Source organism: Rhodococcus sp. NPDC006774 (assembly GCF_040636045.1).
GTDB lineage: Bacteria > Actinomycetota > Actinomycetes > Mycobacteriales > Mycobacteriaceae > Rhodococcoides.
Genome location: NZ_JBEYIW010000022.1, coordinates 1 through 56,532, shown reverse-complemented (window position 1 = coordinate 56,532; position 56,532 = coordinate 1). Strand labels below are relative to the sequence as shown.

The 56,532-nt window shown below is 65.2% G+C and carries 57 protein-coding genes (1 of these 57 only partly in view); 20 read left to right on the top strand and 37 right to left on the bottom strand.

Annotated elements, in window-relative coordinates:
* The 3 genes in view from ABZ677_RS23645 to pdhA are tightly spaced (at most 48 nt apart) and all read right to left on the bottom strand, a layout consistent with a single transcriptional unit that may run on beyond the window.
* On the bottom strand, positions 1-961 hold the 5' portion of the coding sequence (locus ABZ677_RS23645) for a dihydrolipoamide acetyltransferase family protein (RefSeq protein WP_358373834.1). The gene continues 332 nt to the left of window position 1, outside the view; 961 of the gene's 1,293 nt are visible here — the first part of the coding sequence; its start codon is at positions 959-961; its stop codon lies beyond the left edge, outside the window.
* Positions 962-1,009: 48 nt separating this feature from the next.
* Positions 1,010-2,014 carry an alpha-ketoacid dehydrogenase subunit beta gene (locus ABZ677_RS23640; RefSeq protein ID WP_037188505.1) on the bottom strand — a complete coding sequence of 335 codons (1,005 nt, stop codon included), beginning with the start codon at positions 2,012-2,014 and terminating at the stop codon, positions 1,010-1,012.
* Entirely contained in the window at positions 2,011-3,093 is a 1,083-nt protein-coding gene (gene pdhA / locus ABZ677_RS23635; RefSeq protein WP_037188508.1) for a pyruvate dehydrogenase (acetyl-transferring) E1 component subunit alpha, read from the bottom strand. The genes ABZ677_RS23640 and pdhA overlap by 4 nt, the downstream gene beginning before the upstream one ends.
* Positions 3,094-3,227: 134 nt before the next feature.
* On the opposite strand from pdhA, the gene ABZ677_RS23630 reads away from it, so the two are divergent.
* Together ABZ677_RS23630 and ABZ677_RS23625 are read left to right on the top strand one after the other, a co-directional pair.
* Positions 3,228-3,707, top strand: coding sequence for an Lrp/AsnC family transcriptional regulator (locus ABZ677_RS23630; protein WP_037188511.1), 480 nt, complete (start codon positions 3,228-3,230; stop codon positions 3,705-3,707).
* A 249-nt stretch (positions 3,708-3,956) separates the two neighbouring features.
* Positions 3,957-4,985, top strand: coding sequence for a Glu/Leu/Phe/Val dehydrogenase dimerization domain-containing protein (locus tag ABZ677_RS23625; protein WP_358373877.1), 1,029 nt, complete (start codon positions 3,957-3,959; stop codon positions 4,983-4,985).
* Between the two features lie 89 nt (positions 4,986-5,074).
* On the opposite strand, the gene ABZ677_RS23620 is transcribed toward ABZ677_RS23625, so the two are convergent.
* Both ABZ677_RS23620 and gabT read right to left on the bottom strand, forming a co-directional pair.
* The gene (locus ABZ677_RS23620) at positions 5,075-6,526 is read right to left on the bottom strand and encodes an NAD-dependent succinate-semialdehyde dehydrogenase (protein WP_358373829.1); all 1,452 of its coding nucleotides are present in this window, start codon (positions 6,524-6,526) and stop codon (positions 5,075-5,077) included.
* Between the two features lies 1 nt (position 6,527).
* Positions 6,528-7,892, bottom strand: coding sequence for a 4-aminobutyrate--2-oxoglutarate transaminase (gene gabT / locus ABZ677_RS23615; RefSeq protein WP_358373826.1), 1,365 nt, complete (start codon positions 7,890-7,892; stop codon positions 6,528-6,530).
* Between the two features lie 130 nt (positions 7,893-8,022).
* Here gabT and ABZ677_RS23610 point away from each other — a divergent pair, with 130 nt between their 5' ends.
* The gene (locus ABZ677_RS23610) at positions 8,023-9,519 is read left to right on the top strand and encodes a PucR family transcriptional regulator (protein WP_358373823.1); all 1,497 of its coding nucleotides are present in this window, start codon (positions 8,023-8,025) and stop codon (positions 9,517-9,519) included.
* 28 nt (positions 9,520-9,547) lie between these two features.
* Positions 9,548-10,339 carry a YoaK family protein gene (locus ABZ677_RS23605; RefSeq protein WP_358373820.1) on the top strand — a complete coding sequence of 264 codons (792 nt, stop codon included), beginning with the start codon at positions 9,548-9,550 and terminating at the stop codon, positions 10,337-10,339.
* Here ABZ677_RS23605 and ABZ677_RS23600 read toward each other — a convergent pair.
* Genes ABZ677_RS23600 through ABZ677_RS23590 form a run of 3 tightly spaced genes read right to left on the bottom strand, consistent with a single transcriptional unit; the run spans position 10,255 to position 13,402 of the window.
* Positions 10,255-11,940, bottom strand: coding sequence for an NAD(P)/FAD-dependent oxidoreductase (locus ABZ677_RS23600; protein WP_037190680.1), 1,686 nt, complete (start codon positions 11,938-11,940; stop codon positions 10,255-10,257). The two genes, ABZ677_RS23605 and ABZ677_RS23600, sit on opposite strands and share 85 nt — an antisense overlap.
* The gene (locus tag ABZ677_RS23595; protein ID WP_037190679.1) at positions 11,937-12,773 is read right to left on the bottom strand and encodes a carbon-nitrogen hydrolase family protein; all 837 of its coding nucleotides are present in this window, start codon (positions 12,771-12,773) and stop codon (positions 11,937-11,939) included. Before ABZ677_RS23595 ends, ABZ677_RS23600 begins: the two co-directional genes overlap by 4 nt.
* Positions 12,770-13,402 (bottom strand): XRE family transcriptional regulator, encoded by a 633-nt coding sequence (locus ABZ677_RS23590; protein ID WP_358373816.1) that lies wholly within the window; start codon positions 13,400-13,402, stop codon positions 12,770-12,772. The genes ABZ677_RS23595 and ABZ677_RS23590 overlap by 4 nt, the downstream gene beginning before the upstream one ends.
* 115 nt (positions 13,403-13,517) lie before the next feature.
* On the opposite strand from ABZ677_RS23590, the gene speB reads away from it, so the two are divergent.
* A complete protein-coding gene (speB, locus tag ABZ677_RS23585; protein ID WP_037190678.1) occupies positions 13,518-14,477 on the top strand; it encodes an agmatinase in 960 nt (319 codons plus the stop codon).
* A 10-nt stretch (positions 14,478-14,487) separates the two neighbouring features.
* Here the strand turns inward: speB and ABZ677_RS23580 are convergent, their stop codons facing one another.
* The 7 genes from ABZ677_RS23580 to ABZ677_RS23550 form a co-directional block, all read right to left on the bottom strand.
* Positions 14,488-15,387 (bottom strand): universal stress protein, encoded by a 900-nt coding sequence (locus ABZ677_RS23580; RefSeq protein WP_358373813.1) that lies wholly within the window; start codon positions 15,385-15,387, stop codon positions 14,488-14,490.
* Positions 15,384-16,826: an amino acid permease gene (locus ABZ677_RS23575; RefSeq protein ID WP_094633789.1), complete on the bottom strand. Its 1,443-nt coding sequence runs from the start codon at positions 16,824-16,826 to the stop codon at positions 15,384-15,386. Before ABZ677_RS23575 ends, ABZ677_RS23580 begins: the two co-directional genes overlap by 4 nt.
* A 123-nt stretch (positions 16,827-16,949) precedes the next feature.
* The gene (locus ABZ677_RS23570) at positions 16,950-17,585 is read right to left on the bottom strand and encodes an ATP-binding cassette domain-containing protein (RefSeq protein WP_094739565.1); all 636 of its coding nucleotides are present in this window, start codon (positions 17,583-17,585) and stop codon (positions 16,950-16,952) included.
* Positions 17,582-18,493 (bottom strand): ABC transporter ATP-binding protein, encoded by a 912-nt coding sequence (locus ABZ677_RS23565; RefSeq protein WP_358373809.1) that lies wholly within the window; start codon positions 18,491-18,493, stop codon positions 17,582-17,584. The genes ABZ677_RS23570 and ABZ677_RS23565 overlap by 4 nt, the downstream gene beginning before the upstream one ends.
* Complete coding sequence (locus ABZ677_RS23560) at positions 18,490-19,308, bottom strand: ABC transporter permease (protein WP_358373806.1); 819 nt, start codon at positions 19,306-19,308, stop codon at positions 18,490-18,492. Before ABZ677_RS23560 ends, ABZ677_RS23565 begins: the two co-directional genes overlap by 4 nt.
* On the bottom strand, positions 19,301-20,254 hold the full coding sequence (locus ABZ677_RS23555) for an ABC transporter permease (RefSeq protein ID WP_358373874.1): 954 nt from the start codon (positions 20,252-20,254) through the stop codon (positions 19,301-19,303). The genes ABZ677_RS23560 and ABZ677_RS23555 overlap by 8 nt, the downstream gene beginning before the upstream one ends.
* Positions 20,255-20,298: 44 nt before the next feature.
* A complete protein-coding gene (locus ABZ677_RS23550; protein WP_358373803.1) occupies positions 20,299-21,912 on the bottom strand; it encodes an ABC transporter substrate-binding protein in 1,614 nt (537 codons plus the stop codon).
* Between the two features lie 112 nt (positions 21,913-22,024).
* Between ABZ677_RS23550 and ABZ677_RS23545 the strand changes: the two genes are divergently transcribed.
* The 4 genes from ABZ677_RS23545 to ABZ677_RS23530 all read left to right on the top strand — a co-directional run bounded on the left by ABZ677_RS23545 (position 22,025) and on the right by ABZ677_RS23530 (position 25,312).
* Positions 22,025-23,239, top strand: coding sequence for a helix-turn-helix domain-containing protein (locus ABZ677_RS23545; RefSeq protein ID WP_358373801.1), 1,215 nt, complete (start codon positions 22,025-22,027; stop codon positions 23,237-23,239).
* Positions 23,240-23,466: 227 nt separating this feature from the next.
* Positions 23,467-23,619, top strand: a complete 153-nt coding sequence (locus ABZ677_RS23540; protein ID WP_170945704.1) for a hypothetical protein — start codon at positions 23,467-23,469, stop codon at positions 23,617-23,619.
* Positions 23,616-24,683, top strand: a complete 1,068-nt coding sequence (locus ABZ677_RS23535; protein WP_037190659.1) for a TerC family protein — start codon at positions 23,616-23,618, stop codon at positions 24,681-24,683. The genes ABZ677_RS23540 and ABZ677_RS23535 overlap by 4 nt, the downstream gene beginning before the upstream one ends.
* A gap of 80 nt (positions 24,684-24,763) precedes the next feature.
* On the top strand, positions 24,764-25,312 hold the full coding sequence (locus tag ABZ677_RS23530) for a DNA starvation/stationary phase protection protein (RefSeq protein ID WP_037190670.1): 549 nt from the start codon (positions 24,764-24,766) through the stop codon (positions 25,310-25,312).
* A 67-nt stretch (positions 25,313-25,379) separates the two neighbouring features.
* Here ABZ677_RS23530 and ABZ677_RS23525 read toward each other — a convergent pair whose 3' ends face one another.
* Positions 25,380-25,841 (bottom strand): hypothetical protein, encoded by a 462-nt coding sequence (locus ABZ677_RS23525; RefSeq protein ID WP_037190657.1) that lies wholly within the window; start codon positions 25,839-25,841, stop codon positions 25,380-25,382.
* A gap of 119 nt (positions 25,842-25,960) precedes the next feature.
* Between ABZ677_RS23525 and ABZ677_RS23520 the strand changes: the two genes are divergently transcribed.
* Positions 25,961-26,158, top strand: coding sequence for a CsbD family protein (locus tag ABZ677_RS23520; RefSeq protein WP_027496220.1), 198 nt, complete (start codon positions 25,961-25,963; stop codon positions 26,156-26,158).
* Between the two features lie 82 nt (positions 26,159-26,240).
* Here the strand turns inward: ABZ677_RS23520 and ABZ677_RS23515 are convergent, their stop codons facing one another.
* Positions 26,241-26,969, bottom strand: coding sequence for an EAL domain-containing protein (locus ABZ677_RS23515; protein ID WP_358373796.1), 729 nt, complete (start codon positions 26,967-26,969; stop codon positions 26,241-26,243).
* A complete protein-coding gene (locus tag ABZ677_RS23510; protein ID WP_358373795.1) occupies positions 26,966-28,219 on the bottom strand; it encodes a helix-turn-helix domain-containing protein in 1,254 nt (417 codons plus the stop codon). The genes ABZ677_RS23515 and ABZ677_RS23510 overlap by 4 nt, the downstream gene beginning before the upstream one ends.
* 352 nt (positions 28,220-28,571) lie before the next feature.
* Here ABZ677_RS23510 and ABZ677_RS23505 point away from each other — a divergent pair, with 352 nt between their 5' ends.
* Complete coding sequence (locus tag ABZ677_RS23505) at positions 28,572-29,759, top strand: alpha/beta fold hydrolase (protein WP_358373793.1); 1,188 nt, start codon at positions 28,572-28,574, stop codon at positions 29,757-29,759.
* 42 nt (positions 29,760-29,801) lie between these two features.
* Here the strand turns inward: ABZ677_RS23505 and ABZ677_RS23500 are convergent, their stop codons facing one another.
* Genes ABZ677_RS23500 through ABZ677_RS23480 form a run of 5 tightly spaced genes read right to left on the bottom strand, consistent with a single transcriptional unit; the run spans position 29,802 to position 34,872 of the window.
* Positions 29,802-30,824: an LLM class flavin-dependent oxidoreductase gene (locus ABZ677_RS23500; protein WP_358373791.1), complete on the bottom strand. Its 1,023-nt coding sequence runs from the start codon at positions 30,822-30,824 to the stop codon at positions 29,802-29,804.
* A 34-nt stretch (positions 30,825-30,858) separates the two neighbouring features.
* Positions 30,859-31,689, bottom strand: a complete 831-nt coding sequence (locus ABZ677_RS23495) for a galactosyltransferase-related protein (RefSeq protein ID WP_358373788.1) — start codon at positions 31,687-31,689, stop codon at positions 30,859-30,861.
* Positions 31,686-32,690 (bottom strand): glycosyltransferase, encoded by a 1,005-nt coding sequence (locus tag ABZ677_RS23490; protein ID WP_094633603.1) that lies wholly within the window; start codon positions 32,688-32,690, stop codon positions 31,686-31,688. The genes ABZ677_RS23495 and ABZ677_RS23490 overlap by 4 nt, the downstream gene beginning before the upstream one ends.
* Positions 32,687-33,796 carry a glycosyltransferase gene (locus ABZ677_RS23485; RefSeq protein WP_037190648.1) on the bottom strand — a complete coding sequence of 370 codons (1,110 nt, stop codon included), beginning with the start codon at positions 33,794-33,796 and terminating at the stop codon, positions 32,687-32,689. The genes ABZ677_RS23490 and ABZ677_RS23485 overlap by 4 nt, the downstream gene beginning before the upstream one ends.
* Complete coding sequence (locus ABZ677_RS23480) at positions 33,793-34,872, bottom strand: glycosyltransferase family 1 protein (RefSeq protein ID WP_358373784.1); 1,080 nt, start codon at positions 34,870-34,872, stop codon at positions 33,793-33,795. Before ABZ677_RS23480 ends, ABZ677_RS23485 begins: the two co-directional genes overlap by 4 nt.
* A 168-nt stretch (positions 34,873-35,040) precedes the next feature.
* Between ABZ677_RS23480 and ABZ677_RS23475 the strand changes: the two genes are divergently transcribed.
* From ABZ677_RS23475 to ABZ677_RS23460, 4 genes are all read left to right on the top strand, one after another.
* Positions 35,041-35,979, top strand: coding sequence for a WcbI family polysaccharide biosynthesis putative acetyltransferase (locus ABZ677_RS23475; RefSeq protein ID WP_358373781.1), 939 nt, complete (start codon positions 35,041-35,043; stop codon positions 35,977-35,979).
* On the top strand, positions 35,976-38,297 hold the full coding sequence (locus ABZ677_RS23470) for a glycosyltransferase (protein ID WP_358373778.1): 2,322 nt from the start codon (positions 35,976-35,978) through the stop codon (positions 38,295-38,297). Before ABZ677_RS23475 ends, ABZ677_RS23470 begins: the two co-directional genes overlap by 4 nt.
* Before the next feature lie 85 nt (positions 38,298-38,382).
* Positions 38,383-38,613 carry a hypothetical protein gene (locus ABZ677_RS23465; protein WP_230596266.1) on the top strand — a complete coding sequence of 77 codons (231 nt, stop codon included), beginning with the start codon at positions 38,383-38,385 and terminating at the stop codon, positions 38,611-38,613.
* 25 nt (positions 38,614-38,638) lie between these two features.
* The gene (locus ABZ677_RS23460) at positions 38,639-39,463 is read left to right on the top strand and encodes a CDP-alcohol phosphatidyltransferase family protein (protein WP_094739576.1); all 825 of its coding nucleotides are present in this window, start codon (positions 38,639-38,641) and stop codon (positions 39,461-39,463) included.
* Here the strand turns inward: ABZ677_RS23460 and ABZ677_RS23455 are convergent.
* Positions 39,411-40,247 (bottom strand): YihY/virulence factor BrkB family protein, encoded by an 837-nt coding sequence (locus tag ABZ677_RS23455; protein ID WP_037190646.1) that lies wholly within the window; start codon positions 40,245-40,247, stop codon positions 39,411-39,413. The genes ABZ677_RS23460 and ABZ677_RS23455 overlap by 53 nt on opposite strands.
* A 50-nt stretch (positions 40,248-40,297) precedes the next feature.
* The gene (locus ABZ677_RS23450) at positions 40,298-40,690 is read right to left on the bottom strand and encodes an OsmC family protein (RefSeq protein WP_037190645.1); all 393 of its coding nucleotides are present in this window, start codon (positions 40,688-40,690) and stop codon (positions 40,298-40,300) included.
* A 213-nt stretch (positions 40,691-40,903) separates the two neighbouring features.
* On the opposite strand from ABZ677_RS23450, the gene ABZ677_RS23445 reads away from it, so the two are divergent.
* Positions 40,904-41,857, top strand: a complete 954-nt coding sequence (locus ABZ677_RS23445; RefSeq protein ID WP_358373773.1) for a ferritin-like domain-containing protein — start codon at positions 40,904-40,906, stop codon at positions 41,855-41,857.
* Positions 41,858-41,937: 80 nt separating this feature from the next.
* Here ABZ677_RS23445 and ABZ677_RS23440 read toward each other — a convergent pair whose 3' ends face one another.
* Positions 41,938-43,119 carry a zinc-dependent alcohol dehydrogenase gene (locus ABZ677_RS23440; protein WP_358373770.1) on the bottom strand — a complete coding sequence of 394 codons (1,182 nt, stop codon included), beginning with the start codon at positions 43,117-43,119 and terminating at the stop codon, positions 41,938-41,940.
* A gap of 124 nt (positions 43,120-43,243) precedes the next feature.
* On the opposite strand from ABZ677_RS23440, the gene ABZ677_RS23435 reads away from it, so the two are divergent.
* Complete coding sequence (locus ABZ677_RS23435) at positions 43,244-44,251, top strand: iron-containing redox enzyme family protein (RefSeq protein WP_358373767.1); 1,008 nt, start codon at positions 43,244-43,246, stop codon at positions 44,249-44,251.
* Here the strand turns inward: ABZ677_RS23435 and ABZ677_RS23430 are convergent.
* Together ABZ677_RS23430 and ABZ677_RS23425 are read right to left on the bottom strand one after the other, a co-directional pair.
* On the bottom strand, positions 44,233-44,397 hold the full coding sequence (locus ABZ677_RS23430) for a CDGSH iron-sulfur domain-containing protein (protein WP_082323658.1): 165 nt from the start codon (positions 44,395-44,397) through the stop codon (positions 44,233-44,235). The two genes, ABZ677_RS23435 and ABZ677_RS23430, sit on opposite strands and share 19 nt — an antisense overlap.
* Positions 44,398-44,443: 46 nt before the next feature.
* A complete protein-coding gene (locus ABZ677_RS23425; RefSeq protein ID WP_037190639.1) occupies positions 44,444-45,130 on the bottom strand; it encodes a HemK2/MTQ2 family protein methyltransferase in 687 nt (228 codons plus the stop codon).
* Positions 45,131-45,332: 202 nt separating this feature from the next.
* Between ABZ677_RS23425 and ABZ677_RS23420 the strand changes: the two genes are divergently transcribed.
* Positions 45,333-45,755: a hypothetical protein gene (locus ABZ677_RS23420; protein ID WP_358373763.1), complete on the top strand. Its 423-nt coding sequence runs from the start codon at positions 45,333-45,335 to the stop codon at positions 45,753-45,755.
* Between the two features lie 49 nt (positions 45,756-45,804).
* Positions 45,805-47,004, top strand: coding sequence for an FAD/NAD(P)-binding oxidoreductase (locus tag ABZ677_RS23415; protein WP_358373760.1), 1,200 nt, complete (start codon positions 45,805-45,807; stop codon positions 47,002-47,004).
* On the opposite strand, the gene glsA is transcribed toward ABZ677_RS23415, so the two are convergent.
* Complete coding sequence (glsA, locus tag ABZ677_RS23410; RefSeq protein ID WP_094739582.1) at positions 46,960-48,207, bottom strand: glutaminase A; 1,248 nt, start codon at positions 48,205-48,207, stop codon at positions 46,960-46,962. The genes ABZ677_RS23415 and glsA overlap by 45 nt on opposite strands.
* Before the next feature lie 115 nt (positions 48,208-48,322).
* On the opposite strand from glsA, the gene ABZ677_RS23405 reads away from it, so the two are divergent.
* On the top strand, positions 48,323-49,321 hold the full coding sequence (locus ABZ677_RS23405; protein WP_358373756.1) for a fumarylacetoacetate hydrolase family protein: 999 nt from the start codon (positions 48,323-48,325) through the stop codon (positions 49,319-49,321).
* Between the two features lie 13 nt (positions 49,322-49,334).
* Here the strand turns inward: ABZ677_RS23405 and ABZ677_RS23400 are convergent, their stop codons facing one another.
* From ABZ677_RS23400 to ABZ677_RS23365, 8 genes are all read right to left on the bottom strand, one after another.
* Complete coding sequence (locus ABZ677_RS23400; protein WP_255138680.1) at positions 49,335-49,469, bottom strand: hypothetical protein; 135 nt, start codon at positions 49,467-49,469, stop codon at positions 49,335-49,337.
* Positions 49,470-49,620: 151 nt separating this feature from the next.
* Positions 49,621-51,801 (bottom strand): catalase/peroxidase HPI, encoded by a 2,181-nt coding sequence (gene katG / locus ABZ677_RS23395; RefSeq protein ID WP_358373752.1) that lies wholly within the window; start codon positions 51,799-51,801, stop codon positions 49,621-49,623.
* A gap of 79 nt (positions 51,802-51,880) precedes the next feature.
* Complete coding sequence (locus ABZ677_RS23390) at positions 51,881-52,360, bottom strand: Fur family transcriptional regulator (RefSeq protein WP_094633595.1); 480 nt, start codon at positions 52,358-52,360, stop codon at positions 51,881-51,883.
* Between the two features lie 144 nt (positions 52,361-52,504).
* Complete coding sequence (locus ABZ677_RS23385; protein ID WP_032397635.1) at positions 52,505-52,774, bottom strand: metal-sensitive transcriptional regulator; 270 nt, start codon at positions 52,772-52,774, stop codon at positions 52,505-52,507.
* Between the two features lie 52 nt (positions 52,775-52,826).
* Entirely contained in the window at positions 52,827-53,246 is a 420-nt protein-coding gene (locus ABZ677_RS23380; protein ID WP_094739585.1) for a DUF302 domain-containing protein, read from the bottom strand.
* Positions 53,247-53,270: 24 nt separating this feature from the next.
* Positions 53,271-55,337 (bottom strand): MMPL family transporter, encoded by a 2,067-nt coding sequence (locus tag ABZ677_RS23375; RefSeq protein WP_358373870.1) that lies wholly within the window; start codon positions 55,335-55,337, stop codon positions 53,271-53,273.
* Between the two features lie 255 nt (positions 55,338-55,592).
* A complete protein-coding gene (locus ABZ677_RS23370) occupies positions 55,593-56,057 on the bottom strand; it encodes a MarR family transcriptional regulator (protein WP_052047656.1) in 465 nt (154 codons plus the stop codon).
* An 11-nt stretch (positions 56,058-56,068) separates the two neighbouring features.
* Positions 56,069-56,532 (bottom strand): biotin/lipoyl-containing protein (locus tag ABZ677_RS23365; RefSeq protein ID WP_358373747.1); only part of this gene is annotated, 464 nt, incomplete at its 5' end.

Sequence of the window (56,532 nt, the reverse complement as noted above, 5' to 3'; positions counted from 1 at the left end):
CGATATCCACCAACGAGAGTTCGTGGGCGTCCTTGATGTTGGGAACCATCAATCCGCGCGGGGTCGCCGCGGCGATGCCGAGGTTCACGTAGTACTTGGTGACGATCTCCTGAGCTGCCTCGTCCCAGGACGAATTGAGCGAGGGATTCGATTTCAACGCAACGAGAACCGCCTTGGCGACCAGAGCCAGCGGAGTCAGCCGCACGTCGGCGAAGTGAGCCGAGGACTTCAGGGACTCAAGCAATGTCAGGGTCTCGGTGACGTCCACGGTCACGAATTCGGTGACGTGTGGAGCGGTGAATGCACTGCGCACCATCGCATCCGCCGTGTGCTTGCGCACTCCCTTGATCGGTGTGCGCACTTCGCGTCCGACCCGCAGTGGGGTCGGCTCCCCTGCAGTGTCTGCTCCGTGCAGATACGACTCGACATCGTCGCGGGTGACGTCGCCGCGAGCTCCGGTCGGGGGTACCTCGGCAAGATCGACAGCGTTGTCCTTGGCAATCTTTCGCACCGGCGGTGTAGCGAGCGGTTTACCGTTCTGGCCGCTCGAGGTCGGAGCGACCGGCGTGGTCCCTCGGCCGCCGCGTCGACTCGACCCTTCCTTCGCCACGCCGTAGCCGACGAGAACCGGGACGCGTTCCTCGCTGTCCTCCACCGGACTCGCGTCGTCCACATCGGCGGCTAGCTCGGGGGTAGCTGCGACGTCGTCGGTGCCTCCATCGACGCGGATATCGATGATCGGGACGCCGACCTCGACGGTGTCACCTTCCGACACATGAAGGGCAGCAACGACGCCCGCGAACGGTGAGGGAAGTTCGACGGCGGCCTTGGCCGTTTCGACCTCGGCGATGTTCTGATTCAGCTCGATGGTGTCACCGACGGCGACGAGCCAGGTCAGCAGATCGGCTTCGGTGAGTCCTTCCCCGAGGTCGGGCAACGGAAAGCTCTTGATGGTGGGCATCGTCGAATCCTGTTCGGTACGTATCGGCGGCGGTCGGTGAGCGCGAGGTCAGTGCGAGCGGCAGCGGTCGACTGCGTCGAGAATCCGGTCGACGTCGGGGAGATAGAACTTCTCCAGCTTCGATGCCGGGTACGGAGTACCGAAGCCACCGACGCGCAGCACCGGCGCTTCGAGGTTGTAGAAGCAGCGTTCGGAGATCCGAGCGGCGATCTCGGAGCCGAGGCCCATGAACACGGGGGCCTCGTGCGTGACGACCAGCCGTCCGGTCTTGCGCACCGAGGCCTCGATGGTCTCGAAGTCGATCGGCGAGAGAGAACGCAGGTCGATGACCTCGATCGAGATTCCCTCGTGGGCAGCGACTTCGGCGGCCTTGCGGGCGGTGGCAACGAGTGGGCCGTAGGCGATGAGGGTAATGTCGGTGCCCTCGGTGACCACCCGCGCGCGATGCAGAGGGTAGGACGCGTCGAGATCACGCGACTCCAGATCGATCGGGCTCTTCTCCCAGTACCGGCGCTTCGGCTCGAAGAACAGGACCGGGTCGTCGCTGGCGATGGCCTGCTGAATCATCGAGTAACCGTCGGCGGCATTGCTGCAGGTGACGACGCGAAGGCCTGCGGTCTGCGCGAAATATCCTTCGGGAGACTCCGAATGATGCTCGACGGCACCGATTCCGCCACCGTAGGGCACTCTGATCGTCATCGGGATCTTGACGTTTCCACTGGTGCGGTAGTGCAGTTTGGCGACCTGCGAGACGATCTGGTCGAACGCCGGATAGATGAAGCCGTCGAATTGGATCTCGCACACGGGGCGGAATCCCCGCATCGCGAGTCCGACTGCGGTGCCGATGATGCCCGATTCGGCCAGCGGCATGTCGAGTACACGACCGGGGCCGAAGTCTTTCTGCAGGCCGTCGGTGATGCGGAAGACGCCGCCGAGCTTGCCGATGTCCTCGCCCATCAGCAGGACTTTCGGATCGTTCTCCATCGCTCGTCGCAGACCTGCGTTGATGGCCTTGCCCAACGGAAGACTGGTGGGCCGTTCCAGGGTGGTCATGACATGGCTCCTTCGAATCCGGCTTGGTACGAGGCGAACTGGGCTCGCTCGTCGTCCAGGAGGGGGTGGGGGTCGGCGTAGACGTTGTCGAACACCGACATCGCCGCCGGTTCGACTGTCTCCAGGCATCCGCGACGAAGCTCGGCGGCGACGTCGTCGGCCGTCCGCTTCACCGAGGCGGCGAACGCGTCGTCGAACACGCCGATTCGCTTGAGCAGCTTCTCGATTCGGTCGATCGGATCCTTGGCGCGCCATTCGTCGTCGGTGGCACCCGAGCGGTATCGCGTCGGATCGTCGGAGGTGGTGTGCGGGCCCATGCGGTAGGTGACGGCCTCGATGAGCGTCGGGCCACTGCCTTCACGCGCCCGCGCCAGCGCTGCCCTGGTCACCGCCAGAACCGCGAGGACGTCGTTACCGTCGACGCGCACCGATGGTATTCCGTAGCCCTCACCACGAGCGGCGATCGTCGCCTTCGTCTGCACCGTCACCGGTTCGGAGATCGCCCACTGATTGTTCTGACAGAAGAACACCACCGGTGCATGGAAACTGGCGGCGAAACCCAGCGCCTCGGAGATGTCGCCCTGGCTGGTCGCGCCGTCACCGAAGTAGGTGATGGCTGCGCCCTCGGCGCCCTCGAGCTGCATACCGATCGCGTAACCGGTCGCGTGCAGACCCTGCGATCCGACGATGATCGCCGGTGTAGTCATGCGGTACTCGTACGGGTCCCAGCCGGACAGTGTCGATCCGCGCCAGAACCGCAGCATCTGGGTGGGGTCTACTCCGCGACAGTAAGCGACACCGTGCTCGCGGTAGCTGGCGAACACGAAGTCCTCGGTGTCGAGCGCACGAGCGGATCCGACCTGTGCTGCTTCCTGCCCGAGCAACGGAGCCCACAAGCCCAGTTCGCCCTGTCGCTGCAGTGCGGTGGCCTCGGAATCGATACGCCGGACGACAACGAGATCGCGGTACATCTCCATCATCGCGGCCGTGTCGATGTCGGCGACGAGGGGCGAGTAGGTCTCGTTGCGCACCACTGTTCCCGATTCTTTGATCAGCTGAACCAGCGAGTTGGTGTTCATGGTCGTGGCACTCTCCGTCCTGATGTGATGTCCTTCACAAGGACACCACCGACATCCACACTGCACAAGCGATGACTTCAGAACTGCGCAGCGTGCACAATATTGGGTAACGACCGAGCGACAGGAAGTGCGCAATGACCGATTTGGACAAGACCGACGCCCGGCTCCTGCTCGCCCTCTGCGCGAGGCCACGAGCCACCGGTGTCGAACTCGCCACCACACTGAACCTGTCTCGCAACACCGTCCAGGCACGCCTCGGTCGATGGGACGACAAAGGATCACTGACCCCGATCGATCACCGCATTCCGCCGAAGTCGCTGGGACGCCCGCTGCAGGCATTCGTCACCGCACAGGTCAACCAGCACACCCTGGCGGCGGTCACCGAACACCTGCGCACCATTCCGGAAGTGCTCGAGGTGTTCGGGCTGTCCGGGGCTGCGGACATGCACATCCGCATCGCCGCCGTCGACGCCGACGACCTGTATCGCATCGCAGGTCTCATCCTCGACATTCCCGGTGTCGAGCGCACCAACATGTCCATCGCGATGTCGGAGCTGATTCAGTACCGCACCAAGCCGTTGCTCGAACAGCTCGCCGAGGAGGGCCGACGCTGAGCAGCCAGACCAGCTCTGCCGAGTCGATTCACGCGCCACAGTGCAACATGCACGTTCTCGGTAACGGTGGTTGACCAGCGTGCACGTTCACGGCACTCTTCGACGGACATGTTCCCGGACACCATCCATTTCCGGGTACCGCCGCCTCATCACCGAAAGAGACTGCCTGTGTCCATCGTTGCCGACCACCCCGCCGTCGTACCCACCTCGAACGATCCCCTGCCGACGGGCGTGTTCGATCGTCCCGACATGCCGCGCGACTCCGCACACGAGCGCGTCGTGTTCTGCCAGGATCGCGACACCGGGTTGCGCGCGATCATTGCGGTCCACTCCACTGCGTTGGGACCCGCTCTCGGCGGAACGCGCTTCTACCCCTACGCATCCGAGCAGGATGCGTTGACCGATGTACTACGGCTCTCCCGGGGAATGACCTACAAGGCCGCCGTTGCGGGCGTCGATCTCGGCGGCGGAAAAGCGGTGATCATCGGCAACCCCAACGCCATCAAGACCCCGACGCTACTGGGCGCGTACGGCCGGTTCGTCGAGTCGCTCGGCGGAACATACGTGACCGCAGGCGATGTGGGCACCAACAGCGACGATCTCGACATCATCGCCGAGGAGACGGCGCACGTAGTCGGCAAGAACACCACCGCAGGCGGCACCGGCGACAGCGGCCCCCAAACCGCGCTCGGAGTCTTCCTCTCTCTTCTGGCCGCAGCCGAATCGACCTGGGGCTCCGACGATCTGACCGGCAAGCGCGTCGGCGTCGAAGGTGCGGGCAAAGTGGGTTACAACCTCGTCGCACTGCTTCGCGAGGCAGGTGCCGAGGTGATCGTCAGCGACTCCTACGCGCCCGCCCTCGATCGCATCGTCACCGACTTCCCCGGTGTCACCGTCGAATCCGACATCATCGGTGCCGACATCGACGTCTATGCGCCGTGCGCCATGGGTGCCACTCTCGACGCCTCGTCGGTGGCCCGGCTGTCGGCGTCCATCGTGTGCGGCGCAGCGAACAATCAACTCCTCACACCCGATGTCGAAGCCATGCTGGCTGCGCGCGGGATTGTCTGGGTACCCGACTACGTTGCCAACGCCGGCGGCCTGATCCAGGTGGAAGGCGAACTGCGCGGCAAGGATTCGACCGAGGTGATGGCCACGATCGGCAAGATCCGCAGCACGGTCGCGGGCATCTTCGCCATCGCTCGCGCCGAGGGCATCCTGCTGGGAGCCGCAGCCGATCGCCTGGCCGAGGATCGAATCGCCGCCGCGCAGAACTGACCGCCGGCTCGCACCCTCTCGCTCCACTCCCGGCCGAAAGTCGCGGATTCCCGCGCCCTCGGTCGCGGAGTGGAGCGATACGTGCACCGCTACCTGAGCGCGATGTACTTGGTCTCGAGGTACTCCTCGATACCCTCCGACCCGCCCTCGCGTCCGAAGCCCGATTCCTTGACACCACCGAACGGGGCTGCGGCGTCGGAGATCGCACCGCGATTGACGCCGACCATGCCGGTGTCCAGAGCCGCCGACACCCGAAGGGCGCGGTCGAGGCTCTCGGTGTAGAAGTACGCCACCAACCCGTACCTGGTGTCGTTGGCCGCGGCCACGGCCTCGCCCTCGGTGTCGAATCCGACGATCGCTGCGACCGGGCCGAAGATCTCGTCCTGCAACAGATTCGCGTCGGCCGGGATGCTGTCGAGAACCGTCGGCGCGTAGAAGAATCCGGGCCCCTCGGGTGCAGCTCCGCCGGTGCGCACCCGTGCTCCCTTCGCGACGGCGTCGTCGACGAGGGCGGTGACAGTCCGACGCTGTTTGTCGTTGATGAGCGGCCCGATGTCGGTGCCCTCGCGGTCACCCGGACCGACCGTCAGTGCCTCGATCCGCGCGGTCAACTTCGCGGTGAATTCCTCACGCACGGAGTTCGCGACGTACAGGCGGTTGGCCGCCGTGCAGGCCTCGCCGCCGTTGCGCATCTTGGCCAGCATCGCTCCGTCGACAGCGGCGTCGATGTCTGCGTCGTCGAACACGATGAACGGAGCGTTGCCACCGAGTTCCATCGACGTCCGCAGCAGTCGATCTGCTGCGTTGCGCACCAACAGCTTTCCGACTCCGGTCGATCCGGTGAACGTGATCTTCCGCAGCCTCGGATCGTCCATCAACGGGCCCGTGACGGAGGCGGCGTCGGAGGTGGGAAGTATCGACAACACACCACTCGGCAACCCTGCGTCGGCGAACACCTGTCCGAGCAGAAGCATCGTCAGTGGGGTGTCCTCGGCCGGTTTGACGATGACGGTGCAACCCGCCGCCAGTGCCGGGCCGATCTTGCGTGTGCCCATGGCCAGCGGAAAGTTCCACGGGGTGATCGCCAGGACCGGGCCGACCGGCGACTTGGTGACCAGGATCGAGCCGTTACCCGCAGGGGCGGGGGTGAACCGTCCACCGATTCGGACGGCTTCCTCACCGAACCAGCGTAGGAATTCGCTGCCGTACTTCACCTCACCGTGGCTCTCCGCCAACGACTTTCCCATTTCGAGCGTCATCAGCAGGGCGAAGTCGGCAGCACGCTCCTGCAGCAGGTCGAAGGCGCGCCGCAGAATCTCGGCTCGCTCACGAGCGGGCGTTGCCGCCCATCCCGGTTGCGCCTCGGCGGCACGGTCGAGCGCGGTGATGCCATCGGCCGCGGTCGCGTCGGCGACGGTGGTCAACTCCTCGCCGGTCGCCGGGTTCAGCACGGCGAATCGTGCACCCGACGCAGAGGTCGCCTGCACGCCGCCGAGCCACAGATCGGTGGGCAGCGAGGAGATCAAGGCGGAAGCCGACATGTCAGTTCCCCTGTGCGACAGCGCGAAGCGCATCTTCGAGGACGGTGAGCGCCTCGCTCAGCAAGTCGTCGGAGATCACCAGTGGCGGCAGCAACCGGATGACATTGCCGTAGGTGCCGCACGTCAGCACTATCACCCCGGCCTCGAGTGCCGCCGCCGCAACGGCTTTGGTGGCCTCCGGGTTGGGCTCACGCCCACCCGGCAGGACGAGTTCGATCGCAAGCATGGCTCCGCGACCACGCACCTCACCGATGATGCCGATCTCGGTACGCAGCGCATTCAGTCGCTCGAACACGATGCGTTCGATGTCGCGGGCGCGTGCATTGAGGTCGAGTGTCTCCATCTGCTCGATGGACGCCAGTGCCGCGGCGCAGGCGACGGGGTTGCCGCCGTAGGTGCCACCGAGTCCACCGGGGTGCACGGCGTCGATCAGATCGGCACGGCCGGTGACCGCGGCCAGCGGCATACCTCCTGCGATACCCTTCGCCATGGTGATCAGATCCGGCACGATGCCCTCGTGTTCGCTCGCGAACCACGCACCGGTGCGGGTGAATCCGGCCTGCACCTCGTCTGCGATGAACACGACGCCGTTCTCGCGTGCCCAGTCCGCCAGTGCCGGGAGGAATCCTTCTGCGGGCACGATGAAGCCGCCCTCGCCCTGGATCGGCTCGATCAGGATGGCCGCGAGATTGCCCGCGCCGACCTGCTTCTCGATGACGGAGATCGCCCGGGCCGCAGCCTGGGCACCGGTCACCGCGGAACCGTCGGCGTTCAGGCCCTCCCTGAACGGATACGACATCGGCGCTCGATAGACCTCGGGAGCGAACGGCCCGAACCCACTCTTGTACGGCATCGACTTGGACGTCAGCGCCATCGTCAGATTGGTACGACCGTGGTACGCGTGGTCGAACACGACGACAGCCGACCGCCCGGTGGCGTGACGTGCGATCTTGACCGCGTTCTCGACGGCCTCGGCACCACTGTTGAACAGAACGCTGCGCTTGTCGTGATCGCCCGGCGTCAACTCGGCCAGCTTCTCGGCGACCTCGATGTAACCCTCGTACGGCGCGATCATGAAACACGTGTGGGTGAAGTGTCCGACCTGATCCTGCACTGCAGCAACGACTGCCGGATTGGATGCACCGACTGTCGTCACGGCGATTCCGGCCCCGAGGTCGATCAGCGAATTCCCGTCGACATCGACCACGACGCCACCGTCCGCGTCGGCCACGTACACCGGCAACGTCGACGCCACGCCTGCACCGACGACGGCCTTGCGGCGCTGCGCCAACGCCGCCGACTTCGGCCCGGGGAAGGCGGTGACGATCTTGCGCTCCTGCGGAAGTCGGTACTCGATCGAGGCCATGGTCGCACCTTTCGTGTGGGCTGGTCCAGCAAGTATGCGACCGGTCGACCGCCCAGGCCTGCTGCCAATTCGTCCATTCGAAGGGCAGGTTGCACTCCATTTCGTCGACCCGGGGTTTACAGTTCGACAGGTGAGCGTGCAGATGTCCTGGCTGCTGAGGCAACGACACCTTCGACTGAGTCACCGCGGAGGACCCGAACGCAGCGCCGTACCCATCACCTTCGCGCAGGCGACCGAGCTCACCGACCCCAGCCCGTGGCTGTCCGGCGGTGAGCTGATTCTGACGACCGGGCTCGGGTTCGACTCCGACGGCCCCGCGCTGTCCACCTACGTCCGCACCCTCGCCGCCGCTGGTGTCGCCTGCCTCGGTTTCGGAGTCGGACTGTCCCACAGCACAATTCCGCGACACATACTCGAGACCGCCGAGGATGTGGGACTTCCCGTCGTGGAAGTCCCCTACGACATTCCCTTCGCCGCCGTCATTCGCGCGGTCATGAAGAGAATCTCCGAGCAGGAGTACGAGCAGGTCGTCCGCGCGGCGTCCGTGCAGAACCGCATCACTCGGGCAGCACTGCACGGCGGCGTGAACGCGATCGTCCGTGAGCTCGCCGTTGCCACGTCGACATCGGTGGCGCTGATCGGCCGGCGCACCGAGCCGTTTCATCCCGCAGACGCTTCCGACCTCGTCGAGCAGGCCCGCGAGATCGCCCGCAGCATCCGGCCGTCGTCCTCTCCCGCCACCGTGTCGGCGAGCGAACCGGGGCGCACAGTGACACTGCATGCGGTTGCAGTCACCGGTGGCGCTCCGACTTTCCTGGCCATTCGCACCACAGGGCCGATGACCGGGGTCGAGCAGATCCTGCTGGGACACGCGGTATCACTGGTGACGCTCGACCTCGAGAAGCCGGCACGACTGCGCGCGGAGCAGTCCAGGCTCAACACCCTCGCACTCGGGTTGTTGCTCGACGGGCACCTCCCGCCCACCGACGACACGGCCCTACCGAGCTATCTCGCCGATGCTGCCGACGACGACTCCCACATCAGGGTTGCGGTTATCCGCGGACCGTCCGAGCGCATCGCCGACGCAGTCGATGCCGAGTGCCGGCTCCGCGCGCGGCCGACCTACGCCCGTCGCACCGACACCGGCTGCGAACTGCTGCTGCGCGGCTCCGACGACACCCGATTCGTCGCTCACCTCGTCGAATCACTCCCTCGGTCGACGTGTGCAGGCATCAGTTCCCGGCTGCACATCGACGAGTCACCTGCGGCGCTGCGGCAAGCCACACTCGCCTGCGCGGCGGCGGGTCCCCACGACCGGATCGTCGAATTCACCGGATCGATGCTGCTGGCCTCCGCACCGGTACAGGAGTCGTTGCGCGCCATGGCTGCAGTGACCATCGCGGTACTGGCCGAGTACGACCGCACCCATTCCGCCGATCTGGTGGGATCACTTCGGGCTTTCCTCGAGGCGAACGGGCATTGGGAAACCGCTGCGGCACACCTGTCGGTTCATCGTCACACGCTGCGAAACCGGATCACGCGGTGCGAGGAATTGCTCGCGGTGGATCTGACGTCGGCGCGGGTGCGAGCCGAATTGTTGCTCTCGATGCTTGCCGCGACAACGTGAATATCGGCCTTCGTGTCAGGATTTCCCGATGACCACGCCTCGTCCCGAACCCCATACCGCCGTCGCCACTGCGAAGTCGGTTCGGCTCGGAGTACTGCTGGCGGCAGTCGGTGGATTCCTCGACGCGTACACCTACATCACCCGTGGCGGAGTGTTCGCCGGCGCGCAGACCGGCAACGTGGTGCTGCTCGGCGTCGATGTCGCCGGCGGCCGCTGGGTCGAGGCACTGGCGTTCCTACCCCCGTTGGCGGCCTTCGTCCTGGGCGTCGCGACCGCGGAGTTCATCGCGCTGCCCGCGGTTGCGAAGATCGTGCGACGACCGGTGCGTGCAGTGCTGGTGTTCGAGATCCTCGTGGTCCTCGTCGTCGGATTTCTGCCGGCGACCGTGCCCGATGCGGTGGTCTCGGTGATCCTCGCTCACGTTGCAGGCGTGCAGGTGACCACCTTTCGCGTGCTGGTGGATTCGCCGTTCAACACCACCATGACGACCGGCAATCTCCGCAGTATGGCGATGGCTGCATTCCATCGAGTGGTCGAACACGATCTGGAGGCCGGCACCCGCGCCCGACGGTTCGGCGCGGTGATCTCGGGATTCTTCGGCGGGGCGCTGCTCGGCGCAGTCGCGGTCGAGCTGTTCGGGCTACGGGCGATCTGGGTGGTTGCCGTGATGCTGACCATCGCTCTGGCACTGTTCGTGTTCGACGAGCGCACACCCAGGTCGTTGGCCCCGAAAGGTCAGTCGCCCAACCGAAGCGGAGCAATCGACTCGAACACATCGCCCGGTCCCGGGTTGCCTTCTGCCGACGAACCGCCCAAGTGATGCACGACGCCCCACACCGCATTCAGCGCGGTGTGGATGGCACCCTCGGCCCAGCCCGCGGTCCACGAGATGTCGTCACCGGCGAGAAAGATTCCTCGATGCCTGGGGTCGAGCTGGTGCTGGACGAAGTGGGTGAACAGTCTTTCCTGGTAGCGGTAGTGGCCCGGCAGATTGGCTTTGAAGGCACCCATGAAATCGCGTTCGGTTTCCCAGGACAGTGTCACCGGGGTCGAGATGATGTGGCTGCGGAAGTCGACGCCGGGATAGATCTCCTCCAGTGAGCGCAGCATGATGTTCATGCGCTCGGTCGGGTCGAGGGCCAGCAGTTTGAGCGAATCGTCGGACCACGTGTAGGACAGGCAGATCAGCCCGGGCTTGCCCTCGCCCTGGTCGAGTAGGTAGGTGCCGCGACTCATTCGATCGGTCAGCGTCATGCTGACCAGGTCTCGACCGGTGACCGGATCCTTGTCCTTCCAGAACGGCCGATCGACGAGTGCGAACACTTTGGTCGACCCCATGTAGTGGGTGCGTTCGATGGCGGTCCAGTGGTCGATGGGGAACAGATCGTCGTCACATCTGATGTTGCTGAGCAACATCCAACTCTGTGCGGTCACCACGGCGGCAGCGTAGGTGCGGATGTTGCCGCGGTCGTCGTGAATCGTGGTGCCGCCGTCTGTGCGCCTGATCTCGGTAACTCGCGACATCGTGGTGCCGCCGTTCAGCGAGGCCACCGAGGTACCCGCGGGCCAGTGCGCCATGGTCGCGGGCGGGTCGGTCCACAGCCGCAGCGGCAGTTGCTGTGATCCGCCGACGATTCCGCGATGGTGATCGTCCGCTGCGGTGATGACGACACGAAGGATCTCGAGAATGGAGTTGGGATAATCGGTGTCCCATCCGCCCGTTCCGAAGCCGACCTGGCCGAACAACTCTCGCATTCGGAACGACGAGAAGTGCTCGGACGCAGCAAGAAATCCGTAGAAGGTCTGATCGTCGAACTTCACGATCAGCTCGTTCCAGATTCGCTTGATCGTCTCCACGTCCCGCCTGCGGATGGCACGTTGCAGCGGAATCAGTTCGGCGTGATCCTCGAGCGTCCTGTTCCACGCCTCGGCCACCTCGGCGAAGATCGGCGGAAGGTCGTCGAGTTTCTGCGCGTAGTGACTCTCGCCCTTCAGATCGATCACCGTACTCGGGGTCACCTCGGCCAGCGGGTTCGGAAACGGCGTCGTTTCGAGCCCGACGGCGTCGAGGTAGTGGAACAGCGCGGTCGACGACGGCGGAAACCGCATCGCGCCCATCTCTGCCACCACACCCGGGTGCCCGTCGAACGGCACCGAACGCATGCGCCCGCCGATCCGATCGGACTCGTACACAACGGGTTTCAGCCCGAGTTCGAGCAGCTCGCGCGCAACGACCATACCCGCGAGACCACCCCCGATCACCGCGACCTCGGTACCGAGGGCAGCGTCGGGAACGCTGCCGAGGCCGGCCGGGTGCGCCAGGTAATCGTCGTAGGCGAACGGGAAGTCCGGACCGAACATCGTGAGCGGCTGATCGTCCTCGGATTCGATTGCGCTGTCCGGGGTGACGGGTGTGGTCATCGGTCGGTCTCCTGCTCGGCCCGCGAGGGTCCTGTCGGGTAGAGGTCGGTTCGGCGATCGGCCAGGTGGGTGTTGACGGCGCGTGATCGTTGGAGTTCGGCCGGATCCAGATCCACCGTCAGCAACTGTTCGTGCGCGCCTGCACGCGCGAGGTCGGTGCCTCCCGGCGCGACGGCGCAGGTCAGTCCGCAGTAGGTCAGACTCGTCTCCGTGCCACAGCGGTTGACGTAGGTGAGGAACAGCTGGCTCTCGTACGCCCGAGTCGGGACGACGTGGGTTGCGATGATCTCGAACGGGGTCATCAGGCCGGTCGGGACGATGAGCCACTGCGTTCCGGCGTCGGCGTGCGCGCGAACGGTTTCCGGAAATTCGACGTCGTAGCAGGTGAGCAGGCCGCACCGCAGTCCACCGAAGTCGAACTGCACCAACAGTTCCGGCCCGGGAGTGAAGTGAGCGCGATCGAGTTCACCGAACAGGTGGGTCTTGCGGTAGCGCGCCACCGACCGACCGGATGCATCGACCACCTGCACCGCATTGAACACCGCCTCGCCACCGAGCTTCGAATGACTGCGTTCGGGATATCCGTAGACGATTGCGACGCGGCGAGATCGAGCAATTGCGGACACCTTCTCGAAGATCGGACCGTCGAACGGTTCGGCTCGTTCGAGCACCAGATCGCCGATGTCGTACCCGCTGACCGACATCTCCGGAGTCACCAGGATGGACGCGCCGGCCGCGGCCGCGCTCCTCGCTGCGTCGTCGAGTGCGGCGAGGTTCGCGTCGACATCGCCGGCGTTCTCCGGCCCTTGGAACAGCGACACGGTGACGGTCATTGCGGCAACTCCTGTTTCCTCTTCGGCAACTCCTCGGGTAGTGCGGGTGCCAACACCCACAGGACCTGAGCACCGCCCCTGCCTTCGGCTCGAAAACTGTGCCTGCGACGCGGCGAGAAGGTGAACGCATCTCCAGGACCGAGCAGCACCTCGTCGCCCGCGAACGTACCGTCCGCTTCGGCCTCGAAGCTCACCCGCAACTCACCCGTGATCACGTGTACGAACGTGACGTCGAGCGGGAGGCTGTACGCCTCGGCTCCACTCCCGCCGCCGGCGTCGATGCGGCTCAGCAGCACCTGCACCCGACGCTCCCCCACCGGTGTCAGCAGGTACTCGGTCATCGACTCTCCGCCGAACATGATGCGCGGCAACGACTGCGCCCGAACCACCTCGCCGGACGGGGCGTCGTCGAACAGGGAGCCGACCGGAAGCTCCAAAGCGGCACAGACCTTGACCAGCGACGCCACCGACGCATTGACCTGGTCGCGTTCGAGCTTGGACAGATACCCCTTGGTCACTCCACAGGTGTCGGCGAGTGCATCGAGCGTCAGTCGCTTCTTCTGCCGCGCCTCCTTGAGCCGCGCACCGATACGCGGCGCATCACCGACGACCGCGGTAGCTACCGACACCGCTCCACCTTTCAGGAAACACGTGTTGACAAGACCGGGCATCAGCGTAACGCTTGGCGGGCGACATGGTCGACCCCACGGTGACCGGTCACCTCGACTTCGGAAGGAATTCTCGATGAACCCGAGCAATCCCGAGCACGGACCGATCGGCCCGGTCGACGCCACGAAGGTGCCCCGGTACGCCGAGCCGACCACCTTCGCACGGCTGCCCAGGCTCGACGAGGTGTCTCGCGCCGACGTGACCATCCTCGGCGTCCCGTTCGATTCCGGAGTGAGCTACCGGCCCGGCGCACGCTTCGGCCCGGGACACATCAGGGCAGCGTCGAAACTGTTGCGGCCCTACAACCCAGCGCTGCAGGTCTCTCCCTTCGCCCGCCAACAGGTGGCGGATTTCGGTGACATCGGCGTCAATCCGTTCGACATCACCGAGGCACTGACCACGGTGCACGACGCGGTGACGGACCTGCGCGCCGACGGTTCGTCGGTTCTCACCCTCGGCGGCGACCACACCATCGCACTACCCATCCTGCGTTCGCTCGCGCGCGATCACGGGCCGATCGCGGTGCTGCACTTCGACGCGCACCTCGACACATGGGACACGTACTTCGGTGCTCCCTACACACACGGCACCCCGTTCCGACGAGCGAGCGAAGAGGGTCTGATCGATCTGGAACGCTCACAGCACATCGGCATTCGCGGCCCGCTCTACAGCGAGCAGGACCTCGAGGACGATCGTGTGCTCGGCTTCCAGGTGATTCGGTCCGACGACTACGAGGTCGACGGCGTGGCCAGCATCGTCGAACGGATGCGCCGACGTCTCGACGGCGGCCCGGTCTACGTCTCGGTCGACATCGACGTTCTCGACCCGGCACATGCGCCGGGTACCGGCACTCCCGAGGCCGGTGGCATGACGTCCCGAGAGTTGCTCAACACCCTGCGCGGACTCGTCGGCCTGAACGTGGTCGGTGCCGACATCGTCGAGGTGGCACCCGCCTACGATCACGCCGAGATCACCGGAATCGCGGCGGCACATGTTGCCTACGAGCTGTTGTCGGTGCTGGCCCTCAACCGATGACTCGCCCGCATCACCGCCGTGGCAACACCAGGATCGGCACCGGTGAGTGCCGGATGATCTTGGTCGCCCGCGACCCGAGGAACACTCGGGCTATCGGCCCCAGTGGCCCGGACGATCCGATGGCCAGCACTTCGCCGTCCTGCCAGTGAACTTCGTCGAGAGCCTCGCGCCAGCTACTTGCCATGGCCAGTTCGGTTGTCACCTGGTCGGCCGGAAGCCCTACTGCGACTGCGTCGTCCATCGCTGCGGTCAAGGCCTCGCTCAACCCGACGGCGAGTTCGGTGGCGACGTCGTCCTCGACGCGTAGGCCGACTTCGGGCGGATACATCGTCGCCCCGCGGACGACGAACGACGCGAGGCGGAGCGGAATGCCCGCGTCTCGGGCGAGTTCGGCGGTCGGGCCCACGACGCGCGAGGCCTCGCTGTCACCGGAGAACGCGCACGTGATCCGGGTCAAAGTGGCGCGTTCGCGCATCCGATAGCCGCGGGGAGCGAGCGCCACGGTCACCGGGGACGAATGCAGCAGCTTGTCTGCCGTCGACCCGACGACCACCTGCCCCAGAGCGCCGTCGCCCGAGGACCCGAGAACCAGTACCGAGGCCGAGATGCTCTCGGCCGCCTCGGTCAACGCCGTCGACACCGAGCGGTGTGCGAATCGGTGGAACGACGCGGTGATGTCGGGTGCTCGATCTTCGAGGTAGTGGCGCGCTTTCGCCTCCGACTCGGCTGCGGTCGTCGCAGCCCAGTCGGCGAACTCCGCATCGACCCGTGCCATCGACGGAGTCGACCACGGCTTGGGAACCACCGTCGCCACATCGATGTCGGTGCCCGACGACCGAGCGAGCTGGGCACCGAGATCGAGGGCACCGACGCTGCCTTTCCCCGGTGCGAAAGCGATCAGGACGCTCATCGTGCGCCCTGCTCTTCACCACGCAGCGTCGAGTGGTGCCGACCCCAGAAGTAGTAGAACGTCAACACCACCGCGAGCCAGAGCCCGAACCAGAACCACGTGGTCCAGTGCAGTCCGGACAGGATGTACAGGCACGCGAGGACCGACAGCACCGGAGTCACCGGGTATCCCGGAACCTTGAACGGCCGTTCGAGATCGGGCATCGAGCGGCGCAGCACGATCACTCCGATGGACACGACGATGAACGCGACGAGGGTGCCGATCGACACCAGGTCCGCCAGCTTGTCGAGCGGAATGAACGCGGCGAGGATCGAGATCACGACGGCGACGACGATCGTGTTGTTGACCGGCGTGTGCGTACGAGGACTGACCTTCGCAAAAGCTTTGGGCAACATGCCGTCCCGACCCATGGCGAACAGGATGCGAGTCTGTCCGTACATCGTCACCAGGGTCACCGAGAAGATGGAGATGACCGCACCTGCGGCCAGAATCGTTGCCGGCCAGGCTTGCCCGGTCACGTTGCGCAGGATCTCCGCCAGCCCGGCTTCCTCCTGGCCGGCGAAGTCGGTCCAGGGCTGAGTCCCCAGGGCGGCCACGGCCACGACGAGATAGAAGACGATGACGACGATCAGTGCCGCAATGATGGCTCGCGGCATGGTCTTCTGCGGATCTTTCACCTCGTCGCCCGCGGTGGACACCGCGTCGAGTCCGATGAACGAGAAGAAGATCGTGCCCGCGGCAGCCGTCACACCTGCTGCGCCCAAGGGCATGAAGTCGGAGAAATTGCCGGAGTCGAAGGCAGTGAACCCGACGATCGCGAACAGAGCCAGCACACCGAGTTTGATGACGACCATGACGGCATTGACGGCCGCCGACTCGCTCGCACCGCGAATGAGCAGAACTGCGCACAGCACGATCAGCACAACCGCAGGCAGATTCATGATGCCGGGGTCGGCGTCACCGGGCGCAGCGGACAACGCATGCGGGATGGTGAAGCCGAAGAGGTTGTTCAACAGCTCGTTGAGGTACCCGCTCCACCCGACGGCGACAGCAGCGCTGGACACTCCGTACTCGAGCAACAGGCATGCGGCGACGCCCATCGCGACCACCTCGCCCATCGTCACGTACGCGTAGGAATAGGTAGAGCCCGAAACCGGCACCGCCGATGCCATTTCGGCGTAACAGATGGCGGCGAGCCCGGCCGCGATACCCGCGGCCAGGAACGAGAGCACCACTGCGGGACCGGCTTCGGGAACCGCGAGCGACAGGACGAAGAAGATGCCGGTACCGATGGTGGCACCGACGCCGAACATCGTCAGTTGGAAGGTGCCGATGGTCCGTTCCAGTCCGCCACTGCTCTGCTGGTCCGGATCCACGATCGGCTTCTTACGAAGCAGTTGCGATCGCAGACTCGATGCAGGTCTGTTCGACGAGGTCATGTAGGCGACTCCCAACCTGGAGAGAAACTCTCGAATCAACCGGTTCGGCTGATTCTGCTCCCCGATCGAGTGATTCGCACACCGAACCGACTCGCACATTTCCGCGAGCACTCCAGGTCGTTCTCAGCTCAGGTGGTGCACCGACGAGCACAGTGCGTCCAACAGATCCGCGTCGTGGCTGATCACGAGGACACCGACCCCCGAATCGACGGCCTGACGCTGCAGCACCCTCGCAATCGACGCCGTCGTCGCCGCGTCGAGCATCGACGTCACCTCGTCGCAGATCAGATAGCGCGGCCGTTGGGCCAACGCCCGTGCGACACAGGCGCGCTGCAGTTGCCCATCGCTGACCTGGTGCGGCCGACGGGTCAGCAGATCGGCGGTCAGACCCACCTGCTCTGCCAGATCCGCGACATCGACGGTGCGCCCGGCGATGACCCCCGGTTGCTCGATGATCGATCGCAGGGTCATCCGTGGATCGGTCGCCTGCCGCGGAGACTGGAACAGCAACGCGATCCGTGCACGCGAGCTCGCGGGTACCGAATATCCGACGCCTCGCACGGCGGTTCCGTCGAGCAGCACCGTTCCGGTGTGGGGTTTCTGCAGCAACGCAAGCACTCTCGCGAGGGTTGTCTTTCCGCTACCGGACGGGCCGGTCAGTCCCGTGATCGTTCCCGGCTCGACAGAGACGGTGACCTCCGTCAACACATCACAGCCACCTGGGTAGCCGGCGCTCACGGCCACCGCATCGAGGCTCATCGGTGCACTCTCGTTCGGTACGACCGCGCGCCGACCGTCACCATTTCCGTGGGTCCACCGGACTGTGAAGACAGTGGACGGCGGAGGTGGTAGACGCATTCGTCGGGTAGGTCCGTCAACTCGGGCGGCGATCCCGGTAGTGGAGTCATCCCTCGGGACGGCAGCGCGCCCAGCAGGTCCCGGGTGTACTCGTGCAGCGGTTCCTCGAGCACCGACGCGGCAGGGCCCGTTTCCATGATTCGTGAGGCGTACATGACGGCGATGCGGTCGGCGACTTTCGTCCTGATCAACGACGACAGGTCGTGGGTGATCAGCAGTACGGCTGCGCCGTCGTCGGCGGCCGCCCGCAGCAGGGCGAGCACGTGGTCGGCCGCGGCGCGGTCGAGGTTCGAGGTGGGTTCGTCTGCGACGATCACCGTGGGATCCGCGGCCAGCGCTCCGGCGAGAGCGACCCGCTGCGCCATTCCGCCGGAGAGTTGATGCGGGTAGCGATCGAGGTGTGTCGGAGCAAGCCCCACCCGCTCCGCCAGCCGATCGGGCGTGGACGAGGCTCCGTGTGCGGCGATCGTTTCGTCGAGTTGCGATCGGGCGGTACGGGTGGGCGTGAGATGCGTTGCCGCAGACTGGGGAATCAGCGCGACGTCCCTGCCCCGAAACCCTGCCGCTCTCGTCACGTCGAATTCTCGCTCCGCGGTGGTGACCACGACCGACCCGCTCACGGTTGTCCCGACCGGCAACATCGCCATCACCGTCGCCGCGAGAATCGACTTGCCACAGCCCGACTCGCCGACCAGTGCGGTCACCGTCCCGGCCGGTACCTCGAGATCGACATCGGAGGCAGCGTGCACCCACCGTCGACCGATCGGAATGCGGACGGACAGGCGTCGGACGGACAGGCCACGAGTCACAGGCGAAGCTCCGACGGCCGCGCCGGCGTCACCCGCGCCCGTAGTGCCGAGCCCAGTACGGCCACGGACAGCGTGGCGACGAGCAGGATCGCGGCGGGGAACACCAAGGTCCACCAACTCCCCAGCAGCAGTGAACTGCGGGCTTCCTCGAGCAGAGTACCCAGGCTCGGCTCGTGCGGAGGCAGGCCGAACCCCAGGAAGGACAGCGTCGATTCGTGCCATACCGCGTGTGGGAGCAACAGGACGACGGCGATCATGGCCTGGGGCAACACAGCGGGAACGAAGTGTCGAGTCGCCACGTGAAACCGACTGGCTCCGGCCACGATTGCCACGTCGACGAACGCGCGCTCGCGCAGCCGAAGGATCTCCGATCGCACGATGCGAGCCACCTGCGTCCAGTGTGTCAATGCGATCGACGCCACGATGGCGACGACGCTACCGCGAAACATCGCCACGATCACGATGCCGAGCAGCAGGTGGGGCAACGCGTTGACGGCGTCGGTGCTGCGCATGACGATTCGATCGACCCGCCCACCCCACACCCCCGCGGCCAGACCGACGACGCAGCCGAGGACCGTCGCCAGTACCGCGCAGGCCACCGCGACGAGCAACGATGTGCCGATCGCCGATGCACTGCGCACGAACAGGTCTCGGCCGGCCGAGTCGGTGCCGAACGGATGCTGCGCCGAAGGGGCGAGTCTCGCCGAAGAGAAGTCGACGACCCGATCGTCCACCCCCGCGAAGATGGGGACGAAGATCGCGTACACGGCCAGAGCGGCGAGGGCCCCGCTCGCGATCGCCGTTCGCCTATCCATCCGCGCGCACCCGAGGGTCCAGCCGCACGACCAGTACATCGGCGAGCAGCGAGCCGAGCATGACGGCAACGGTGGTCCCGAGAGTCAGGACGGCCAGCAACGGCATGTCCAGATCTCGCGCCGACTGCACGACAGCTCCTGCGACCCCCGGCCACCCGAATATCTCTTCCACCAGTACTGCCCCGACGACCAACTCGGGCAATCGAACTCCGACGACGTTGACGAAGGGGGCCGATGCGGCAGGCACGATGTGTCGGCGAGTGATCTGCGCGGTGGGGATGCCGCGAGCTACCGCACCGGCCACGAAGTCCTCACCTCGTGCCGAGACGATCGACTCGCGAACCGACAGCAGCAGCCACGGAACCTGTGAGAGGGCCAGAACCGATGCAGGAAGCAGTAGATGGCGGAGCACTCCGCCGACGGTGGGATCGCTGCCACCGTCGGAGATTCCGGCCACGGGCAACCACCCGAGACCGAGCGAGAACACGGCGATCGCGGCGAGCGAGAGCACGAACGGCGGCACCCCCTGGACGGTGATGCATGCAGTGCCGACGAAGCGGTCCAACCGGCCACCGGCACGGATGCCGGCAACGATGCCGACCGTGAAGGCAATCGCAACTGCAGCCGTCAGCGCGACTCCCGCCAACAACATCGTCCACGGAATACGTTCGACGAGAACCTGACTCACCGGTTGTCCATAGGATCGCGACTGCCCGAGGTCTCCTGTGACGACACCCTGCAACCACTGCCAGTAGGCGACGAACCACGGCCGATCGAGGCCGAGGGCAGCCGTCATCGATGCCTTGTCCGCCTCTGTCGTCGTCGTGTATCGGGTTCCGAGGTAGCCGACGAGTGGATCGAACGGGGATACCGCTGCGGCGGCGAAGAGACCGAGCGAGACGACGCCGCACACCGGAATCAGCAGCATCAGTCGACGGCGAACCATCACGCCGATGCCGCGCGAGGTCGTGAAGTGCCGCTGATCGACGGTCACGAAGAGCGAGTCCACGTCTGCAACGACCACCACGGACCCCACGTGACGCCGTGGGAATGCGGCTCGAGCACCGGTCCGGACATCGTCCAGTCCGAATCCTTGGATACGTAGGTGTGATCGAGAAAGACGAGGAAGACGTATCCCGGATCGGCCACGTAGGCGCGCTGCATCTCCCGATACGCCTCCGCGCGCACCGCGGGATCGAGGCTGCGCCTGCCGGTGTCCAGGGCGGCGTCGACCGTCGGGTTCGAGTAGTCGGCCGCGTTGTCGTAGATACTTCCGACGCCCGGCGCGACGAACGACGAGTCGAGTGCGCGATAGGCCTGAGTATCGGCATCGTAGGGCTCTTCTCCACCGCCGAGCAGCGTGGAATCGACGCCGATTCTGGGGTCGATCCGGTCCCAGGACAACGCTTCGAGGGTGACCTCGACCCCCACCGCCACCGCCACCGCATCGGACGCGAAGGCCTGGGCCAGATCTCGCCGTACGGTATCGGTCGAGTTGTACATCACGGTGATCTCCGCGCGCTGCCCACCACGCGCGCGAATGCCATCGGGACCGGGGAGCCAGCCGCCGTCGGACAGTATCTGCCGGGCAGCGGCCGGGTCGTACTCGAACACCGCAGTCGGCTCGTAGGACTCGCCGAACACGGACGGTACGGGGGTGGCCGCCGGTCGGCCGTATCCGCCGAGGACCCCGTCGATCATCGCCTGTCGATTCACGGCGAGATTGAGGGCGAGCCGCATGTCTCGGTTTCCGGTGACCGGTGAGTTCGTCGGTAACGACACACCCCGCCAATCCGCGGAGACGTTGGACGACAACGTCATACCTTCACGTCCGTCCAGACTCTGCGACAGAAGCGGCGGCAGGTTCGTCCCGTCGATGTCGCCTGCCGCCATCCGCTGGGCTCTGGTGTTGTCGTCCGGGACGTACAGCAGGGTGAGTTTCTTCACCTTGGGCGCTCCGCCCCAGTAGTTTTCGTTGGCCTCGAATTCCGCTCGATCCGGTGACAGATCGACCAGGACGTAGGGGCCGGTTCCGACAGGAGCGCGGTTGAGTGGCGATTCGGCGGCGAGCCCGGGCTCCGCGACGGCCTCCGACGGGACGATTCCGATGAGCAACTTCGTCGGAAACGGCGCGTACGAGTACGCAAGTCGAAATTCGACGGTCGAATCGTCGATCGCGACGACGTCGTCGATCATGTCGAACGACGACCGCGCCTCCGACGCCGAAGCCGGATCCAGAATCGCCTCGTAGGTCGCGACGACGTCTGCTGCGTCGAACGTGGACCCATCGGAGAAGACCACTCCATCGCGAAGCGTAGCAGTCCATACCGTGGCTTCGTCGTTGGCCGTCGGAACCTCGACTGCGAGTGCGGGTTCGAGCGGTGGCAGACCGTCGCCGCCGCCGATGCGCAACAACCCGTCGTACATTTTCGCCTCGCCGGCAGCGCCGTACCCAGCGACCGGGTTGTACCCGCCGAGTTCGTAGCCGTCGGCCAACACGAGTCCGTCCGAGGATGCGAGTCCCGATTGCGACGGTGCCGAGCACGCAGTCGAGAACAGCGCACACGAGATCGCGACGATGGCTGTCGAGCCGAGCTTGATCATCTACCTGTCTAAGTCGAACGTCGAGTCGAGCGCAACGATGCTTCCACACCCGTGTAACCGATCGGTTTCGGCGGCTTACCATGATGGGAGTCGACGAGGAGCAAGACACCACATGGCCACACAGCGGGACGCGGTACCGCTCGACACGGTCGCCGCGCTCGCCGCGTCGGACGCAGGCGGACTCGACGTCGAGTTACTGGGCAGCTTTCTGCACGTTCTCACCGACGCGGTGGATGCGGGCGTCCCCCTCAGACGCAAGCAGCTACGCGAATTTCGTGCGCAGGGCGATGCCGCGGCGCGGGCGGGAGTCGCATTGCGCGCCTTGCTCGATCTGTATCTGAGCTCCGCGTGGCGGTTGTGGCGCGAGCTGCCCGCCGTCGCCGCGGCCGCCGAGGATCCCTCCGGCGTCGTCACCGCGGGCGAAGTGATGCTGCGTGCGGTCGACGACGCGGTGGCCGAACTGGCCGAGGGCTATCAGCTCGCGCGTCGCACTCTCGTGCGCGCCGAGGTGCTCGCCCGACGCGAATTCGTCGACGATCTGCTCTCGGGCACCTCCGATGTGGCCGGGGTGCTCGGGCGTGCACAGGCCTTCGGGCTGGACCTGTCGAGTCCACATGCGGTGGCCGTCGTGACCTCGACCACTCCGTTCACCGACGCCAGCTCCGCGATCGGCCTCGTCGAGCGCACCGTGCAGGGGAGCAAGGGCGATGCCGAACTACTCGTCGCGACCAAGCAGGACCGTTTGATCCTCGTGTTTCCGGCACCCGACCTGGACGCCGTCGACCACGTACTGACCCGGGTGGGACGCGCCCTCGGCACGCCCGCCCTCGCGTCGAACGAATCGGTCGATCTCCGCCGGGCGGGCGAGTACGGCCGGACACAGATCGGGGTCGGCCGCGCTCGAGGTGGAGCTGTCGGTGTTGCGGCGTCCTACCGAGAAGCGCTCGACGCACTCGAACTGGCCTCGGCACTCGGGCTCGACGCACCCGTTGTCGACGCCCGCGATCTGCTCGTCTATCGGGTGCTGATCAGTGATCGCGCGGCTATCGCCGACCTGGTGGACACGTTGCTGACCCCGCTCCTGGTCGCCCGCGGTGGAGCAGGTCCCCTCCTCGAGACATTGCAGGTGTACTTCGACACCGGCGCGAACTCTGCGTCGACTGCGCGCCGCATGCACCTGTCCGTGCGCGCGGTCACCTACAGATTGTCGCGAATAAAGGATTTGACCGGGCAAGATGTGGGCAACCCCGTCGAGGCATTTGCGCTGCACACAGCGGTGCTCGGCGCAATGTTGCTCGACTGGCCGTCCACCCGTCTGTCATCTTGACCTAGCAAAGATGCTTACATTGCCGGTATCCGGCAACCAAATGCGACAGAAGATGTCCGCAAAACGACCATGCCTGCAGGAAAGTGAACAGTCACACTGGAGTAGTCGAGGTCGAAGCCGCACGAGTGGAGCCCGCGGAACGACTTGTCGAGCCGCACCGGGTCCACTCGCGGCCAGTAACACCATCGAATTCGGACGTACGAGAAACGCAAAGGAGCATGTGACAGATGTCGTTGACACAGAAGCTGACATCGTTCGCTCGCAGCCCGCAGGGCAAGAAGATGATCGATCAAGCACGTCGGTACGCGACCAAGCCCGAGAATCAGGCGAAGTTGAAGCAGCTCGGCAGCAAATTCACTAGTAGAGGTGGCCGTTCATGAACGTCGTCCCGTGGTGGGCATGGGCGGCATTCGGTGCCGTCGTCCTGATCCTGTTGGCCATCGACCTGTTGGCGCACCGCGGTGCCCACATCATCGGCTTCAAGGAAGCCGCGTGGTGGAGCGCCCTGTGGGTCGGTGTGGCCATCATCTTCGGCATCGTGGTGTTCTTCACGTTGGGAACCACGGCCGGAGTCGAATACACGACGGCTTGGTTGCTGGAGAAGAGTCTGTCCGTCGACAACCTCTTCGTCTTCGCGCTGATCTTCGGTTACTTCAAGGTTCCGCGTGAGTACCAGCACCGCGTGCTGTTCTTCGGTGTGATCGGTGCCCTGGTCTTCCGTGCGATCTTCCTGGCCGCCGGTGTGGCCATCGTCAGCAAGTTCGCTGCCGTTCTGTTCGTCTTCGCAGCCATCCTCCTCTACAGCGCTTACAAGCTGATGAAGGACGAGGACGACTCGTACGACCCGAGCACCTCGATCGCAGTTCGCCTGCTTCGCAAGATCATTCCTGTCCGCGACGAATACGAGGGCACCAAGTTCTTCGTCAAGGAAGCCGGCAAGCGGGTGGCCACGCCACTTCTCGCCGTCGTGGTGGCGATCGAAGCCGCCGACCTGGTCTTCGCGGTGGACAGCGTTCCTGCCGTTCTCGCGGTGACCGACGACCCGTTCATCGTCTACTCCTCGAACGCGTTCGCCATCCTCGGCCTTCGCGCCCTGTACTTCCTGCTCGCAGGGTTGCTCGAGAAGTTCCACTACCTGTCCAAGGGACTGGCGATCATCCTCGCCTTCATCGGCGTCAAGCTGATCCTGCAGGCCGGACACAAGGTGATCAGCACCTCGATCCCCGAGATCCCCTCGCTGGTCAGTCTGGTGGTCATCATCGTGGTCCTGGCAGGCTCGATCATCCTGAGCCTGAAGAACCCGCCGAAGGAAGACGACGAAGCAGGCAAGATCGACGAGGTCGCCGCCAACAGTCCGATCGTCGATCCGACGGATGGAACATCCACCGCCGGCACGTCGCCGACGGGAACCTCCGGTACGGATTCACCGAGACTCGACAAGTAGAAGCACCGCACGAGACATGCCCCGCCGATCTGTTCGGCGGGGCATGTTTGTGTTCCGGGGCGTTGGGGCAATCACTGATCATGGCTGAAAAGAACTCGTACACCGTTCCCGGACTCACCTCGGAAAAGGGCGCGCGCGTCGCCGAGATCTTGCAAGATCGACTGAACGCGTACAACGACCTCCATCTGACGCTCAAGCACATTCACTGGAATGTCGTCGGACCCAACTTCATCTCGGTACACGAGATGCTCGACCCGCAGGTCGAGGCTGTTCGTGGCTTCGCAGACGATGTCGCCGAGCGCATCGCGACCCTCGGATCCTCCGCCAAGGGCACACCGGGCACCATCGTCTCCGAGCGCACCTGGGACGACTACTCGATCGGTCGCGCGACGGCCATCGAGCACCTCGGAGCTCTCGACCTGGTCTACACCGGTGTCATCGAGACCACCCGCAAGAACATCGAAGAGGTCGGCGAGATCGACCCGGTGACCGAGGACATGCTCATCGGCCAGAGCGCGCAGCTCGAACTCTTCCACTGGTTCGTGCGGGCACACCTGGAGAACTCCGGTGGTCAGCTGTCCACCGCCAACGCGACCAGCGAGGTCGACGCGGCGAAGCAAGCAGGCTAGACACTCACACTCCAGCACCGACCTCGCCGTCAACCGGCGGGGTCGGTGCTTTGTCGTGAACCGGCGGTCAGTCGGCCGGCCTCGCTTCGTGCCCGCTGCGGCCGTGGGTTCGACGCTTTTCCTTCATCTCGGCCTCGAAGACGTGGCGACGTCCGTCGAGCAACTCGTCCCGGACGGCCCTCTCGTGTTCGCGCAACGGACTCCAGTACCCGTCGTCGAATTCTTCGACGAGCTGGAACGTCCAACGCCCCGGTGCGATGTTTCGACCGATCATGTCGTCGTCGATTCGCTGCGCGATCGCGTCGTGATCTGCATCGGCAAGTGCCTCGACGGCCTCGCCCAGCAGCAGGTCGGAATGTCCCATCAGTTGGTGGAACGAGTAGAGATGCCCCCGGGCCCGCTCCACGCACTCGAGCGCCTCGGACATCTTTCCCACTGCGGCCACGGTCGCGTCGTCCACGCCGCTCGGGCGCCGATGTTCGGCCGATGGGGTCTCGTGTGACGGCTGTGCACCGATCTCTGTATCCATTGGCGAGGACTACCCCGATCACCCCGGCACTACCCGCGCGCGCTTCGATGATTACTGCGGGCTGTCACGGGTATAGCTCCTCGTGAACGGATAGAACAATCGATTTCGAGGAGTTCACCATGGCTGATTTCATCGACAAGGCAAAGCACAAGGCAGAAGAGCTCGTGGGCGAAGCCAAGGAAAAGATCGGCCACAAGACCGACAACGACGACCTTGCTGCCGAAGGCGCAAAGGATCAGGCGTCGGGCAAGACCAAGCAGGTCGGCGACGACGTCTCGGACGCCGCAGGCAACATCAAGGACAAGTTCACGAACTGATCGTCTCGATCGGTCGTACCGAAACCCCGCACCAAGGCCGAGGCCGTGAAGGTGCGGGGTTTCCTCGTCCCTTGGCCACTCGTCAGATCGGCGGATTCGGCAGCGGCATCGGACGGCCGAACAGCCAGCCCTGACCGAGGGTTGCTCCCAGCGACACGGCTCGACGTAGATGCCCAGGGGTTTCGATTCCTTCGGCCAGCAGAACGGCATCACTCGACCGAACATAGGCCCGCACCTGTCGCACCGCGGCACGTGAGCGATACGGGGACCGGACGATCGACGCGTCCAGTTTGACGATGTCCGGCGCGACCGAGTCCAACAGTTCCAACGTTGCAGGTGTGGCACCGACATCGTCCATGGCCACCGACATGCCGCGAGCGCGGGCTCCTCGAACCAGGGTCATCAACAACGGGACGTTTCGGTCGAGGTCTCGCTCGGTGATCTCGAGGACGACGTCGAGGTCGTCGCCGATCGCATCGAGGTGGACATCGACGTCGCGTTCGTCGACGAAACAGCCCGGCTCGATGTTGAGAAAGAAGCGCACCCGACGCGAGTACGCGCGCTCGCGCGCCGCGCGGAGTGCAGCGGCGCGGCACGCGACATCGACGCGACCCACCATCCCGCGCTCTCGCGCCAGCGCGAACACGTCCTCGGGTACGGCCAGACTAGGAGACGGCCACCTGGCCAGAGCCTCGTATCCGACGACTGCCCCGGTGGCCAGTTCTACGACGGGCTGAAACAGAGCCGCCACGGACTCCACCTGATCGAGCGCCGCCGACGCTGCGAGCACCGCGCCGTCCGGCGCGGTCACAGTGATCGCTCGTCCACCGGGCGGCGGGCTTCGAGGCGGTCTGCGATCAGAGCAGCGTGCAGCCTTCGCAGACCGGACGGCTTCATCGGATCGAGTCCGGTGAGCTGCTCCACCCTCTTCAAGCGGTAGTCGACGGTGTTGGGATGCACCGTCAGCCAGGTGGCCGTCTTCTTTCGGTTGGAGTCCGAGTCGACGAACGCTTGCAGAGTCGGCAACAGGTCGACCGAATCGCGCAGCGGATCTATCAGTGTCACAAGATGTCTGCGACCCAGACCCGGCCTGCTCACCTGGTACTCGAACACGAGATCCGAAATCCGGTACGTCCCGGGTGCGTACCGGAGGCGACGCACGAGACTCAGCAGTTCGTACAGGTGGGGCGAGGTCGTGGCGATGTCGTCGATCGCGGCCGACCCGGTCGTCGCGGTCACCGGCACCTGGCCCGCTTCGGCCAGACGATCGACCAGTTCGCCGATGTCGACACCGGGGACGTCGGGCAGCAGGACGGTACCGCCGGTGGGACCGATGGACGCGATGGGCGCGCAGGTCGCGTCGAACGTGGCCAGCGCAGTGTGGATTCTTCGTAGCTTTCGAGCCGCCATCATCGCGGCGTCGATCCGTCGGCCACCTTCGTCGACGTGGGTCGGAAAGTGCAGGGCGACAACGTGATAGTCCTCGGCGAGCAGCGTACCCATCCGGTCGGCGATCTTGCGGGCCGTGCCGTCACCGGTGAGCAACGCGTCGAGCAGTTCCACGTCGTGACGGGGACCGTTCTGAGTCAGCGTCCTGAATTCGGCCAGGTAGGCGTCGGCCACGGCTGCGGTGACGACATCCAACAGCTCCATGATCAGGACGGTTCCGTCGACGAGCCGATCGTCGGCACCCTCGTCGACCGCGCGCGGTGCCTGTCGCACAGCCAGTGCGCAGCCCTCGTTGATCGCATGTTGAATACGGCCGAGCGGTACGCCGTCACGCGCCCACCGGGTTGCTGCGTCGCGAAAGACGTCCATCGCACCGGGTATCGGCAGCCGACCGGACTCGAGGACTCCGATCGCCAGCTCGCAGCAGGTCGTCGTCATGTCGTCGAGCTCACCGCGGGCGCACTCGCGCGGCGGTGGTGTGGCCTCGGGTTCGCCGAAGTGCTGATCCAGCATGCGTGCGGCCGTCTCTCGCGGCGTCCGCAGACGATCGGACGCCCGTCGCCCACTGACGAACTCCTCCTGCGACACCTGCACGCTCCCTGCTGCCGTCACCGAAGACCCCACCCCTCGAACTCGAAACCTGCTTCAGGTTTGTTTCCCCGCCCCACCGGCATCGTTCGACGATCGCTCGGCCCCGACCTCGCGTGACTGCATCCGTATCGACCGACGCCGAGCGGGATGCGGACACACGAACAGTAGAACAAAAATCAAACCTGCGGATTGTTTCGACGATTATATCCGGCAGTCCATCTTGAATCGGGACATCAGCTCACTTGTGACGTTCTCTCACATATGAGACATCGGTTGCGGGCGGATTCCAAACGCCTGGCAGGAGAGCGCAATCGACCGAAATCCGCGTTTACTGTTCCGCCTTGTCCAACAACCTCGTCGAAAGTCAGGCTCCATGACCACTTCTCGGACCACCTTCCGCACGACGCGGAAGGCAACGACGGTGCGCGCTGCAATGATCGCGGCAATGGCGTGCTCACTCACCCTCGGTGCCGGTGTTGCAGCACAGGCACAGCCCGCCACCACACCCGCTCCGCCCGCCACCGTGCAGGGCGACACAGTTGTTCCGCCCGGTCCGACCGAGGCATCGCCCAAGGCAGCCGACCAGGGCATCGCCCAGCCGAACATCGAATCCGCCGCTCCCGCGACGATCACCTACGACCCCCGGACCGAGACCAAGGGCTACGGACCGGAACAGAAGAACTTCCTGGCCGGATTCCTCTACAGCCTCGTCAACCCCGACGTCGCGCCTCAGGGTTCGAACGACTGGAACTGCAAGCCGTCCGCAGCCCACCCGCGCCCGGTCGTGCTACTGCACGGCACCTGGGAGAACGCGTACAACAACTTCGCTCGTATGTCGCCTGCCCTGAAGAAGGAGGGCTACTGCATCTTCGCGCTGAACTACGGAGACGGCGACGCCAGCGTCGTCGGCAACCTACCGTCGCTGCGCGGCACCGCGTCCGTGGCGTCGAGCGCCAAGGAGATCGCCACCTACGTCGATGCAGTACGTACTGCCACCGGTTCCGCACAGGTCGACATCGTCGGCCATTCGCAGGGTGGACTCGTCACCCGTCAGTACCTGCGTTTCGAGGGCGGTGCCAACCCGGCCGACCCGACGAAGAACAAGGTGAACACCGTCGTCAGCGTCGCCGGATCGAACCACGGAACGACCCTCGTCGGAATCGGCACCCTGGGCCGCACGATCAACAACATCGGCCTCAACGTGCTCGGCGTCGTCGGGGCCATCGCCGGACCCGCAGCCTCGGATCAGGTCATCGACTCGGACTTGGTCAAGGGATTGGCAGTCGGCGGTGACACCGACCCCGGCATCAAGTACACCGTGATCGGCACCAAGTACGACGAGGTCGTCACCCCGTACAAGACGACGTTCCTCACCGCAGGCCCCGGCGCCACGGTCAACAACATCACCCTGCAGGACGGCTGCGGAATCGACCTGTCCGACCACCTGTCGATCTCGGTCTCGCCTCGCGCGATCGGCATCGTGAAGAATGCACTGGATCCGAAGGGCTTCCCCACGAAGTCGATCCCGTGTGCATTCAACTCACCGATCACCGGCGGCTAGTTCACCTCGGTGAGGGCGATCGGCCATCGACGCCGGTCGCCCTCACTGCTGCGCGGGCACCCATCCGAGCAGGGGCCCGAGCGTGTGTGCCATGTCGGTCAGGATCTGTATGTAGTCCTCGTGGTCGAAGCTGAACGGCAATGCGAACGCCACCTCGTCCACCTCACGAAACGACCTGTCGGCGTACAGCTTCTCGGCGATCCTGTCCGAAGTCCCGACGAGGTCGGGCGCGAACAACATCCGAGCCGGACCCTGCGGCTCGAGCGTGCGCGCGAATCGCCCACGCGCGTACTCCTCGTACTTGGCCGTTTGCGAAGGACTCGCACTGTCGGTCGGAATCACCACCAAACCCTGCGAGACCCTCGCATCGCCCCCGGCCGGGTGGAACTCCCGAAAGCGCCGAATGTGCGAGAGCTGGATGTCGTCGAAATCGGTCGACTCCTCTGCGCGCACCACACTGCTGACCAGAAGATTCATCTCGTTCTGACCGGCCCACTGCGCCGACCGCAGGCTCGCTCCCCCGTACCACATTCGACTGCGCAGACCGGGTGAAAACGGCTGCACGCGAGCGGAATACGACTCGATGCCCTCCGTCCCCGACCACGCCGACGCCGGCTCTCCGGCAACGAACCCGAGCAGCCTCGATACCCGTTCGTACCCGAAATCCTCGCTATCGGCGGTGTCGGGATAAAGCGAATGTTTGACCCGCTCGAACTGCATCGGTTGTCCCACACTGACTCCGGGATTGATCCGCCCACCGGACAACACGTCGACGGTCGCCAGATCTTCGGCGAGCCGCAGGGGGTTCTCCCAACCCAGCGGTGTCACCGCCGTACCGAGCGCTATCCGGTCGGTACGCTGCGATGCCGCAGCCATGACTGCGATGGGTGAGGAAATTCCGAACTGCAGGTGACGATGCCGAAGCCACGCGCTGTCGAAGCCCAACTGCTCACCGAGTTCGATGATGTTCAGCGTCGATTCGTGGCCGCGTGCCGGATCGGACTCGTCGAACAGCCCGATCGTGAGAAATCCGAGCGAACGCAACGGACGAGAAGGCGTAGGCACGTCGAGACTCCATTCGGCCGAATTTCGACCCAGCCTAAACGAATCGGTCGGCCGTGCGGCGAATCCCGGAGCCGTCGAACTCGACGAGGCCGCGAGCGGCGAAGGCGTCGAGCCAGCCGATCATCGGCCACCGACCCCATCGATCGAAGAACGTGCGCGCATTGGCGACGATGTCGTCGAGATGTTCCACCGGAGGATCGGAGACCGGATGGAACTGGTGGTAGGCGTGCGCCCCGCCGACCCACCGCAACCCCATGCCCGACGCCTCCGCGCTGGCCGCGAAATCGGTGTCCTCACCGCCGTAGCCGGTGTAGTCCTCGCAGAAGCCGCCGAGTTCGGTCCAGGTCGCTGCCCCGACCGCGAAGGACAGCGACCAGAACAGATCGAAGTTGTCTCCGTGCTCGACGGCGTCGACCGGCGGGTTCGGCCGCGCCGGATGCGGCGCGGTCAGCGACGTCAGAGCCTCGCCCTCGACACCGATGTCCTTCTCTTTCAGGTAGGTCACCGGACCGCAGAGCAGGGATCGTTCGTTGCCTGGCAGCGTTGCCGCCCGGCGGTATCGCCCGATCATGTCGGGGCCAGGAATGCAGTCCACGTCCAGGAACACCAACAGTTCTCCGCCCCGTTCGAGGGCTGCGGCCGCGCCCCGATTGCGGGCGCGAGCCAGCGGGAGCGGACTCTGCGCGGGCATGTCGATACACGTCGCCGCCGAACCCGATCGAGCGAGCACGTCGACGATCGTGTGGTCGCCCATCGAGACGACGACGTGCTCCACCTGCTCTTCCGTCGATGTGCCCAGACCGCGCATCTGAGCGGCCAGGTGCTCGTGTCGACCGGACACCACGGTGACGACGACGGTCTTCACTGTCGCACCGTTCGAGGTGCGGCCAACTCGATCGCCCTGGCGGCACGGGCGGGCGCTCCCTCGGTACGCAACGCGGACCACCCTCGGCCACCGATCTCGCGGGCGCGATTCGCCGTGGCGTGCCACCGAGCGACGGAGGGCCACGAGTCGAGAACTTCGGCGAACGGTCCGCGCGCCAGTGCCGCGGCGGTGGCCGACTGCTCGCCGAAGGGCCGAGCCTGCGGCACCACGATGGCGGGCGCGCCCGAGGCGGCGACGTCGGCAACAGCGTTCTGGCCGGCGTGCGTGACGACGAGTGCTGCCGAACACAACACCGGCCACACGTCGTCCACCCAGTCGCCGCCTGCGACGCCGAGTGCGCGAAACTCGAAGCGGGCGTCCACTGCCGACCACGAGTCCACCAGGTCTCGGGTCAGCGCCGTGCCACCGGCGGCACCGAGAACCACCACCGTCGGATCGGCGTGTGCTCCGACGCGCTCACGTTCGGCGAACCGGCTGATCGAGCCTGCATAGGTGGTCTTCTCGGCGAAGGGGCGCAGCCAGGCCGGGTCGTAGACCTCGCGGGACCACGGCGCGACGATGCGGGTCGCTGCCCGATAGGCGAGATTGTGGATCGGATCGTCCCGCTCTCCCGGAATTGCCATCACGATCACGCGAACGCCCATGAGCCGCAGGAACATCGCGACCTCCACCGATACGTCGACCACCACTGCCCGCGGCCGCTCGCGCGCCACCCAGTCCGCGATGATCGCCATCCGCTCGGTCAGACCGTCCACGCCGTGAGGAGCCCAGTGCAGCACTCCGCCTGCCGAACTATCTTGTGCCACAGCGTCCGTGGAGTCGTCCACATCGAGTGGTAACGAGAGCCATTCGGCCGCCGCATGCCCCGGAGGTCGAGTTCTCGAGGACAGCACGGTCACCGGTTCCGACATCGAGCGTGCGATGGCGTCGGATCGGGTGATGTGACCGACCCCGTGATGATGCGCGTAGTAGCCGATCATGCGATCGCGAGTCGTTCGTCGACGGAGTCGGCGGACGCGGCCAGTGTCGAGTGGTAGAGCGCCTCGTACTCGTCCACCATCCGATCCATCGAGCACACCTTCTCCGCCCGCGCCCGGACGTCGGACCTCTTCAGCGCTGCCGCCGCGGGGATCGCTGCGGCGAGGCCGTGAACGTCGTCGGCCGCCACCAGAACTCCCGACAAGCCATCGACGATCTCCGGTATGCCGCCTCTGGCGAACGCGGCGACCGGAGTGCCACAGGCCAGTGCTTCGGCCACCACCAGGCCGTACGGTTCGGACCAGACCGGCGAGACCAGCGCGACCTCGGCACCCGCCACCAATGCCGCCAGGGCGGGCTGATCGAGGTGCCCGACGTACTGGATGTTCTCGTCGAGCATCGGCTCGACGCACTCGTGGAAGTACTCGAGATTGCTCAGCGGGCCGGCGATACGCAGCGAGCGGCCCGCTTCCTTCGCAGCCGCAATGGCCAGGTGCAACCCCTTCTCCGGGACCACCCGACCCGACCACACCACGTAGTCACCGCCGGTGCCGAACGGCCAGTCCGCCAACGAGATTCCGTTGCGAATGACGACGGTTCCGTCGGTGACATCGGCCCACTGCGAGGCAGCGAACTCGCTGACCGCGGCAAATGTGTTGGCACGGGGAGGGGCCAACGCAACTGCAGACTCCAGCCACGCGAACGGAGGTGTGTGCAGTGTCGTCACCATCGGTACCGACAGCGTCGCCGACATCGCCAGCGGAAGGTAGTGCAGGCTGTGGTTGTGCACGATGTCGAAGGACCGAGACAGCGTCCCGGCGAGTTCCAACATGACCGCCAGGTACGCGTGATGCTCGCGGATCGCGGTGGGAGTGATCGAAACGTCGGCGACGGAGATCGGCGTCAGATCCAGCGTTCGGACCGGCAACAGCGTCGCGTCGAGGTCGACGCTCGATCCGTCTGCAGCGAACAGACTCACCTGATGTCCACGCTCGGCGAGCGCGCGCACCAGGTTGTAGACGTGTGCCTCCAGACCGCCTGCGAATGGCTGGGCCACCGGAAAACTCGACGACGCCAGCACCGCAATGCGAAGTGGGCTCTCGTTCAACGCATCTCCTTTGTCACTGCTGAATAGATCGCTGCATGAGTTGCGGCGATTCGTTGTCGTTGCTCCGCGCGAACGTCGGAATCGACTGCCGGCGTTCGATCGGCGTGCGATGCCCGCACGGCAGCAACGAGGGTGTCGGGATCGAACGAATCGATTCCCATTCGGAAACTGTGCACCTGGGCCTGATCTGCATAGAAGCCGCAGTCGGACGCGACAACGGAGGTACCGAGATCGCGGCAGGCCTCGAGCCAGCCCGAGTGTGTGCCGAATCGGTACGGCAGCACCGAGACGTCGATCGAGGACAGATAGTCCCACAGCGCATCGTCGTCGAAACGTCGGTGCACTCGCACGTCGACATCGGGAAAACTCGTGTAGTCGAGCAACTTTGCGCCGACCGTCGGGCTGTACCAATGGCTGGAGGACTCGAACACGGCCTCGTCGATGTCCAACCGGACGGTGGCGTCGGGCAGAGATCGAGCGGCCTCGACCACCGCATCCATCACAGCCAACGGATCCATGTTGGACCGCAGGTTCTTGGCGTGTACGCCGATGACGAACGAGTCCGACGCCGCGCGCGGTAGAGCCATCCGCTCGAGCGGCACGACGTGCGGATGGTCGACCACCGTTGCCTCGACGCCCCACCGCTCGCGAATCCAGGCAGCGGCTCCCGCGGTGAGGGTGATGACGGCGGCGGCGGCGCGAACCAGTACGTCCAACTGTCGCAGGTGATCGGCGTTGTCGGCGAAATGGGGATTGTGCAGGTCGTGGACGGTCAGAACCAACGGCTGACGGTGGGCGCGCAGATGGTCGACCGTACGGGTGAGCTCGTCCGGCGCGAAGGACTCGAACCCGAAATGCACGTGCAGAACATCGAAGTGCACGTCCGTCTGCTCGGCGAGCCACTGAGCATCGAGCAGTCGTGGGGGCCACCACTGGCCGGGTACGTCGACTCGGGCGGGGGCCGGATCGGGCAGCACGACCACCGACGTGTCGCCGGACTGCGCGGCGTCGCCGACGACGGGCTGCAGGTGCCGGACATAGGCGTGCGAGGACGGAACCGATGCGACGCGAATCATGAATTCCTTCGGGTACGAGCAGGCGGATCGTGCCTGGTCCCGACACGCGATACGTTGCCAGTACCCAGTTGCACCCGGATTCAATCGGGGTTGGCGAAGCCCGTTCACCGGGTCTACGTTGACGAGAGAATGGTCCAACACGAACGAGCACACGACGTCGGGGCAAGCATGGACGGTCGCACCCGCCACTACGGCGACTTCTACGAACTGGCGGACAACCCGGGTCTCCGCGCCCAGGACGACAGACCGCTTCTGCTCGTCTGGGGAAATTGCCAGGCCGAGGCGCTGCGTATCCTCCTCGCTTCCGATCCGGCCATGCCGCTGCGCACGGTGCGCATCCCTCCTGTGCACGAGCTGGAATCCTCGGACCTGCCCCACGTCGACCGCCTCGTGCGTCAGGCGTCGGTGCTGCTCACCCAGCCGGTACGAGCCGGCTATCGGTCACTGCCGCTGGGGGTGCCCGACCTCACGGAAGCACTCGCACCCGACGCCACCGTCGTCCGGTGGCCGGTGCTCAGATACGCGGGGCTGCACCCCTTCCAAGTCATCGTTCGACACCCGAGCGACCCCGCTGCGGTCCCGAACATGGTGCCGTACCACGACTTACGGACGATTCTCGCCGCCCGTCGCGGCCTCGGCGGCGACGAGGACTGGGATCGATCGGTCTCGGACGACGGTCTGCGACAGGCAGCCGAGGCGAGCCTCGACGAGTTGCGGCGACGCGAACGCCGGGACACCGATATCGTCGCCTCCGATCTGTTCGGAGGTGCCGGGAGCAACGCCACCCACACGATCAACCATGCGACCAATGTGGTGCTCTGTGCCCTCGCCCAACGGATACTCGATCAGTTGGATACCGGCAGCACGGTCCGGGATCCGGGACGCGAGTTGCTCGGAGGTGTTCGCGCGCCAGTCGAGAGACGCGTGCTGAATGCACTTGGCCTGCAGGGTGATTCCCGGCCGAATTGGTCGGTGGAAGGCGATCCTCTGTCGCCGGATTCCGTTCACCGCGCTCACCTGCAGTGGTACGCAGATCGTCCCGAATTCGTCGGTGCGGCGCTCGAACGGCACGCGGAGCTGATCCGAACACTGGAGCTGACACCGTGACCGGCACGGTACATCATCTGGTGATGGGGCCGAACGAGCACGGTGTCGTCCGCTGCGCACGCGAATTGGCTTCCGCAACAGCGAGTCCGGTGGTGTCGGATCTCGAGCATCCTCCGCTCGACACTCCCCTCCACGTGCACTTCACCGACCGGCTGTTCGGCCGAACTGCAGGGGAGGCAGCGGATGCTTTCGTCGCCTTCGCGCAGCGGCACCGTGCACCGATCACCGTCACGGTGCACGATGTTCCGCAGGCATCCGACGGCCACGCGTTCGAGGCGCGGAAGGACTGCTATCGACGGGTAGCACACTGCGCCTCGGCCGTCGTCGTCTCCAGCATGCACGAGCGGCTGCTGCTCGAGGACGTCCTGGATCGTCGGCACGACGTTCGGGTGATCCCGCTCCCGATCGGACGCGCGGCGGCGCGGACCGAGGACCGCGTCGCCCCGCGAAGAATCGTCGGAATACTCGGATTCGTCTATCCGGGCAAGGGGCACGAGGAGGTACTCGATGCCATGACGTCGCTGGACACCGATGTCGACGTTCTCTCGATCGGGTCGGCGTCACCGGGCCACGAATCGATGATCGGCGAACTCGGTCGTGCTGCAGAGCAACTCGGGCGATCGTTCACCTCCACCGGTTTCGTTCCCGATGTCGCGCTGAACGAGCTCCTGCGGTCGGTTGCGATTCCCGTCGCATTCCACCGACACGTATCGGCATCGGGTTCGATCAATTCCTGGATCGCGGCAGGCCGTCGGCCACTCGTCCCGCGCGGTCGATACGTGGAGGAAATGGAGGCCAACTCCCCCGGCGCGCTGTGGATTCACGAGAATTCGGTCGAGTCTCTCGCCGCTGCGATGGCAGAGGCTCTGCTCCATCCCGACAGGACATGGCAGCAGCACGACGTGGTCACCTACCCCACGCTCGAGCAGGCCGCCGCGCTGTACCGCGGATTGTTCGACGAACGATGTGCGACAACGGCGACGGAGCTACCCGACGGCCGGTGGGTGGTACCGAGCAATCGGTGGGATCTCGCCGAGCCCGTCGATCGGGATCCGCGAGTGTCCGTGGTGATCCCGTACTTTCGCCAGCAGCGTCAGCTGGAGTTCGTACTCACTGCGCTCACACTGCAGAGCTACTCGGCCTCCCTGCTACAGGTGATCGTGGCCGACGACGGGTCCCCCGAAGCACCGGACGTCGATGCCTTTCGGCCCGCTCTCGACATCACCGTCGTTCGACAGGAGGATCTCGGCTTTCGCGCAGCGGCTGCGCGCAATCTCGGCGCATCGGTCGCCGACGGGGAGATCCTGTGTTTTCTGGACGCGGACACCGTCCCCGAACCCGGGTACATCGCGGAATCGGTACGGCTGACAGGGGCCCTTCCCGATGCCCTCACCGTGGGTCGGCGACGCCACGCCGATCTGACGGGCTGGTCCGCCGAGGACGTGGCCGGATGGTTCGGCGGCGGATCGTCCGGGCCGCCGGAGTTGTCCGAGCCTGCGTGGCTTCGGGACGGGTATTCCCACTCGCGAAACCTGCTCGACGCCGATCGACGTTCGTACCGGTACATCATCAGCGCCGTCATGTCGTGCAGCCGTCAGCTGTTCTCCGAGATCGGTGGATTCGACGAGACATTCGTCGGATACGGCGGAGAGGACTGGGATTTCGCACATCGCGCGTACGACGCAGGCGCCGTCCTCGCGCACCTGCCCCGAGCGGTCGCCTGGCACGACGGACCCGAATGGGCCGAGCGGACGGGCGGGGATCGCGAACGCAAGAATCTCGAAGCCCTGATGCTGTCCTCGCGCATCACCGACCCGGCCGCTCGCACGCACGGGCTCGTCTACGCCGTGCCCGAGATCGTCGTGATCGTCGATTCCGCCGGACACAGTTCGGCTTCGCTGCTCGCCACCGTCGGTTCCGTTCTGCGCGAGCGAGATTGCGCGGTGTGGATGGACGGTCCGGACGCGGCGACGTTGCGAGAGCCGTGGGGCGACGTCGACCCACGCATTCATCTCGGTCGCCCTGCCGACACCGGTCGCAGCCACGTCGTCGTGCACGTGCGCGGACTCGTGTTGTTCGGTGATCACGCTCTGCGCCGAATGCTGGCAACCGGCGCCGATCGCATGACCGTGGACGTCGGCGGCAGCGGTGTCGTCGAGTGTCGCAGTTCGCGTTCGAGTGCGCGTGCGGCGCGGTGGGCCGATGCGCTCGGTCGCGATCCGCTCGACGTGGCCGGAGAGCTCTTCGGGCACATGCACCGCACGGCCGTCGAATTCGGGATCTCGACCGGCGAACATCAACCGAATCTGTCCTGGTGATGGCGAATACGGTGTGGTGGCCACTGATGGAAGAATGGGAGTCCGCGCTCGTCGGGGACGACGTAACAGCAAGGTCGGGTGGACAATGAACAGAACGCTGTATTCGATGATCTGGATGATGGCGATCATCGCCTTGGTTGCATTGATCTGGGGCACAGTCGGATACGTGTATGCCGACGAACATCCGCTGCGCCGAGCGGCGTTCGTCGGTGGCGGAGTGTTGATCTCGGGATGGCTGCTCGTGTTCGCTGCCGTCGGCATCAAGATCTCGCGACTGAAAGCACGCAGGAGAGCGAGCAACTCCGAAGACGACTGAGGACTCGGCCGGGGACTCGGCCGGGGTGCGGATTGAGAACGCTGTGGGCGGGTACTCCGCCTCGAAGTCTCGACGCGCACACGCCGGTCACCCGCTCGTCGAGTTCCTCTCAGTCAGTGCCGAGCAAGGGTCCTCGATGGTCAATCAGCGCAGTACGTCGAAGCAGCAGCGTATTCCGGCACGGCCGGCGACTCGCGAGGAGTATCTGTCGACGTGGTCGACGCTGCACAACCACATCGATCCATCCTCGTCCGCGCTGGTCTCGGGTTGGCTCCGTGTCGTCTACTCGTTGAGCGCGCCGCTGGTGCGCGCGTCCGTCTCCGCTCACGCCGTCACCCTCACCGCCGTCGTCGTGGCAGGAGCGGCAGTGGCTCTGTCGCGACCCGGCACCTCGGCACCACTGATCGCAGCTGTACTGATCGTGATCTCCGGCCTGCTCGACGGTATCGACGGCGGAGTCGCGATGATCGGCCGTTCCCAATCCCAATGGGGGTACCTGCTCGACACCGTCGCCGATCGCTGCAGCGACCTGCTGCTACTGGCCAGCGGTCTTGCTCTCGGAGCCCCGATGCCGCTCGTCGTCGCGGTGGGCGTGACGACGTTGCTGCACGAGATGGCCCGTGCCCGCGCAGTGGGTTCCGGCATCGAGGATGTCGGCTTCCTGACGGTGTGGGAGCGTCCCTCGCGGGTGATAGCGGCTGCGGTCACGGCGACTGTCGCCGGTGCCGCCCCGGCTGCTGCCGGAACATCGGCGACCATCGGAATGTCGGTGACGTGCGCACTCGCGGTCGTCGGGTTCACCCAGTTGATGTTCGGGTTGCATCGTCGAGCCGATCGAACTCGGCAGTGACCAGCCAGCCGGCGAGAGCCAGCACATGGAACACGAACATCCACAACATGATTGCCACCCCGCCGCCGATAGCGGTGAGGCCTCCGAACGGCGCACCCAGGTCCACCGGAATCGCCAGGAACAAGATGAATCCGTGTACGAATCCGGTGACGATGGACGAGGTGACGAGTGATCCGACGATCAACGCCCGCCAGCCCACCGCGCGAGGCGCGATCACGCGATAGGTCCACGCCAACGGGACCGACAGGATCAACCACAGGCAGTTGAAGCCGAGGAACACGCGCAGCGTCATGGCACCGATTCCGCCGCCCCCGGTCAATGCGTCGAGCAACCGCGCAACGCAGAGGACGCCGGCCAGTAGGACCGGTGCCGCGGCGAAGAACGGCACCATCGCAAGCCGGCCGCGCCAACCGGTGAACGATTCTCGAGTCGGTGCGAACCGCACGATCGCCCGTCGCAGACCCTCACCGTAGAACGTCGCGGGAAATATGGCGATCAGGACGCCGATCGGTCCGAGTTCGACTCCGGCCGTAGCCAATCCATCCACTGCCGCGCGCGCACCGAGGGCGTCGGGCAGCAACGCCGACATGGCGTCGAATCCGCCACGGACCCAGTCCGCCGACACCAACAGGGTGCAGGCGCGGATGGTGAGAAGCAGCAGCGGCACCACGGCGATGACGGCGTAGAAGGTGAGTCCGCCCGCGATCAAGGTGGTGTCCTCGCGGGCGAATCCAGCTTTGATCGCGCCGACTCCCCGCGCTGCCCGGGTGCGTATCGAGGTCATCACGCGGTCATCTCGCGCGGGCACCGAAGTACACGCCGACCGTCACGGCCTCATTCAAGGGTGATGTCCACTCCGTCGATGACCTTGAGAAACGGGCAGATCGACTTTGCCTGCGCCAACACTGCTTCGGCGTCGTCGGTGCCCGGGAGAGAAACCGCGAGGGCGAACCTCGCGTCGTAACCGGATGCGTCGGAGTCGGTGAGTACGACGGTGCCCTTCACCGCAAGATCGTCGACGCTGCCTCCGACGGTTCCGAGGGCGATACGCAGAGATTCGACCAGGCAGCTCGACAGTGCGGCGGCCATCAGCTGCTCGGGGTTGGTGCACTGCCCCGGCCCACCGAGTTGCTCGGGTTCGCGCACACCGAGCGAGAGGACGCCGTCGTCGGAGGTGACTCCCGTTGCGGTGGCAGAGACAGTTGCTGTGTACAGCGCGGTGTTCATCGATGTCGGATGTCCAGTCGGCAGCCGATCGAAACCGCCGGAGCAGGCGGGCGCGAGACAAGACCGAAGGGTACGTGTCGATGTTCACATATCGCACACATCAGTTTGACCGAACCTACTCACGGGTAACGCTGCTGTCAGGGCCGAGCATCACGCTGTGACCCACAGGCATCGGCCAGAGAAAATCGACCACCCGACCGAAAGGGGAGCACCATGAGCACATCCACGTTGGTCGCGCAGTTGCGCATCGCACTGCAGCTGACGAACACCGAAATCCAGATCGCGGAAACTCGCGTCGTTCAGGCGCGCACCGAGGCGGTACGCAGGGAGCTGACTCAGAACGCCGCGAACGGACGCGAGCGCGCAGCAGCCATCGAGGAAGCCCTTCGCGGACTCGGCGGACTGCCCGAACTCGTCGCACCGTTCCTGGGCCGCACACTCGCTGCCGTCAAGACGGTCGCGGAGCAGGCACAGCCGTTCGACGAGGCCCTGCTGGGCGATCTCGCACTGGAGCAGCAGCTCCTGGGCCGCGCCAAGTACATCAAGGCACTGGCCACGGCAGCCGACGAGCCCACCGTCGTCGCACTGGCGTCTCGGCTGGTCACGGCGCACAGCGCAACGGTGGAGTGGCTCGAGACCGTGCTCGCGGAAGACGCCCTCGGCGGACCCGCAGCGTTGCGTCGTACTCCGTTCCAGGCCGCCGCAGGCACCGCGGTCAAGATCGTCAACGCACCGGCAACCTGGTCGGCTCGCGGACTCGACCGCGCATTGGACGCAGCTCGCGCCACCCCGGACCGCCTCGCAGCGCTTCTGGGCCGCGGCGCTCACGCCGGTGACGTGGCTGTCAAGACTCTGACGGCAAGTCGCGACGCGGCACTCGAGGCAGCCGAGGACGTCACCCGCAGCGAGGGAGTCGATTCGGTCGCCGACGCGATCCACACCGCACGGTCGGCCGGCGGAACCCTGGACGCCGACGAGTTGCCGATCGCGGACTACGACGAGCTGAACGTTTCGGACGCCGTCGCCGCCATCAAGGACCTCACGAACCCGGCCGACGTTCGCACCGTCGTGACGTACGAAGAGGCACACAAGAACCGCCACGGAGTCGTGTCCGCAGGACAGACGCGCGTGGCAGCAATCGCCAAGGATGTCATCTCCGTCGACTGACGACGATCGACCGATCCTTCTGCGAATACCGATGCGGCCCGTGAACTTCCGGGCCGCATCGCTGTACTCGAAGCACTCGACTAGGGCTTCAGCAAGACCTTGATCGCTCCGTCCTGCTTCTTCTGGAAGATCTCGTATGCATGCGGAGCTTCCTCGATCGAAAGCTCGTGTGTGGCGAACGAATCGACACCGAGAGGATCGTCGTCACCGAGCAACGGCAAGATGTCGTCGACCCACTTCTTGACGTTCGCCTGCCCCATGCGGAGCTGAATCTGCTTGTCGAACATGGTCATCAGCGGCAGCGGATCGGCCATACCTCCGTACACCCCGATGATCGAGATGGTTCCGCCGCGGCGGACGATATCGATCGCCGAGTACAACGCGCCGAGCCGATCGACACCGGCCTTCTGCATCATCGGCGCGGCGACCGCGTCCGGGAGCATTCCGACGATCTGCTGCGCGAGTTTGCCGACCGGAGATCCGTGCGCCTCCATGCCCACCGCATCGATGACCGAGTCCGTGCCCCGACCGTCGGTCATCTCGCGAATGACGTCGCCGACGCCACCGCTGTGCTCGGCCAGGTTCACCGTCTCGATTCCCCGTGCCTCGGCGCGGGCGAGTCGCTCGGGAACGAGGTCGACGGCGATCACTCGCGCACCCTTGTACTGTGCGATGCGTGCTGCCATGTCTCCGATGGGCCCGAGACCGAGAACCGTCACCGATCCTCCGTCGGGAATTGCCGCGTATTCGACGGACTGCCATGCGGTCGGCAACACATCGGAGAGGTAGACGAATCGCGAATCCGGCGGACCCTCCGGCACTTTGATGTGGGTGAACTGTGCCTGCGGGACGCGGAGATACTCGGCCTGACCGCCGGGAACCTGCCCGTAGAGCTTGGAGAAGCCGAACAGTGCTGCGCCCATTCCCTGCTCACGAACCTGGGTGGTCTCGCACTGGGTGTACAGGCTCGAATTGCACATGTAGCAATGCCCACAGGAAATCTGGAACGGAATGACCACTCGGTCTCCGACTGCCAGATCGCCTGTCTGCGAACCGACTTCCTCGACGATGCCCATCGGCTCGTGGCCGAGGATGTCACCTTCGTCCATGAAGGCACCGAGTGTTTCGTACAGATGCAGGTCCGAACCGCAAATGTTGGTGGTCGTGATCTTCACGATCGCGTCCGTCGGCAGTTCAATCCGCGGATCGGGAACGGTGTCCACGCTGACTTTCCTCTTGCCTTGCCAGGTCACTGCGCGCATGTGGTCCTTCCGATGGAACGACTCCGAAGTTCGATGTCGTGCACTGCGCATTGCCTGTTGTGACAGGTGACAAACCCAGACGCCGTGAGTGGTTGGTACCGCCCCGCAGCGGGTAGCCACCACTATGACCGCGCTGTTCTCAGTCGACCCGTCCACCGCTCGCTCTCCCGCACTGCCCACCCCCTGTGGGCCGATCTCCGAGGCCATCACCCGATGCCTGACCGCGGGTGAGCCGAACGGGACTGCGATCGCGCCGGCACCGACCGAGGTCGATCCCACGTCACGAGACGTGCAACTGTCACTCCTTATCTGCTACGAGCTGCACTACCGCGGGTTCGAGGGTGTCGCAGACGCCTGGGAATGGGACCCCGAACTCCTTCGACTCCGAGCCGCGCTCGAATCCGCCTTCCTGACGTACGTACGGGAGAACGTGGAACCCGGCACGGACCCGGTTGCGGAGATGGATGCGCTGTCCGTCGAGGCGACCTCGGGAACCGGTCCGTCATGGTTCCTGCGCGACGAGGGGACATGGGAGCAGATGTGCGAGTACTTCGTGCACCGGTCCGTCTACCACCTCAAGGAAGCCGATCCGCATGCCTGGGCCATCCCCCGATTGACGGGTCAGACCAAGGCGTCGTACGTGGCAGTCGAATTCGACGAGTACGGCGGCGGCAAGGGCGACCGACTGCACCAGCATCTGTGGGCCGAATCGATGGTGGCCGCAAACCTCGATGCGTCGTACCTCGGCTACGTCGATCGCGTTCCGGCGCAGACACTGGCCTGGGTCAATCTCATGTCGTTGTTCGGTTTGCACCGGGGTCTGCGCGGTGCCACGGTCGGCCACCTCGCCGCGACCGAGATCACCTCGTCGCCCGGCTCGCAGCGCTATGTCGAGGGGCTGCGGAGGCTCGACGCCCCCGCGGCATGCATTGCGTTCTACGCCGAGCACGTCGAGGCCGACGCCGTGCACGAGCAGGTGCTACGTCACGACGTGGTCGGAAGTCTTCTGCGCCACGAGCCCGAACTCGCGGAAGACGTGGTGTTCGGAATGCGTGCATTGGATTTCGTCGAGAACGAACTCGCCGACCACGTGATGAGGCGATGGTCTGCCGGTCAGTCCTCGTTGGACTGAGAGGGTCGCCTCTTCGCTCGGTGGCTCGTGTCGCACAGTGGATAGTTCTTGCTGCGCCGACACGTGCACACCGCGACGACGAAGCGATCGGACTCCACTCGCGTACCGTCGTCGAGTTCGATATTCACCGGTCCGTCGATCAGCATCGGTCCGCCGCGAACGATTCTCACCGTGGTGCGAGCAGCTGCCGAGTCATCGTTTGTCGCCACGAACAACCACCAACTCCTCTGTTCGACGACCGGCAGCCAGTACGCCACGAGCTTCGAGCCACTGTGCGCGACGATGCATCACCGGTCCGAAGTCGATCCTTCGTCTGCTGACCTCCGCCACCGAGAATCCGTTGTCGGCGAGCATGTTCACGGTGCGTCGCGGTCCGGAGAACTCCGAGTGGACGACGAGCAACACCCCGCCCGGAGCCAGCAAGGAGGCAGCGGCTCGGCACAGTGGATCGAGCACCATCCGGCCGTCCTCGCCTGCGTCCCAGGCACGGTGCAACCCCATTCCGGTCGGCACGACCTCGGAGGGAACGTACGGAGGATTGCAGAGCACCACGTCGAACGGTTCGAGTTCGGCAGCCTCGGCCAAGGATCCCACTCTGACGTCCACCTCGACCCCGACCGAGCGCGCGTTGCGCTGGGCACAGTGGACTGCACGGGGTGCGATGTCGAATGCCACCACCTCGCGTGCACCCAACAGTGCAGCGGTGATGGCCACCGCACCACTTCCGGTGCACATGTCCAGCACTCGCGCTCCGGGAACAACACCCGTCGTGGCCGCGATTTCGCACAGCAGAAGCGAATCCTCCTGCGGTTCGTACACGCCGGGATCGGCGTGCACCGACGTCAGGGTTCGAACGGAATCGGATTCGGCTGTCGTCATCGGCGTGCCTCCCACGGTGTAGCGATCGTTGTCGTATTCCCGTCGGGCCCGCAGTCAAACCCGTTGCCGTTTCGAGGCTTACGAACGCCCAACCCCGGGTAGTCCTGTGAAGCGTGGTTGAGGAGTAGCCCGCGGTCCCCGTATGTCGACTGTCGACTCCCCCGCGCGCTGGGCAAGAGTTCGGCTGCTCAGGAGAGTGTTCATGATCGTCGTACCGTCCATCACGTCCCCGCTCGCGGAAGTGATTCCGTCACTGACCGACTCGCAGAGCCTCGATTCCGAAATGACGCTCTCGGTCGACGAGAGCGCAGGTGCCGACATCGTCGTGCGAGTGATCGGCACGATCGGTGACTCGGACGTTCCTGTTCTGGCCGAGACGCTCGGTGAGGCCGCCGAGCGCGGGCGAGCGTTGATTCTCGACCTGTCGTCGGTGGCAGGTGTTTCCGCGGGTGTCCACTCCGTGCTCGATGCCACCGCCATTCGACTCGGACGATGGAATCAGCAACTGACAGTGGTGCTTTCACCAGCTCTGCAGCAGTCCGGCATCGATCTCGTACCGGATCGCGTCGAGGTGCGTCGATCGACGACCGAGCCAGTGATCATGCCGACAGCAGACCCCAGGTGATCCGTTCGGTGACGGTACGGGCACCCGTCGATCCGCGAAAGGTGTTGCTGTGACCACCCCTGACACGACCTACGACGTGCTCGTCGTCGGCGGCGGCAACGCGGGCATCAGTGCGGCAGCGCGACTGCTGAAGAAGGGCATCACCGACGTCGCGGTGCTCGAGCCCAAGCAGGTGCACACCTATCGCCCACTGTTGTCGTACGTGGGCTCCGGTCAGGCGGCGCTGGCCGAGGCCGAGCGCACCCAGCGTTCGGTGATTCCGAACGGATGCGTCTGGCTGGAAGACTCGGCGACAGCGATCGACCCGGTGAACCGCCTGGTGCGATGTGCTTCGGGCACAGAATACGGCTACCGCGATCTGGTGCTCGGTCAAGGCCTCGTCGTCGACAACGACGCGCTGCCCGGGGTGTGGGCTGCTCTCCGATCCCCCAGTGTCACCAGCAATTACCTCGATCGAGCCGAACGCACCTGGCAGCTGGTACGCGATCTGCCTGCCCGCAGCAGTGCGGTGTTCACCGTGCCGCGCCCACCGGTCGGGTGCACCGGCACCACGCTCAAGCCGTTGTTCCTCGCCGCAGACCACTGGACCCGCACCGGCCGCATGCCGGGAATCGACATCACGCTGGTGGTGGACCGCGATCGACTACTGGGTGTCCCGCAACTCGACGAATCGGTGCTCGCACGGCTCCGCGAGCTCGGCGTGCGAATCCTGACCCGCACTGCGGTGACGGCATTGCACCCGGACAGCGGACACATCACCGTCACGGACCACGACGGCGTCGACGAGCGCCTCGGCTACGACATGCTGCACCTCGTACCGCCGTTCCGCGGTCCGAAATGGCTGCAGGAATCGAACCTGAGCGGGTCCGCGCCGCACGGTGTCGTCGACATCGACGGACGGACTCTGCGCCACCAGGTTTACCCGGAGGTCTGGGCCGCGGGTGACGGCGCAGCCATCGACACCGACTCCTCGGGTGGCGCACTGCGCAAGCAGATTTCGATTCTCGTCGACAATCTGATCGCGGCGCGCAGCGGGCAACCGTTGTCGGAGTACGACGGCTACACCGTCGCGCCCATCGCGTTCGGCGCACACAGCTTGATCGCCGCCGAGTTCGATCGCACCGGAACGCTGACGCCATCGTTGCCGTCGTTCGTCGATCCGCTCAAACCCAGGCGCTCCGCCTGGGCGTTCGACCGATACGGTCTACCGCTGTCCTACTGGAACATGATTCTCGCCGGCCGACTCTGACCGGTCGGGCGACTCCATGAACCCGTCGGGGTCGCGGACGACGACCCGGTGACCGTCGTCCTCCAGCGCACGAAACGCATCGCGCAGGAGCCGTCGAGCCGAGCCGTCGATAGCACGGACCTCACTGAAATCGACCGTCGTACAGGTGGTTTCGCCGAAACCTTCGACCAACCGAGCAGTGACCGCCTCTGCACCCGCGAATCGAAGATCGCCCTGCAGCTCGACGGTGGTCACGCCCTCCGACTCGGTCACGCTACGGACGGCCGATTCACCGCTGGGTGCGACATGCATCATGTGCAGACCCAGATCGCGTGACAGCTTCTCGAACACCGCCACCCCACGCACGCTGTTGCCGTGCTCGTTCAGTCTCGGCGACAGCACGGCAATCCCCACCTGCCCCGGCAACACACCGATGATCGCCCCGGCCACTCCGCTCTTGGCCGGGATACCCACGGTCGCAAGCCAGCTGCCACTGCCGTCGTACATTCCACAGGTCGCCATGACCGCCAGCACGTGGCGATCGATCGCTGGGTCGAGTACTTGTTCGCCCGTCTCGGGATCCTTCCCGCCGTTCGCCATCACCGCGGCGATCCTGGCGAGGTCGTTGCAGGTCACGGTCACCGCACACTGACGCGCATAGCCGTCGACGACATCGGCGGGCTCGGCTCCGAGATGGCCGACCGACTTCAGTAGGTGTGCGATCGCGGTGTTCCGATCGTCGGATTCCAGTTCGGCCTCGTACACCTGACGGTCGACGGAGAGTTCGCGTCCGGCCATCCTGCTCAGAAGATCCGTCATTCGCCCCGCCCGCTCTTCGCTCCCGCGGCCTCGGATCATCGAATGCACCGCCAGCGCACCGGCATTGATCAACGGGTTCCGCGGTCTTCCGGTCTCCGATTCCAGGGATATCTCGTTGAACGAGTCGCCCGACGGTTCGACGTCGACGGCCTCGAGCACCGCCTCGATGCCGTTGTCCTCGATGGCGACCGCGTACGCGAGGGCTTTGGCTATCGATTGGATCGAGAATTCGGTGTCGGTATCACCCGCTCCGTGCAGCGATCCCCCGACGGTGGCGAGGGCGACTGCGAACGTGTCGGGATCCGCCGCGGCCACAACCGGGTTGCCCTCGGTCACCGTCCCCCCGTCGAACTGTCGACAGTCCTCCAACACGGACGCGAGATATTCGGGAACAGGCGATCTCATGTGTCCACGCTAGTCCTCGACGAGGAGGTCTTGACATCACGGCCGTGCTGCCGCTTACACTCCTGGTTCCTCGACCGTTGTAGGGCCCCCTCCCGCAGAGATCGGATTTCCTGACGTGCGATTGCGACGCCTGATCGCTACCGATTCGACAGATCGCCTGGCCGTGTACGCACCCGAGTCGGGGGTGTGGGTCGATCTCGATGCCGCCGTGTCGACGTTGGGTGCCGACGAGTCTCTACGCGCACTCACCCGCACCGTGCTCGGGTTTCTCGATGCCGGCGAACGTGCGCGCGACGCGGCCTCGGCCGTGGTGCAGCGCGCGGTGTCCGAGGGAGTCGCGGTGATCGACCGACCGGCACCGACACTTCCGGTGGTTCCGGCGTCGCTTCGCTGCTTCCTCGGCTGGCAGGCTCACTGGGATCTGGCTGCGCACAACCTGGTTCGTCGCAACCTCCCGAAAGCCGTTCCCTTCATCCGCGGATTCGAAGCCGTCACGCGATCGACGTTTCCAGCGCTTCGACCGGGGCCGGGATTCGAAGATCATCCGGTCTACTACACCGGCAACCACCTCACCGTCGTAGCCGACGAGGCTCCGGTCGAGTGGCCGTCCTACAGTCGGGCGCTGGATTTCGAGCTCGAGTTCGGAGCCGTGGTGACCAGGCCCGTCCGCGACGCATCCGAACGTGAGGCCACCGCGGCGATCGGCGGCTACGTGGTGTTCGACGACATCAGTGCCCGCGATACCCAGTGGGAGGAGCAGCGCCGCACCCCGTTCGGTCCGGTGGTCAAGACCAAGACGTTCGCCAGCTCCATGGGAGCCGACATCGTTACCGCCGACGAGGTGACGCCGAATCTGGACTCGTTGACGGCCACCGTCACGGTCGACGGCGAACTGTGGTCGACGACCGGCACCGCAGGCATGCGGTACTCGGTCGGCGAATCCCTCGCGTATGCTTGTCGCGGCGAAAACGTCTATCCCGGTGAGCTGTTGACGTCCGGCACGCTTCCTCGCGGATGCGGCCTCGAACTCGACCGCTGGATCGCCCCTGGCGATCGCGTCGAACTGAGTATCGAGCGAATCGGATCGGTCGCCAATACGATCGGGACTCGCTGAATTTTTCGCCGACTCAGCGCTCGAGATCGGACTTGTCGGTCGATGCGTCCTGGAACATCTCCAGGAACGACCCGAATCCGGATGCTCCCTTGCGTGATTCGTCCATGTTGTGGTCGACGGCTCCCGCCGCCCCCTCGTCGTGTGTCATGTCTTGTAGCCTGCCGCTCGGAAATTGCAGCGAGTCGGGGACGAAGGACACGAATTGGCAACGAAAGGTAACGGACCGATAACGACGAACTCGAAGCTATGGATGGATCGAGCACGGTTTCCATCCATAACTTCGAGTTCGGTAGAGAGAACTAGGAGAGCTCGAACCGATCGAGCATCATGACCTTGTCCCAGGCAGCGACGAAGTCCGCAACGAACTTGTCCTTTGCGTCGTCGCAGGCGTAAACCTCTGCGAGAGCACGCAATTCGGAGTTCGATCCGAACACCAGGTCGTTACGAGTTCCGGTCCACTTCTTCTCACCGGTCGCCGCGTCCTTGGCCTCGTAGATGCCGTCCTCCGCGGTGGGGACCCATTCGGTGCCCATGTCGAGCAGGTTGACGAAGAAGTCGTTGGTGAGCGTTCCAACCTTGTCGGTCAGGACGCCGTGCGACGACTTGCCGAAGTTGGCTCCGAGCACACGCAGTCCGCCGACGAGCACGGTCATCTCGGGTGCGCTGAGCGACAACAGGTTCGCCCGATCGACGAGGGAGTACTCCGCCGGAAGCTTCTGGCCCTTGCCGAGGAAGTTACGGAAACCGTCGGCCTTCGGCTCGAGATCGGAGAACGAATCGACGTCCGTCTGCTCCTGCGTCGCGTCCATGCGACCCGGGGTGAACGGCACGCTGACACCGGACGCCTGCTCGAGCGCGGCAACGCCACCGAGAACGACGAGATCGGCGAACGAGACCGTTCCGGAGAACGACTGCTGGATTCCTTCGAGCACACGAATGACCTGTGCGAGCTCGTCGGGCTCGTTCACCTCCCAGCCTGCCTGCGGCTGCAGGCGCAGACGGCCACCGTTGGCACCGCCGCGCTTGTCGCTCACGCGGAACGACGACGCCGCGGCCCAGGCAGCCGAAATCAGCTGATCCTGAGTCAGTTCGGAACCGAGGATCGCCTGCTTGAGCTCGGCGATCTGAGCGTCGTTGATCAGCTCGTGATCGACGGCCGGGATCGGGTCCTGCCAGAGCAGAGTCTCGGACGGGACCTCGGGGCCGAGGTAGCGCGAGACCGGGCCCATGTCGCGGTGGGTGAGCTTGAACCAGGCCTTCTGGAACTCCTCTGCGAGTTCCTCGGGATGATCGAGCCAGCGACGGGTGATCTGCTCGTAGATCGGGTCGACGCGCATCGCGATGTCGGAGGTCAGCATCGACGGGTGGCGACGCTTGGTGGGGTCGGCGGGATCGGGAACGAGATCTGCGCCCTCGCCGTTCTTCGGGCGCCACTGGTGCGCACCTGCGGGGCTCTTGTGCAGCTCCCACTCGAATCCGTACAGCGTCTCGAGGAAGCTGTTGTCCCACTGGGTGGGCGTGGGGGTCCAGATGACTTCGAGGCCACTGGTGATCGCGTCCGCACCGACACCGCTCTGGTAGCTGTTCTTCCAGCCGAGGCCCATCTGCTCGATGGGTGCACCCTCGGGCTCGGCACCGATGTGCTCGTCGGGATCCGCTGCACCGTGCGTCTTACCGAAGGTGTGTCCACCGACGGCGAGTGCCGCGGTCTCGATGTCGTTCATGGCCATCCGGCCGAACGTCTCGCGGATGTCCAGTGCGGACTGCACCGGATCCGGGTTGCCGTTGGGGCCCTCGGGGTTGACGTAGATCAAGCCCATCTGCACTGCGGCCAAGGGGTTTTCGAGACTCGTGCGGTCACCGTTGTAGCGCTCGTCTCCGAGCCAGGTCTGCTCCGGGCCCCAGTAGACGTCCTCGTCCGGCTCCCAGGCGTCGACGCGGCCGCCGGCGAAACCGTAGGTGGGCAGGCCCATCGACTCGATGGCGACGTTACCGGTGAGCACGATGAGGTCGGCCCAGGAGAGCTTACGGCCGTACTTCTGCTTGACCGGCCAGATCAGACGACGAGCCTTGTCCAGGCTGGCGTTGTCCGGCCAGCTGTTCAGGGGTGCGAAGCGCTGCATGCCCGCTCCGGCACCGCCACGTCCGTCCTGCTTGCGGTACGTGCCCGCTGCGTGCCATGCCATGCGAATGAAGAAGGGGCCGTAGTGACCGAAGTCTGCAGGCCACCAGGGCTGCGAGTTGGTCATGAGGGCTTCGATGTCGCGCTTGACCTCGGCGAGGTCGAGGGAGTTGAACTCGGCTGCGTAGTCGTAATCGGCACCCATCGGGTCGCCGACGGCCGGGTTCTTCTTGAGAATCTTGAGATTCAGAGCCTTGGGCCACCACTCACGGTTGCCGCCACCCTCGACGGGCATCGGCATCGAGTCGTGCATGACGGGACACTTGCCACCCGACTCCTGTGGCTGGTCCTCGTTCATCTCTTTTTCGCGTGTTACGTGATCTTCTGACACGTGCTTCCTTCCAGGGTGTGACGATCGGGCTGTGATCGAGGTCGGTTCACGAACTCTGCTGTATCCGAGAACCGGGAGGGAACGAAACAGGAGCTGTCGACTGCCCCCGAGCAGTCGAACACTGTGCGCAGAAGCCCCAGTAGATGACTTCCGCCTCGTCGATCGTGAAACCGACGGAGTCCGATGCGGTGAGACACGGCGTTTCGCCGACCGCGCAGTCCACGTCTGCGATGACGCCGCAGGAGCGGCACACCGCGTGGTGGTGGTTGTCGCCGACACGAGATTCGTACCGGGCGGGAGATCCTGCCGGTTCGATTCGCCGTACGAGGCGCGCCGCGGTCAACGCATTGAGCACGTCGTACACGGTTTGCCGAGACACCTCGGGCAGCACCGATCGCACGAGTCCGAGGATCGTGTCGGTGTCTGCATGAGGATTGGATCCGACGACCTCGAGCACCGCGACCCTGGGTCGGGTCACGCGCATATCGGCGGTGCGTAACAGCTCCGCGTACGGTGAGATCGGCATCACAGTAATACTATCCTCCGCTTTTCTGGACAAAGTCAAGTATGCAGCCCAATTCACCGGATGTCGACCGCAACGCCGCCCCGGAGCGAACACGACGCCCACTGTTCGCTCTCCCGTCGCTCCCTCGTGAGATTCGACCCGACCTCAGGCCAGTGCCAGGAACAGCTTCTCCAGTTCGGCCTCGGTCATCGGCTCCTTTTCGCCCGCACTCTCACCCGTCATGCATTCACGCAGACCGGTGGCCACGATCTTGAATCCGGCCTTGTCCAGTGCGCGAGAGACCGCGGCGAGCTGAGTGACCACATCCTTGCAATCGCGTCCGTTCTCGATCATCCCGATCACGCCGGCAAGCTGACCGTGCGCACGCTTGAGCCGGTTCAATACCAGTGCGATGCTGTCTTCGTCGCCGATCATGTCGATCCCCTCGATGGTTGTGGTAATGAACCCGATGGTACCCCCGGGGGCATCAAGCGTGATCGGATCCGGTACCGCCCAGTGCCGCAATCGCTGCCTGCAGTTTCGCGGTGGCCTCGGAGGCGACCGCACCCAACTCGGGCTCACCGGTGACCTCGACCATGATTGCCGGGTTCATCGCCTCGACGACGACGGATCCCACCACTGCCGTGTTCTCTCGGACCACCACGTTGCACGGCAACAGCAGACCGATCTGCTTCATCACTCCGACGGCGCGATGAGCCAGTCCCGGGTTGCAGGCGCCGAGGATCACGTAGCGCTCCATGTCCTCGCCGAGCTTGGCTTTCAGGGTGGCCTGCATGTCGATTTCGGTGAGAACACCGAATCCTTGCTCCGACAACGCCTTCCTCGTGTTGTCGATCGCAGTGTCGAAATCGGTGTCGGTCAACGTGGTGGACAATGCGATGTTCATGGTGACTCCTCGGAGATTGTTGTATCAGTGCGAAAAGCGGATGGAGGGCAGCACCGCGCGCAGCCACGCCGGCGACCACCAGGCACCGTGCCCGGTCAACCGCAACAGGACAGGAAGCAGCACGAGCCGAACGAGAAATGCGTCGAGCAGTACAGCGACACCGAGGATGATGCCCATCTCCTTGGGTGGCAACGGTTCGGACAGTGCGAACGTGAAGAACACTGCCACCATCACCGCTGCTGCGGCAAAGATGACCCGCCCCGAGTGGGCCAACCCGTCGACCTGAGCAACCTTGGAATCACCCGAGCGCTCGTAGTGTTCCTTGGCGGTGGCCAGCAGGAACACCGTGTAGTCCATGGCGATGGCGAAGATCATCGCGAAGAAGAACACCGGGCCCCAGCCGTCGAGGAATCCTTGCGGCGTGAAGCCGAGCAGTGACGCGCCGTGGCCGTCCTGGAAGATCAACTTGGCGACTCCGAAGGCTGCGGCAGTCGACAGCAGGCTCACCAGAGTGCCGAGCAGCGCGATCAGCGGGGCCTGCAGCGCCACCAGAAGCAGCACGAAACCGAGGACGAGGATGATCCCGACGACGATCGGCAGGTAGTCGTTCAAGGCCTGCTGAAGATCCAGGTTCTCTGCAGGCGCTCCTCCGACGAGTGCCGAGTCGGGCAGCGTGGCGCGCAGATCGTCAAGAATCGAGCCCATCGCTTCGTCGGACGGATCCACTGACGGAATTGCCTGCAGCAGTGCATATCCCGATCCGTCGGTCGCGGTCTGTGGCGGCGTCACCATCGAGATCCCGTCGACCCCCGCAGCGGCAGTCGCGGTGTCGAGAGCATCGGCTTCGGGAACCACGATCTGCAGCGAACCCGGTGCGCCCGGGCCGAATTGAGCCTGCACCAACTCGTAGCCCTGCCGCACCGGCGCATCTTCCGGTACCACGGCGATGGACGGCATCGCCACCTTCAAGCCGAGCACCGGAAGTGCCAGGGCGATCAGAATCCCCACGGAGACGACGGCGAACGGCCACGGGTGCTTGTGCAACAACTCGCCCCATGCTGCGAACTTCGGGGATCGATGCTCCTGACGCTTGGCGTACGGCAACGATGCGGCGTTGACCTTCGGTCCGAGCGCCCCCAATGCCGCAGGCAGCAGCGTCATGGTCGCCAGCAACACGAAGGCGACGGCCAGCATGATCCCGACAGCCATGGTGCGCACCGCAGGCGCAGGGACGAGCAGTACTGCGGACAGACTCACCAACACCGTCAGACCGGACAACACGACGGCTTTGCCTGCGGTGTCCATGGTTTCGGCCACTGCCGCCCGAGGGTCGGCGTTTCGCAACGCATCACGGAATCGAGCGACGATGAACAGCGCGTAGTCGATTCCGAGCGCGAGGGCGAACATCATCGCGAAGTTCATGGCCCACACCGAGATCGGCGTGACGCCGTTCAGCAGGACGAGACCACCGGCGGATGCGACGAGCCCGGCGACGGTGAGCAGCAGCGGCAATCCCGCGGCTACCAGTGACCCGAAGGCAAGCACCATGATCGCCAGAGTGACGGGCCACGAAAACAGTTCGGCCTGGATCATCGCATCGTGGTTCGCCTTGTTGAAGTCCGACCACAGGGCCGAGGAACCGGTGGGATACACCTCGATTCCGTCGCCCGAGAGCGCGGTCAACCGTTCCTTCACATCGTCGACGGCTTTGACCATCTCGTCGGTCGTTCCGTTCGCGCCGGCGATGACGATGCCGGTGCGGCCGTCCGGGCTGATCGTCATCCCCGGTTGCGGGGCGACGACGTCCCCGAATCTGGAGTCACCGGCGAATACGTCGGACACGTCGGCAATCACATCTTGAACGGCGGCATCGGTGATGGGTGCCGTGTCGGAGTGGACGACCACCTGCACCGCCGCCGAGGAATTGCCGCCGAAGTGCTGCTGGGCCAGCTCTCGAACCTGTACGGATTCGGATCCGTTCGCCTGCCATCCCGCTCCGGCGAGAGACGAGAACACCGAGGGCGCAAACGAACCGAGGGCCACGAGCACGATGAGCCACACGCCGAACACCCATCGACGGTGCGTCACCATCGAGCCGCCCGCGCGGCCGAGCAGGCCCGGCTCGGCCACAGGCCGATCATCCGGTGGACGAACAATTTCGGCATCGCGCAGCGACATGGTGCTCCTATACGGGTGGGGGTATCGAACGAGGCAGACGAAACCCCGGAACGATCGAACGTGCCCACCCTCGCACATACCCAAGGGGGTATGCAAGTACCCCTGGGGGTATCACCTCCAGGGGTACTCGAATGTCAGAGTCGACGAACTGCTGTTGTCACCCGCCGGTCAACGCCTGCCGTTCCACTGTTTCTCGATGCCGCGCAACACCTCGAGCGTCCGAGCCGAATCGGCATCGACTGCCATCCTCGACCGAGCGCGCTCGAGCGCACGCTCGGCACGAACGACCGCACGGTGCCCCGAGTCGGTGGCCTCGACCATGTACTGCTGCCGATTTCGCGGATTGACGCTCCGCACCAGCAGCCCCGACTCCACGAGACTGGCCGTCGTGGCGGTGATACTCGTCCGGTGCCGTACCAACTCCCGCGACAGCGCACTGTAGGACATCGGCCCTCGCCTGGACACCAGTTCCAGCACCTCGTACCTCGCCCAGCTCAGCCCCTGTGCGTCCAGTGCCTCCGCCAGACGAACGCGCGCGGCCGACGCCATGCGCAGCACTGTGGACACGATTTCGAGCTCGGTGGAATGGACCGGCGAGGTACCACCGTCGAACGATTCAGCAAGGGCAGTCATCGGACACTCCCCTACTTGATCTCTGCGAGGACGGTGCCTTGGGTGATGGCGTCGCCTGCGGTGACGGTCAGGCCGGTGATGGTGCCTGCTTTGTGGGCGTTGACGGGGTTTTCCATTTTCATCGCTTCGAGGACGGCGATGAGGTCACCGGCGTCGACGGTTTGGCCTTCGTCGACGGCGACTTTGACCACGGTGCCCTGCATCGGTGCGGTGACCGCATCGCCGGATGCCGCGCCTGCTCCGGCTCCGCCGCGGGTGCGGGCTTTGGGTTTGCGGCGTACTGCTCCTGCAGGTCCGCCGCCGTTACCGCCGAGGGACAGTTCCCCGGGCAGGGACACCTCGACGCGTCGTCCGCCGACCTCGACGACCACGGACTGCCTCGGCAGGACCTCGTCGTCGTCGATGGGTTGCCCGGCGGTGAACGGGGGGACCTGGTTGTCCCATTCGGTTTCGATCCAGCGGGTGTGCACCGAGA

Bases quoted from the DNA above. Each gene is read 5' to 3' on its own strand.
- ABZ677_RS23640 (WP_037188505.1), bottom strand. From the start codon at position 2,014: ATGACCACCCTGGAACGGCCCACCAGTCTTCCGTTGGGCAAGGCCATC.
- pdhA (WP_037188508.1), bottom strand. From the start codon at position 3,093: ATGAACACCAACTCGCTGGTTCAGCTGATCAAAGAATCGGGAACAGTG.
- ABZ677_RS23630 (WP_037188511.1), top strand. From the start codon at position 3,228: ATGACCGATTTGGACAAGACCGACGCCCGGCTCCTGCTCGCCCTCTGC.
- ABZ677_RS23625 (WP_358373877.1), top strand. From the start codon at position 3,957: ATGCCGCGCGACTCCGCACACGAGCGCGTCGTGTTCTGCCAGGATCGC.
- ABZ677_RS23620 (WP_358373829.1), bottom strand. From the start codon at position 6,526: ATGTCGGCTTCCGCCTTGATCTCCTCGCTGCCCACCGATCTGTGGCTC.
- gabT (WP_358373826.1), bottom strand. From the start codon at position 7,892: ATGGCCTCGATCGAGTACCGACTTCCGCAGGAGCGCAAGATCGTCACC.
- ABZ677_RS23605 (WP_358373820.1), top strand. From the start codon at position 9,548: ATGACCACGCCTCGTCCCGAACCCCATACCGCCGTCGCCACTGCGAAG.
- ABZ677_RS23600 (WP_037190680.1), bottom strand. From the start codon at position 11,940: ATGACCACACCCGTCACCCCGGACAGCGCAATCGAATCCGAGGACGAT.
- ABZ677_RS23595 (WP_037190679.1), bottom strand. From the start codon at position 12,773: ATGACCGTCACCGTGTCGCTGTTCCAAGGGCCGGAGAACGCCGGCGAT.
- speB (WP_037190678.1), top strand. From the start codon at position 13,518: ATGAACCCGAGCAATCCCGAGCACGGACCGATCGGCCCGGTCGACGCC.
- ABZ677_RS23580 (WP_358373813.1), bottom strand. From the start codon at position 15,387: ATGAGCGTCCTGATCGCTTTCGCACCGGGGAAAGGCAGCGTCGGTGCC.
- ABZ677_RS23575 (WP_094633789.1), bottom strand. From the start codon at position 16,826: ATGACCTCGTCGAACAGACCTGCATCGAGTCTGCGATCGCAACTGCTT.
- ABZ677_RS23570 (WP_094739565.1), bottom strand. From the start codon at position 17,585: ATGAGCCTCGATGCGGTGGCCGTGAGCGCCGGCTACCCAGGTGGCTGT.
- ABZ677_RS23560 (WP_358373806.1), bottom strand. From the start codon at position 19,308: ATGGATAGGCGAACGGCGATCGCGAGCGGGGCCCTCGCCGCTCTGGCC.
- ABZ677_RS23555 (WP_358373874.1), bottom strand. From the start codon at position 20,254: ATGGTTCGCCGTCGACTGATGCTGCTGATTCCGGTGTGCGGCGTCGTC.
- ABZ677_RS23550 (WP_358373803.1), bottom strand. From the start codon at position 21,912: ATGATCAAGCTCGGCTCGACAGCCATCGTCGCGATCTCGTGTGCGCTG.
- ABZ677_RS23545 (WP_358373801.1), top strand. From the start codon at position 22,025: ATGGCCACACAGCGGGACGCGGTACCGCTCGACACGGTCGCCGCGCTC.
- ABZ677_RS23540 (WP_170945704.1), top strand. From the start codon at position 23,467: ATGTCGTTGACACAGAAGCTGACATCGTTCGCTCGCAGCCCGCAGGGC.
- ABZ677_RS23535 (WP_037190659.1), top strand. From the start codon at position 23,616: ATGAACGTCGTCCCGTGGTGGGCATGGGCGGCATTCGGTGCCGTCGTC.
- ABZ677_RS23530 (WP_037190670.1), top strand. From the start codon at position 24,764: ATGGCTGAAAAGAACTCGTACACCGTTCCCGGACTCACCTCGGAAAAG.
- ABZ677_RS23525 (WP_037190657.1), bottom strand. From the start codon at position 25,841: ATGGATACAGAGATCGGTGCACAGCCGTCACACGAGACCCCATCGGCC.
- ABZ677_RS23520 (WP_027496220.1), top strand. From the start codon at position 25,961: ATGGCTGATTTCATCGACAAGGCAAAGCACAAGGCAGAAGAGCTCGTG.
- ABZ677_RS23505 (WP_358373793.1), top strand. From the start codon at position 28,572: ATGACCACTTCTCGGACCACCTTCCGCACGACGCGGAAGGCAACGACG.
- ABZ677_RS23490 (WP_094633603.1), bottom strand. From the start codon at position 32,690: ATGATCGGCTACTACGCGCATCATCACGGGGTCGGTCACATCACCCGA.
- ABZ677_RS23480 (WP_358373784.1), bottom strand. From the start codon at position 34,872: ATGATTCGCGTCGCATCGGTTCCGTCCTCGCACGCCTATGTCCGGCAC.
- ABZ677_RS23475 (WP_358373781.1), top strand. From the start codon at position 35,041: ATGGACGGTCGCACCCGCCACTACGGCGACTTCTACGAACTGGCGGAC.
- ABZ677_RS23465 (WP_230596266.1), top strand. From the start codon at position 38,383: ATGAACAGAACGCTGTATTCGATGATCTGGATGATGGCGATCATCGCC.
- ABZ677_RS23455 (WP_037190646.1), bottom strand. From the start codon at position 40,247: ATGACCTCGATACGCACCCGGGCAGCGCGGGGAGTCGGCGCGATCAAA.
- ABZ677_RS23450 (WP_037190645.1), bottom strand. From the start codon at position 40,690: ATGAACACCGCGCTGTACACAGCAACTGTCTCTGCCACCGCAACGGGA.
- ABZ677_RS23445 (WP_358373773.1), top strand. From the start codon at position 40,904: ATGAGCACATCCACGTTGGTCGCGCAGTTGCGCATCGCACTGCAGCTG.
- ABZ677_RS23440 (WP_358373770.1), bottom strand. From the start codon at position 43,119: ATGCGCGCAGTGACCTGGCAAGGCAAGAGGAAAGTCAGCGTGGACACC.
- ABZ677_RS23435 (WP_358373767.1), top strand. From the start codon at position 43,244: ATGACCGCGCTGTTCTCAGTCGACCCGTCCACCGCTCGCTCTCCCGCA.
- ABZ677_RS23430 (WP_082323658.1), bottom strand. From the start codon at position 44,397: ATGCTGATCGACGGACCGGTGAATATCGAACTCGACGACGGTACGCGA.
- ABZ677_RS23425 (WP_037190639.1), bottom strand. From the start codon at position 45,130: ATGACGACAGCCGAATCCGATTCCGTTCGAACCCTGACGTCGGTGCAC.
- ABZ677_RS23420 (WP_358373763.1), top strand. From the start codon at position 45,333: ATGATCGTCGTACCGTCCATCACGTCCCCGCTCGCGGAAGTGATTCCG.
- glsA (WP_094739582.1), bottom strand. From the start codon at position 48,207: ATGAGATCGCCTGTTCCCGAATATCTCGCGTCCGTGTTGGAGGACTGT.
- ABZ677_RS23400 (WP_255138680.1), bottom strand. From the start codon at position 49,469: ATGACACACGACGAGGGGGCGGCGGGAGCCGTCGACCACAACATGGAC.
- katG (WP_358373752.1), bottom strand. From the start codon at position 51,801: ATGAACGAGGACCAGCCACAGGAGTCGGGTGGCAAGTGTCCCGTCATG.
- ABZ677_RS23390 (WP_094633595.1), bottom strand. From the start codon at position 52,360: ATGCCGATCTCACCGTACGCGGAGCTGTTACGCACCGCCGATATGCGC.
- ABZ677_RS23385 (WP_032397635.1), bottom strand. From the start codon at position 52,774: ATGATCGGCGACGAAGACAGCATCGCACTGGTATTGAACCGGCTCAAG.
- ABZ677_RS23380 (WP_094739585.1), bottom strand. From the start codon at position 53,246: ATGAACATCGCATTGTCCACCACGTTGACCGACACCGATTTCGACACT.
- ABZ677_RS23375 (WP_358373870.1), bottom strand. From the start codon at position 55,337: ATGGTGACGCACCGTCGATGGGTGTTCGGCGTGTGGCTCATCGTGCTC.
- ABZ677_RS23370 (WP_052047656.1), bottom strand. From the start codon at position 56,057: ATGACTGCCCTTGCTGAATCGTTCGACGGTGGTACCTCGCCGGTCCAT.